General features: G+C 63.1%; 53 protein-coding genes and 1 pseudogene (2 of these 54 only partly in view). 34 read left to right on the top strand and 20 right to left on the bottom strand.

The genetic code is table 11. From position 1 onward, the window contains the following. The 3 genes from mscK to trxC form a co-directional block, all read left to right on the top strand. Window positions 1–2,626 carry the 3' portion of a mechanosensitive channel MscK gene (gene mscK / locus OIU19_RS14940; RefSeq protein ID WP_264235646.1) on the top strand. It extends 692 nt beyond the left edge of the window, so 2,626 of the gene's 3,318 nt are visible here — the last part of the coding sequence; its start codon lies beyond the left edge, outside the window; it ends in the stop codon at window positions 2,624–2,626. 159 nt (window positions 2,627–2,785) lie between these two features. Next, the gene (gene selO, locus OIU19_RS14945) at window positions 2,786–4,246 is read left to right on the top strand and encodes a protein adenylyltransferase SelO (RefSeq protein WP_264235647.1); all 1,461 of its coding nucleotides are present in this window, start codon (window positions 2,786–2,788) and stop codon (window positions 4,244–4,246) included. A 52-nt stretch (window positions 4,247–4,298) separates the two neighbouring features. Then, window positions 4,299–4,733, top strand: coding sequence for a thioredoxin TrxC (gene trxC, locus OIU19_RS14950; protein WP_264235648.1), 435 nt, complete (start codon window positions 4,299–4,301; stop codon window positions 4,731–4,733). Window positions 4,734–4,764: 31 nt separating this feature from the next. On the opposite strand, the gene OIU19_RS14955 is transcribed toward trxC, so the two are convergent. Genes OIU19_RS14955 through OIU19_RS14965 form a run of 3 tightly spaced genes read right to left on the bottom strand, consistent with a single transcriptional unit; the run spans window position 4,765 to window position 6,230 of the window. Continuing rightward, on the bottom strand, window positions 4,765–5,121 hold the full coding sequence (locus OIU19_RS14955) for a type II toxin-antitoxin system HigA family antitoxin (protein ID WP_264235649.1): 357 nt from the start codon (window positions 5,119–5,121) through the stop codon (window positions 4,765–4,767). Then, entirely contained in the window at window positions 5,111–5,419 is a 309-nt protein-coding gene (locus OIU19_RS14960; RefSeq protein ID WP_264235650.1) for a type II toxin-antitoxin system HigB family toxin, read from the bottom strand. The genes OIU19_RS14955 and OIU19_RS14960 overlap by 11 nt, the downstream gene beginning before the upstream one ends. Window positions 5,420–5,456: 37 nt before the next feature. Beyond that, a complete protein-coding gene (locus OIU19_RS14965) occupies window positions 5,457–6,230 on the bottom strand; it encodes a ParA family protein (RefSeq protein ID WP_264235651.1) in 774 nt (257 codons plus the stop codon). A 314-nt stretch (window positions 6,231–6,544) separates the two neighbouring features. Between OIU19_RS14965 and OIU19_RS14970 the strand changes: the two genes are divergently transcribed. From OIU19_RS14970 to OIU19_RS15050, 17 genes and pseudogenes are all read left to right on the top strand, one after another. Next, window positions 6,545–7,273, top strand: coding sequence for a beta-ketoacyl synthase chain length factor (locus OIU19_RS14970; RefSeq protein ID WP_264235652.1), 729 nt, complete (start codon window positions 6,545–6,547; stop codon window positions 7,271–7,273). Then, a complete protein-coding gene (locus OIU19_RS14975; RefSeq protein WP_264235653.1) occupies window positions 7,249–8,067 on the top strand; it encodes a 1-acyl-sn-glycerol-3-phosphate acyltransferase in 819 nt (272 codons plus the stop codon). Before OIU19_RS14970 ends, OIU19_RS14975 begins: the two co-directional genes overlap by 25 nt. After that, window positions 8,036–8,308 (top strand): phosphopantetheine-binding protein, encoded by a 273-nt coding sequence (locus OIU19_RS14980; protein ID WP_186556593.1) that lies wholly within the window; start codon window positions 8,036–8,038, stop codon window positions 8,306–8,308. Before OIU19_RS14975 ends, OIU19_RS14980 begins: the two co-directional genes overlap by 32 nt. A 9-nt stretch (window positions 8,309–8,317) precedes the next feature. Continuing rightward, complete coding sequence (locus tag OIU19_RS14985; RefSeq protein WP_186556592.1) at window positions 8,318–8,572, top strand: acyl carrier protein; 255 nt, start codon at window positions 8,318–8,320, stop codon at window positions 8,570–8,572. After that, window positions 8,569–9,114, top strand: a complete 546-nt coding sequence (locus tag OIU19_RS14990; RefSeq protein ID WP_264235654.1) for a hypothetical protein — start codon at window positions 8,569–8,571, stop codon at window positions 9,112–9,114. The genes OIU19_RS14985 and OIU19_RS14990 overlap by 4 nt, the downstream gene beginning before the upstream one ends. Next, the gene (locus OIU19_RS14995; protein ID WP_264235655.1) at window positions 9,111–10,784 is read left to right on the top strand and encodes an AMP-binding protein; all 1,674 of its coding nucleotides are present in this window, start codon (window positions 9,111–9,113) and stop codon (window positions 10,782–10,784) included. Before OIU19_RS14990 ends, OIU19_RS14995 begins: the two co-directional genes overlap by 4 nt. Further along, a complete protein-coding gene (locus tag OIU19_RS15000) occupies window positions 10,777–11,511 on the top strand; it encodes a glycosyltransferase family 2 protein (RefSeq protein ID WP_264235656.1) in 735 nt (244 codons plus the stop codon). Before OIU19_RS14995 ends, OIU19_RS15000 begins: the two co-directional genes overlap by 8 nt. Continuing rightward, window positions 11,508–12,441 (top strand): annotated as a pseudogene (locus tag OIU19_RS15005) (glycosyl transferase). The gene OIU19_RS15000 and the pseudogene OIU19_RS15005 overlap by 4 nt, the downstream one beginning before the upstream one ends. After that, the gene (gene hutH, locus OIU19_RS15010) at window positions 12,428–13,966 is read left to right on the top strand and encodes a histidine ammonia-lyase (protein WP_264235658.1); all 1,539 of its coding nucleotides are present in this window, start codon (window positions 12,428–12,430) and stop codon (window positions 13,964–13,966) included. Before OIU19_RS15005 ends, hutH begins: the two are co-directional and overlap by 14 nt. Then, entirely contained in the window at window positions 13,959–14,384 is a 426-nt protein-coding gene (locus OIU19_RS15015; protein WP_264235659.1) for a thioesterase family protein, read from the top strand. The genes hutH and OIU19_RS15015 overlap by 8 nt, the downstream gene beginning before the upstream one ends. A gap of 110 nt (window positions 14,385–14,494) precedes the next feature. After that, window positions 14,495–15,097 carry an outer membrane lipoprotein carrier protein LolA gene (locus OIU19_RS15020; protein ID WP_264235824.1) on the top strand — a complete coding sequence of 201 codons (603 nt, stop codon included), beginning with the start codon at window positions 14,495–14,497 and terminating at the stop codon, window positions 15,095–15,097. Then, window positions 15,087–17,408, top strand: coding sequence for an MMPL family transporter (locus OIU19_RS15025; protein ID WP_264235660.1), 2,322 nt, complete (start codon window positions 15,087–15,089; stop codon window positions 17,406–17,408). Before OIU19_RS15020 ends, OIU19_RS15025 begins: the two co-directional genes overlap by 11 nt. After that, window positions 17,405–17,887: a hypothetical protein gene (locus tag OIU19_RS15030; protein WP_372353320.1), complete on the top strand. Its 483-nt coding sequence runs from the start codon at window positions 17,405–17,407 to the stop codon at window positions 17,885–17,887. The genes OIU19_RS15025 and OIU19_RS15030 overlap by 4 nt, the downstream gene beginning before the upstream one ends. After that, on the top strand, window positions 17,884–19,065 hold the full coding sequence (locus OIU19_RS15035) for a beta-ketoacyl-[acyl-carrier-protein] synthase family protein (RefSeq protein WP_264235661.1): 1,182 nt from the start codon (window positions 17,884–17,886) through the stop codon (window positions 19,063–19,065). Before OIU19_RS15030 ends, OIU19_RS15035 begins: the two co-directional genes overlap by 4 nt. After that, window positions 19,062–19,532 (top strand): hotdog family protein, encoded by a 471-nt coding sequence (locus OIU19_RS15040; RefSeq protein ID WP_264235662.1) that lies wholly within the window; start codon window positions 19,062–19,064, stop codon window positions 19,530–19,532. Before OIU19_RS15035 ends, OIU19_RS15040 begins: the two co-directional genes overlap by 4 nt. Continuing rightward, window positions 19,525–20,253, top strand: a complete 729-nt coding sequence (gene fabG / locus OIU19_RS15045; protein ID WP_264235663.1) for a 3-oxoacyl-ACP reductase FabG — start codon at window positions 19,525–19,527, stop codon at window positions 20,251–20,253. Before OIU19_RS15040 ends, fabG begins: the two co-directional genes overlap by 8 nt. Further along, a complete protein-coding gene (locus OIU19_RS15050; RefSeq protein WP_264235664.1) occupies window positions 20,253–21,485 on the top strand; it encodes a beta-ketoacyl-ACP synthase in 1,233 nt (410 codons plus the stop codon). The genes fabG and OIU19_RS15050 overlap by 1 nt, the downstream gene beginning before the upstream one ends. 105 nt (window positions 21,486–21,590) lie before the next feature. Here the strand turns inward: OIU19_RS15050 and OIU19_RS15055 are convergent, their stop codons facing one another. Then, window positions 21,591–22,484, bottom strand: coding sequence for a LysR family transcriptional regulator (locus OIU19_RS15055; protein WP_264235665.1), 894 nt, complete (start codon window positions 22,482–22,484; stop codon window positions 21,591–21,593). A 125-nt stretch (window positions 22,485–22,609) separates the two neighbouring features. Between OIU19_RS15055 and OIU19_RS15060 the strand changes: the two genes are divergently transcribed. Then, window positions 22,610–23,854, top strand: coding sequence for an MFS transporter (locus OIU19_RS15060; RefSeq protein WP_264235666.1), 1,245 nt, complete (start codon window positions 22,610–22,612; stop codon window positions 23,852–23,854). 138 nt (window positions 23,855–23,992) lie between these two features. Here OIU19_RS15060 and OIU19_RS15065 read toward each other — a convergent pair whose 3' ends face one another. From OIU19_RS15065 to pilM, 11 genes are all read right to left on the bottom strand, one after another. Further along, complete coding sequence (locus OIU19_RS15065) at window positions 23,993–24,340, bottom strand: NirD/YgiW/YdeI family stress tolerance protein (protein WP_264235667.1); 348 nt, start codon at window positions 24,338–24,340, stop codon at window positions 23,993–23,995. 156 nt (window positions 24,341–24,496) lie between these two features. Further along, window positions 24,497–25,561, bottom strand: coding sequence for a uroporphyrinogen decarboxylase (hemE, locus tag OIU19_RS15070; RefSeq protein WP_264235668.1), 1,065 nt, complete (start codon window positions 25,559–25,561; stop codon window positions 24,497–24,499). Window positions 25,562–25,744: 183 nt separating this feature from the next. After that, window positions 25,745–27,163 (bottom strand): FAD-dependent oxidoreductase, encoded by a 1,419-nt coding sequence (locus tag OIU19_RS15075; protein ID WP_264235669.1) that lies wholly within the window; start codon window positions 27,161–27,163, stop codon window positions 25,745–25,747. A 123-nt stretch (window positions 27,164–27,286) separates the two neighbouring features. Next, window positions 27,287–31,732, bottom strand: a complete 4,446-nt coding sequence (gltB, locus tag OIU19_RS15080) for a glutamate synthase large subunit (protein ID WP_264235670.1) — start codon at window positions 31,730–31,732, stop codon at window positions 27,287–27,289. A gap of 374 nt (window positions 31,733–32,106) precedes the next feature. Then, a complete protein-coding gene (locus tag OIU19_RS15085; protein WP_264235671.1) occupies window positions 32,107–33,723 on the bottom strand; it encodes an SPOR domain-containing protein in 1,617 nt (538 codons plus the stop codon). A 15-nt stretch (window positions 33,724–33,738) separates the two neighbouring features. Next, on the bottom strand, window positions 33,739–34,836 hold the full coding sequence (gene aroB / locus OIU19_RS15090; protein WP_264235672.1) for a 3-dehydroquinate synthase: 1,098 nt from the start codon (window positions 34,834–34,836) through the stop codon (window positions 33,739–33,741). Window positions 34,837–34,934: 98 nt separating this feature from the next. Beyond that, complete coding sequence (aroK, locus tag OIU19_RS15095) at window positions 34,935–35,453, bottom strand: shikimate kinase AroK (RefSeq protein ID WP_186556571.1); 519 nt, start codon at window positions 35,451–35,453, stop codon at window positions 34,935–34,937. Window positions 35,454–35,457: 4 nt separating this feature from the next. After that, window positions 35,458–36,693: a type IV pilus secretin PilQ gene (locus OIU19_RS15100; RefSeq protein ID WP_372353323.1), complete on the bottom strand. Its 1,236-nt coding sequence runs from the start codon at window positions 36,691–36,693 to the stop codon at window positions 35,458–35,460. Continuing rightward, window positions 36,647–37,663 (bottom strand): pilus assembly protein PilP, encoded by a 1,017-nt coding sequence (locus tag OIU19_RS15105; RefSeq protein WP_264235675.1) that lies wholly within the window; start codon window positions 37,661–37,663, stop codon window positions 36,647–36,649. Before OIU19_RS15105 ends, OIU19_RS15100 begins: the two co-directional genes overlap by 47 nt. Continuing rightward, a complete protein-coding gene (locus tag OIU19_RS15110) occupies window positions 37,660–38,196 on the bottom strand; it encodes a PilN domain-containing protein (protein WP_264235676.1) in 537 nt (178 codons plus the stop codon). The genes OIU19_RS15105 and OIU19_RS15110 overlap by 4 nt, the downstream gene beginning before the upstream one ends. After that, a complete protein-coding gene (pilM, locus tag OIU19_RS15115) occupies window positions 38,196–39,080 on the bottom strand; it encodes a type IV pilus biogenesis protein PilM (RefSeq protein ID WP_372353324.1) in 885 nt (294 codons plus the stop codon). Before pilM ends, OIU19_RS15110 begins: the two co-directional genes overlap by 1 nt. A gap of 162 nt (window positions 39,081–39,242) precedes the next feature. Between pilM and OIU19_RS15120 the strand changes: the two genes are divergently transcribed. Beyond that, window positions 39,243–41,699 carry a penicillin-binding protein 1A gene (locus OIU19_RS15120; RefSeq protein WP_264235678.1) on the top strand — a complete coding sequence of 819 codons (2,457 nt, stop codon included), beginning with the start codon at window positions 39,243–39,245 and terminating at the stop codon, window positions 41,697–41,699. A gap of 122 nt (window positions 41,700–41,821) precedes the next feature. On the opposite strand, the gene OIU19_RS15125 is transcribed toward OIU19_RS15120, so the two are convergent. The 3 genes from OIU19_RS15125 to rpmE form a co-directional block, all read right to left on the bottom strand. Further along, window positions 41,822–43,090 (bottom strand): malic enzyme-like NAD(P)-binding protein, encoded by a 1,269-nt coding sequence (locus OIU19_RS15125; protein WP_186556568.1) that lies wholly within the window; start codon window positions 43,088–43,090, stop codon window positions 41,822–41,824. Between the two features lie 179 nt (window positions 43,091–43,269). Next, on the bottom strand, window positions 43,270–44,091 hold the full coding sequence (locus tag OIU19_RS15130) for a thermonuclease family protein (RefSeq protein ID WP_264235679.1): 822 nt from the start codon (window positions 44,089–44,091) through the stop codon (window positions 43,270–43,272). A gap of 2 nt (window positions 44,092–44,093) precedes the next feature. After that, window positions 44,094–44,309, bottom strand: a complete 216-nt coding sequence (gene rpmE / locus OIU19_RS15135) for a 50S ribosomal protein L31 (RefSeq protein WP_029614303.1) — start codon at window positions 44,307–44,309, stop codon at window positions 44,094–44,096. A gap of 179 nt (window positions 44,310–44,488) precedes the next feature. On the opposite strand from rpmE, the gene OIU19_RS15140 reads away from it, so the two are divergent. From OIU19_RS15140 to OIU19_RS15150, 3 genes are all read left to right on the top strand, one after another. Further along, window positions 44,489–46,708 (top strand): primosomal protein N', encoded by a 2,220-nt coding sequence (locus tag OIU19_RS15140; protein ID WP_186556566.1) that lies wholly within the window; start codon window positions 44,489–44,491, stop codon window positions 46,706–46,708. A gap of 202 nt (window positions 46,709–46,910) precedes the next feature. After that, window positions 46,911–48,647: an arginine--tRNA ligase gene (gene argS, locus OIU19_RS15145; RefSeq protein ID WP_264235681.1), complete on the top strand. Its 1,737-nt coding sequence runs from the start codon at window positions 46,911–46,913 to the stop codon at window positions 48,645–48,647. 1 nt (window position 48,648) lies between these two features. Continuing rightward, window positions 48,649–49,347: an SPOR domain-containing protein gene (locus tag OIU19_RS15150; protein ID WP_186556564.1), complete on the top strand. Its 699-nt coding sequence runs from the start codon at window positions 48,649–48,651 to the stop codon at window positions 49,345–49,347. 42 nt (window positions 49,348–49,389) lie between these two features. Here OIU19_RS15150 and OIU19_RS15155 read toward each other — a convergent pair whose 3' ends face one another. After that, entirely contained in the window at window positions 49,390–49,809 is a 420-nt protein-coding gene (locus OIU19_RS15155) for a TM2 domain-containing protein (RefSeq protein ID WP_264235682.1), read from the bottom strand. A gap of 169 nt (window positions 49,810–49,978) precedes the next feature. On the opposite strand from OIU19_RS15155, the gene OIU19_RS15160 reads away from it, so the two are divergent. Continuing rightward, complete coding sequence (locus OIU19_RS15160; RefSeq protein WP_264235684.1) at window positions 49,979–50,608, top strand: C40 family peptidase; 630 nt, start codon at window positions 49,979–49,981, stop codon at window positions 50,606–50,608. A 101-nt stretch (window positions 50,609–50,709) separates the two neighbouring features. On the opposite strand, the gene OIU19_RS15165 is transcribed toward OIU19_RS15160, so the two are convergent. Continuing rightward, window positions 50,710–51,708 (bottom strand): type IV pilus twitching motility protein PilT, encoded by a 999-nt coding sequence (locus OIU19_RS15165; RefSeq protein WP_264235685.1) that lies wholly within the window; start codon window positions 51,706–51,708, stop codon window positions 50,710–50,712. Window positions 51,709–51,773: 65 nt separating this feature from the next. On the opposite strand from OIU19_RS15165, the gene OIU19_RS15170 reads away from it, so the two are divergent. From OIU19_RS15170 to hemW, 8 genes are all read left to right on the top strand, one after another. Beyond that, complete coding sequence (locus OIU19_RS15170; protein ID WP_264235686.1) at window positions 51,774–52,460, top strand: YggS family pyridoxal phosphate-dependent enzyme; 687 nt, start codon at window positions 51,774–51,776, stop codon at window positions 52,458–52,460. A 38-nt stretch (window positions 52,461–52,498) separates the two neighbouring features. Next, complete coding sequence (gene proC, locus OIU19_RS15175; RefSeq protein ID WP_264235687.1) at window positions 52,499–53,317, top strand: pyrroline-5-carboxylate reductase; 819 nt, start codon at window positions 52,499–52,501, stop codon at window positions 53,315–53,317. A 10-nt stretch (window positions 53,318–53,327) separates the two neighbouring features. Further along, the gene (locus OIU19_RS15180) at window positions 53,328–53,918 is read left to right on the top strand and encodes a YggT family protein (RefSeq protein ID WP_264235689.1); all 591 of its coding nucleotides are present in this window, start codon (window positions 53,328–53,330) and stop codon (window positions 53,916–53,918) included. 87 nt (window positions 53,919–54,005) lie between these two features. Continuing rightward, complete coding sequence (locus tag OIU19_RS15185; protein ID WP_186556557.1) at window positions 54,006–55,145, top strand: homoserine O-acetyltransferase; 1,140 nt, start codon at window positions 54,006–54,008, stop codon at window positions 55,143–55,145. Window positions 55,146–55,152: 7 nt separating this feature from the next. After that, window positions 55,153–55,773, top strand: coding sequence for a methionine biosynthesis protein MetW (metW, locus tag OIU19_RS15190; protein ID WP_186556556.1), 621 nt, complete (start codon window positions 55,153–55,155; stop codon window positions 55,771–55,773). A gap of 26 nt (window positions 55,774–55,799) precedes the next feature. Next, window positions 55,800–56,234 carry a DUF4426 domain-containing protein gene (locus OIU19_RS15195; protein ID WP_264235690.1) on the top strand — a complete coding sequence of 145 codons (435 nt, stop codon included), beginning with the start codon at window positions 55,800–55,802 and terminating at the stop codon, window positions 56,232–56,234. Further along, complete coding sequence (gene rdgB, locus OIU19_RS15200; protein WP_264235691.1) at window positions 56,231–56,827, top strand: RdgB/HAM1 family non-canonical purine NTP pyrophosphatase; 597 nt, start codon at window positions 56,231–56,233, stop codon at window positions 56,825–56,827. The genes OIU19_RS15195 and rdgB overlap by 4 nt, the downstream gene beginning before the upstream one ends. Beyond that, window positions 56,824–56,983, top strand: the 5' portion of a protein-coding gene (gene hemW, locus OIU19_RS15205) for a radical SAM family heme chaperone HemW (RefSeq protein ID WP_264235692.1). Its footprint extends 1,055 nt past the window's final position; the window shows 160 of its 1,215 coding nt (coding positions 1–160); the start codon lies at window positions 56,824–56,826; the stop codon falls past the right edge of the window. Before rdgB ends, hemW begins: the two co-directional genes overlap by 4 nt.

Here is a 56,983-nt window from a genome sequence, read left to right on the forward strand (position 1 = left end):
GGAGCAAGAAATCCAGGACCTGCAGACGCTGATCAACGACAAGCGCCTGGCCCAGTCACAGCAAACCGTCACCCAGCAGTCGATCGAAGCGCAAAAAGCCGGTGGCAGCAGCCTGTTGGCCACCGAGAGCGCTGCCAACCTCAAGCTTTCCGACTACCTGCTCAAAAGCACCGACCGCCTCAACGAGCTGACCCAGCAGAACCTCAAGACCAAGCAGCAGCTCGATAGCCTGACCCAGGCCGACCAGGCCCTGGACGAGCAAATCAACGTGCTCAAGGGCAGCCTGCTGCTGTCCAAGATCCTCTACAAGCAGAAGCAGACCCTGCCGCACCTTAAGCTCGACCGCGACCTGGCCGACCAGATCGCCGACATCCGCCTGTACCAGTTCGAGATCAACCAGCAGCGCGAGCAGATGAGCAACCCAGTGGGCTACGTCGATCGCCTGCTGGCCACGCAGCCCGAGCAGGATGTCACCCCACAACTGCGCAAAGCCCTGCTAGAAGTGGCGATTACCCGCAGCGACCTGCTTGAACGGCTGAACCGCGAACTGTCCGCCCTGCTTAACGAGTCGATCACCCTGCAGCTCAACCAGAAGCAGCTGCTGAGCACTGCCCAGGGCCTGCGTACCACCCTGGAAGAGCAGATGTTCTGGATCCCCAGCAACAAGCCGCTGGATTGGGAATGGCTGCGCAGCGTGCCGCAACGCTTCGTCGACCAGGTCGCCAACCTGCCCTGGGGTTCGGGGATCAAGGAGCTGACTGACGGCCTGATCCAGCGGCCGCTGCTGTTCCTGCCGCTGTTCCTGGTCATCGGCGGGCTGTTGTGGCGCCGCAAATACCTGTACCAGCGGCTGGGCAAGGTTCACCAGGACATCGGCCACTTCAAGCGCGATAGCCAGTGGCATACGCCCCAAGCCATCCTGATCAACATTCTCCTGGCCTTGCCGGTCAGCATTGCCCTGGCCCTGGGCAGCTACGCACTACAGATCGACGCGCGTGGGCAGAACGCCAACCTCGGCGCGGCACTTTGGCAACTGGCCCAGGCCTGGTTGGTGTTCTACACCGCCTACCGCATCCTTGCCCCGGGCGGAGTAGCAGAAATCCACTTCCGCTGGCACAAGCCGCAAGTCGAGTTCCTGCGCGGCTGGGTGCGCCGCCTGGGTACCGTGGTACTGGCATTGGTCGGCGTGGTGGCGGTGGCTGAGCACCAGCCCTCGGCGTTGGCCGACGACGTCCTGGGGATCGGCGTGGTGCTGACCTGCTACGCGCTGATGGCCTGGCTGCTCAGCCGACTGCTGCTCAGCAGCCCGGCGCACCGCGATACCTCGCTGTTCCGCAAAGCAGTCGGGGTGGCCTTCACGGCCCTGCCGATCGCGCTGTTCGTGGCGGTATGCTTTGGCTACTACTACACCGCGCTGAAGCTCACCGACCGGCTGATCTACACCCTCTACCTGCTGCTGTTCTGGCTGGTGATCGAGGCCGCCTTCGTCCGGGGCCTGTCGGTGGCCGCTCGGCGCCTGGCCTACCAACGTGCGCTGAGCAAGCGCCAGGCGACCAAGGAAGGGCTCGATGGCGAGGTCATCGCCGAGGAGCCGACGCTGGACATCGAGCAGGTCAACCAGCAGTCGCTGCGCCTGATTCGCCTGGCCCTGCTTGGGGGGTTCATTGGCGGCCTGTACTGGGTCTGGTCGGACCTGATCACGGTGTTCGCCTACCTCAACAACTTCACCCTCTACGAGTACACCAGCGGCACCGGTGCCGCCGCCAGCATGGTGCCGATCAGCCTCGGCGATCTGCTTGGCGCGCTGGTGATCGTCGGCATCACCTTCGCCCTGGCGGGCAACTTGCCTGGCCTGCTGGAAGTGCTGGTGCTGTCGCGCTTGAACCTGGCTCAGGGCAGCGCCTACGCCACCACCACGTTGCTGTCGTATGTGATTGCCGGGGTGGGCTTCGTCAGTACCCTGTCGACCCTCGGGGTCAGCTGGGACAAGTTGCAATGGCTGGTCGCCGCGCTATCGGTGGGCCTGGGCTTTGGCATGCAGGAGATCTTCGCCAACTTCATCTCCGGCATCATGATCCTGTTCGAACGCCCGGTGCGCATCGGCGACACCATCACCATCGGCAACCTGTCCGGCACGGTGAGCAAGATCCGCATCCGTGCCACCACCATCACCGACTTCGACCGCAAGGACATCATCGTCCCCAACAAGACCTTCATCACCGGCCAGCTGATCAACTGGTCGCTGACCGACACGGTTACCCGGGTGACCTTGAAGCTGGGCATCGACTACGGTTCGGACCTGGACCTGGTGCGCGACCTGCTGCTCAAGGGCGCCCATGAGAACCCGCGGGTACTCAAGGATCCGGAGCCGCTGGTGTACTTCCTCAACTTCGGCGAAAGCTCGCTCGATCACGAGCTGCGCATGCACGTGCGCGATCTAGGCGACCGCAACCCGACCCTGGATGAGATCAACCGCTACATCAACCGCGAGTTCAAGGCGCACAACATCAAGATTTCGGTGCGCCAGGTCGAGGTGTTCCTGATGGATACCCAGGGGCAGAAGCAGAAGTTGATTGCTGTCGAGGGGGGTGATGGCACTGCACCGCAGGGCACTCGGCCGGTGTAACTGGACTCCAAAGGGCGTGAACCGCAGAATTGCGTCGAGGGCTACGCCCTCGTTCGCAGGCAAGCCCACGCCCACAGGAGCCGCATAATACCTGTAGGCGCTGGCTTGCCTGCGAAGGGCCGCACAGCGGCCGCCAATTCTCCAACCAGGAGCCGGCCCTTGAAAGCCCTCGACCAACTGACCTTCGACAACCGCTTCGCTCGCCTGGGCGATGCGTTCTCCACCCAGGTCTTGCCCGACCCGATCGCCGACCCACGGCTGGTCGTCGCCAGCCACTCGGCCATGGCCCTGCTCGACCTCGACCCCGCGCAAGCCGAGCTGGCGCTGTTCGCCGAGCTGTTCAGCGGGCACAAGTCCTGGCAAGACGCCGACCCACGGGCGATGGTCTATTCGGGCCACCAGTTCGGCTCCTACAACCCGCGCCTGGGCGACGGTCGCGGCCTGCTGCTCGGCGAAGTGGTCAACGATGCTGGCCAGCACTGGGACCTGCACCTCAAGGGCGCCGGCCAGACCCCTTACTCGCGCATGGGCGATGGCCGCGCAGTACTACGCTCGTCGATCCGCGAGTTCCTCGGCTCCGAAGCCCTGCACGCCCTGGGCATCCCCAGCAGCCGCGCCCTGTGCGTAATCGGCTCCAGCACCCCGGTCTGGCGCGAAACTCGCGAAAGCGCGGCGATGCTCCTGCGGGTTGCCCAAAGCCATATCCGTTTCGGCCACTTCGAATATTTCTACTACACCCGCCAGCCGGAGCAACAACAGCTGCTGATCGATCATGTGCTGGATCAGCATTACCACGAATGCCGCGAGGCCGAGCAGCCGTACCTGGCCATGTTCCGCAGCATCGTCGAGCGCAATGCCGAGCTGATTGCCCGCTGGCAAGCCTATGGCTTCTGCCACGGGGTGATGAACACCGACAACATGTCGATCCTGGGTATCACCTTCGACTTCGGCCCGTTCGCCTTCCTCGACGACTTCGACGCCAATTTCATCTGCAACCACTCCGATGACCGAGGCCGCTACAGCTACTCCAACCAGGTGCCAATCGCCCACTGGAACCTCAGCGCCCTGGCCCAGGCCCTGACACCCTACATCGAGGTCGAGGCGCTCAAACAAGCGCTTGGGCTGTTCCTGCCGCTGTACCAGGCGCATTACCTGGACCTGATGCGCCGCCGCCTGGGTTTGACCAGCGCCGAGGACGATGACCTGGCGCTGGTCGAGCGCTTGCTGCAACGCATGCAAAGCGGCGGCGTCGACTACACGCTGTTCTTCCGCCGGCTTGGCGAGCAGCCGGTGGCCGAGGCCCTGAAGGTGGTGCGTGATGATTTCATCGACCTCGCCGGCTTCGATGCCTGGGGCGCAGATTATCTGGCCCGCTGCGAGCGGGAGCCTGGCAATGCCGAAGGGCGGCGTGAGCGGATGCATGCGGTGAATCCGCTGTATGTGCTGCGCAACTACCTGGCGCAGAAAGCCATCGAAGCGGCTGAGGGCGGCGATTACAGTGAAGTGCGGCGGTTGCATCAGGTGCTGAGCAACCCCTTCGAACAACAACCCGGGATGCAGGCCTATGCTGAACGGCCGCCAGAGTGGGGTAAGCATCTGGAGATCAGTTGCTCATCCTAGTACTAGTCTTTCCGGGGGGCGCAAAGCGGCCCCAAAACACCCAGGAGCTTCTATGTCAGAACCATTACTGATCCCCTGCCCGCATTGCAACGGCCTCAACCGCCTGCCCGCCGCACGCCTGAACGACGCCCCCAAATGCGGCCGCTGCAAACAGGACGTACTCCTGAGCAAACCCTTCGACCTCAGCGAAAGCAGCTACGCCAGCCAGATCAAAGGCGACCTGCCGCTCCTGCTGGACGTCTGGGCCGACTGGTGCGGCCCATGCAAATCCTTCGCACCGATCTTTGAACAGGCTGCCAGCCAACTCAGCGGCCGCGGCCGCCTGGCCAAGCTCGACAGCGAGGCCAATCGCAACCTGGCCGGGCAACTGGGCATCCGCTCGATTCCCAGCCTGATCCTGTTCAAGAATGGCCGCGAAATCAGCCGCCAAGCGGGCGCCTTGCCACTCCAGTCATTGCTGGAGTGGTTGCGTAGCCAAGGGGTCTAGAGGGAAAACCTGGAGATGCTGGCGCTATTGATCAGGCGCCAGCCAAGAGAGACTCATACGGAATGCGCAGCCCATCATGAAGACGTTTGATCATGGACAGGCTCAGCCCGCGCTTGCCATTCAACACTTCAGAAACCCGTCCGCTTGGCCCGATGAATCGCTCCAGATCTCGCGGAGTCAGGCCCTGTTGATCCATGCAGAACTTAATGGCCTCAACAGGATTTGCGGGATGGATTGGATAGTGCTTGTTCTCATAGACCTCGATCAGGGTCACCAGCACCTCCATTTCGTCAGCTTCCGGCGTTCCGGCATCTGCCTGGAAGATTGCCTCCAGCCGCTGAAAAGCAGCTCGCAGGTCCTCATCATTACGGATCGGTTTAATATTCATTGATCGTCTCCACGTCTATTTCGTCATAGCGCTTGTGCGTACCGATGAATTTCACCCAAGCGATACCGGCTCGATACTGCATCTCAACCACCAGCCGGTACTTGTTACCCCCAATGTTGAAGACCACACGATTGTTGCCACAGATACTGGCATTACCGATATGTGCCTTGACGTCCTGTGGCGTCCGCCAATCAGCTTTCAGGGTTAAATCGTGCCAGCTTTCCAACGGTGCCTTGGAATCCTCGAACCCGGGTATTTCCCAAAACTTCACCAGGGTACTTTTGGCAATCACACGCATCCAAGCTTATCTCCCGTTTTGGGAGATAATAGTACCTTCACTCACTGCGCTCAAGCAGATCATGCAACTCGACAAACTGCTGAGTCAGCTTGTGCCGGGGCTCCAGATGGATCAGCGGCAAGCTGGCGTGGTGCGATTCGCGCATCTTCACCGAGCTGCTCAAGTACACCGGCAACACCGGCAAACCCTCTTCCAGCAGCTCGTCGAGCATCTGTTGCGGCAAGCTGGCGCGTGACTGGAACTGGTTGACGACAATGCCTTCAACCACCAGATCTTCGTTGTGGTCATCCTTGAGTTCTTCAATCTCAGCCAGCAGGCCATACAGCGCCTGGCGCGAGAAGCTGTCGCAATCGAACGGAATCAGCACTCGATCGGCGGCGATCAACGCGGAAACCGCATAGAAATTCAGCGCAGGCGGGGTATCGATGTAGATGCGTTCGTAATCCTCATCCAGATCATCGAGCAGTTTGCGCAGCTTGTTGATCTTGTGCTTGGCCTCAAGCTTGGGCTGCAGGTCGGCCAGCTCCGGGGTCGCGGTGACCACGTGCAGGTTGTCGAACGGTGTTTCGTAGATATCGACCTTGTTCTTCTTGGCAAACGGCCCGCTGGACAGGCTCTGCTTGAAGAAGTCGGCGATACCCATGGGGATGTCATCACCGGTCAGCCCGGTCAGGTATTGGGTCGAGTTGGCCTGGGCATCCAGGTCGATCAGCAGGGTCCGATAGCCCTCATTGGCGCTCACCGCCGCCAGGTTGCAGGCGATGCTCGACTTGCCCACACCACCTTTCTGATTGAATACCACGCGCCGCATGAGAGACCTCCGTGTATCAACGAATGCCCGAGTATGTGGGCAGTGGCCGGGCTTGACCAGTACCGTTGCTCAACCTTCTCCTACAACAACCGATACCTTGTCCAGGCACTGTTATCAGACGTATCTGGCTCGCCAGCGAAGCCATGTATCGCTAACCTCGTGATTTTTCCGCTGGCCACGGTCTAAGCATTTGCTACAGCTCGGCAGCACCGGGATAATGCGCGCCAGTCGGCGAATGCCAATCCCCTGTCAGGCCGTTGTGGCGCTCATTTCAATGCAGAACGCGTCTCCACAGGGCGGGAAACAGACACATCGTGATCACCTTCGACATCAGCCAATGGCGCGCTTGGGCTCCAGGCCTGCAGACGCCTGCCGATTGGCAGGCCTGGGCCGATGGCGCCGATCTGCCTGCAGATGACGGCCAAGCGCCAGACGTAGGGTTCTTGCCGGCCATGCAACGGCGGCGGCTGAGCTATCTGGCGCGCATGGCGTTTGCGGTCGGCTGGCCGCTGGCCGAAGGTATCGAGGCCTTGCCACTGGTGTATGTCTCGCGCCACGGCGAAACCCCGCGCACCTTCGCCCTGCTCAGCGAGCTGGCCGAGCGCCAGCCGTTGTCACCCACCCAGTTCAGTTTGTCGGTGCACAATGCGGTGATCGGCTTGTGGTCGATCCTGCGCGGCGAAACCAGCGAAATGACCGCCCTGGCGGCGGCCGGCGACGGTTTCGAGCAAGGCGTGATCGAGGCCGCGGGCCTGCTCCATGAGGGGGCGCCGGCGGTCCTGCTGATCGTCGCCGAAGAGCAGCCGCCAGTCGCCTACCGGCCGTGGATCGATGATGTGCCCTGCTCCTACGCCTTGGCCCTGCTACTGACCCCCGGCACGCAGTGGCAACTGACCCTCGGCCAAGCGTTGTCAGGGCAAGCAGCAACGGGCCCTGCGCCGCTGCCGCATGCACTGAGCTGGCTACGCGCCCTGCTCAGCAAGCAAACCCGCCTCACTCACCCAGGAAAGCAACGCTCATGGACCTGGCAACGACAGCCATGAACACGCCTCGCGACGCCTACTATTGGCGCCTGCTGGCGACCGCCCTGAGCTTCTTGCTGTTCGGCGTCGGTGGCCTGTGCCTGCGGCTGCTGGTGTTTCCTTTGCTCGCCTGCCTGCCAGGTGATGCCGAGCGCCATCAACAACGCGCCAGGCGCACCATCGGCTGGCTGTTCTGGCACTTCATCCGCTTCATGCGTGCCAGCGGCGTGCTGACTTATGAGATCATTGGCGCCGAGCGCCTGGGGCGCCCTGGGCAGATGATCATTGCCAACCATCCGTCGCTGATCGATGTGGTGTTTCTTATCGGCCTGGTGCGCAACGCCAACTGCGTAGTCAAGCAAAGCCTGTTCGCCAACCCGTTCACCCGTGGCCCGGTCCGCGAGGCGCAGTACCTGGGTAACGATGGCAGCATGCAGATGTTCGATGCGGCAGTCGATGCACTGCACCAGGGCCAGCCACTGATCATCTTCCCGGAAGGCACCCGCACCGAACCCGGCAAACCACCGGCCTTTCATCGTGGCGCCGCCGCAATCGCCCTGCGCGGTGCGAAGATCATCACGCCTGTGACCATCAGCGTCAGCCCCACCACGCTGACCAAGAACGAGCCGTGGTACCGCATCGCCCGGCGCCGCGTGCACGTGCGCCTGAAGGTCGGCGACGACATCGACCCGGCGGCTTTCGCAGCCCAGGGCCCGGCGCCCATGGCCTCGCGCCGGCTCAACGACTATCTGCATCACTATTTCATCAAGGAGCTCGCCGAAGATGAGCGATCCACAGCAACACCTGAACCGTGATATCAAGCAGTTGATCATCGATGCCCTGGGCCTTGAAGACATCACCGTGCAGGACATCGACGACCAACAGCCCCTGTTCGGCGAAGGCCTGGGCCTGGATTCGGTGGACGCGCTCGAACTCGGCCTGGCCCTGCAGAAGCACTTCGGCATCAAGATCGACGCCGATGCCAAGGACACCCGTAGCCATTTCAGCAACGTCGCCAGCCTGGCGGCGTTCGTCACTGCCCGTCAGGCCGCCTGAGACCGCCCCATGCAAAACCGTGAAGACATCTTCAATATTCTGCGCGACGCCTTGGTCGAGCTGTTTGAAACCAACCCTGCCAGCATCACCCTGGACTCCAACCTGTACCAGGACCTGGAGATCGACAGCATCGATGCCATCGACCTGATCGACCATATCAAGCGCCAGACCGGCAAGAAGATCAGCGCCGAAGACTTCAAGAGCGTGCGCACCGTGGGCGATGTGGTCGAAGCCGTATTCCGCCTGGTCAACACTGCGGCATGAAACGCCTGGTCGGCCTTGGCCTGGTGCTGGCCGGCGTGCTGTATCCGTTTGCCGTGCATTTCGGTCTCGGCCACTTCGCGCCCTGGCAGTTCGCCGTGTTGCTCGGTGGCCTGTGGCTGGCCCGCAGCGTCAGCGCGCCGCGCCGCCCCGGCAACCTGTGGATGGCGGCAGTAGCGCTGACGTTCTGCGCCGTGCTGGCATTTTCCGACAGCAGCCAACTGCTGCGTTGGTATCCGGTGCTGGTCAACGCCTTCATGCTGGTGTTGTTCGGTTCGAGCCTGAAATACGGCCCGCCGCTGGTTGAGCGCTTGGCCCGCTTGCGCGAACCGCAACTGCCTGAAGCGGCGCTCAGCTACACCCGCCGAGTGACCCAAGTGTGGTGCGGCTTCTTTGTGCTCAACGGCGGGATCGCTGCGGCTCTCACCCTCTGGGCGCCGCTGAGCTGGTGGACGCTGTACAACGGCCTGATTGCCTATATCGCCATGGGCCTGCTGTTTGCCGGTGAATGGCTGACACGACAACAGGTGCGAGGACGCGCATGAACTGGATCAACCCCGAGCAGCTGTTGCGCCCCGTGGACGGGCCGCGCTTGGTCACGATGGTGCCCGCCCTGACGCATGCCGAGCTGTGTGAACAGGCCTTGCGCCTGGCCGGTGGCCTACAAGCGAAAGGTATCCAGCGCCTGGCGGTGCACCTGCAGGACGCTGCCGCGCTGGCCATCGCATTGCTCGGTGCCTGGCGCGCCGGCGTGCAGGTCTTGCTACCGGCCGACCTGCAAGCTCAGACCCGCGTACGCTGGAACGATCAGGTCGACCTGTGGATAAGTGACCAAGCCGATGACTTCAGCATCGCCGACTTATACGGCGAACCGCTGCCACCCGCCGAGCTGGATCTCGATAAGTGCCGGATTGGCCTGTGCACCTCAGGTTCCAGCGGCCAAGCCAAGCTGATCGACAAGCGCCTGCGCCAGCTGGCCAATGAAGTCACCGCCCTGGAGCAGCTGTGGGGCGCGGCGCTTGGCGATGCCTGGATCATCGGCAGCGTGGCCACCCAGCACATCTACGGCCTTCTGTTCCGCGTGCTTTGGCCTCTCTGTGCCGGCCGGGGTTTCCTGCGCCAGCCAATGCCCTTCCCCGAAGATCTGCAACGGGCCAGCCGCGAACTGCCAAGCTTTGCCTGGGTGGCCAGCCCGGCACTGCTCAAGCGCATGGGCGATAACCTTGATTGGCCAGCGTTGAGCCAGGTGCGCAAGGTGTTCTCATCAGGGGGTGAGCTGCCGGCCGCGGCAAGTGCACGTCTGCAGCAGCGGCTTGGCCAATGGCCCGTGGAGATCCTCGGCAGCTCGGAAACCGGCGGCATCGCCTGGCGAGAGGGCGGCGACCTGTGGCAACCCTTCGCAGGCGTGCAACTTGCTGTGGATGAACAGGGCGCCCTGCGCATCGCCTCGCCCTACTTGCCGCCTGGCCATATCGAACAAAGTGCCGACGCTGCCGAACTGTTCAGTGATGGCCGCTTGCGCCTGCTCGGCCGCCTCGACCGCATCGTCAAGCTGGAAGAAAAACGTATCGCCCTGCCCATGCTCGAACAGGCGCTGTGCCGCCACGCCTGGGTCAGCGAAGCGCGCCTGGGCGTGATCGAGGAAGGCCGTGCCTCGCTGGGCGCCTTGTTGGTACTTAGCCCAGCCGGCGTGCACGCCTTGCGCAACCAGGGCCGGCGGACCTTGCTCGACAGCCTGCGCCAGCACCTGGCCCAGTATTGCGAGGCGCTGGCCCTGCCGCGGCGCTGGCGACTGTTGCGGCAATTGCCGATGAACGCCCAAGGCAAGCTGGCCGAGGCGCAGGTCCAGGCCCTGCTCAAAGCACCACGGGCGAATGATCCACAGGTGCTTGAGCGGCTGGAAGAGGGCGCTCTGCTGCGCCTGTGGGTACCTGCGGACCTGCCCTGCTTCACCGGCCACTTCCCGACCACGCCGGTCCTGCCGGGCGTGGTGCAGATCGACTGGGCGATTACCCTCGGCGCAGCACTGGTGCCGCCAGGGCTGCGTTTCGCCGGCGTGGAAGTGCTCAAGTTCCAGCAACTGGTGCGCCCCGCAGACGAGCTCGAACTGAGCCTGCGCTTCGACCCGCAACGCAGCAAGCTGTACTTTGCCTTCAGCCGCGCAGGGCAACCCTGCTCCAGCGGTCGCATTGTGTTGGAGGCCGCCTGTGCATAAGCCTTGCGCGGTGATCCCGGTGTACAACCACGAACGGGCGGTGCCTGCCGTGGTCGCTGAATTGCGCCGGGCGGGCTTACCCTGCGTGCTGGTGGACGACGCCAGCCATCCGCCCTGCGCCGGGGTGCTACGCCAGCTGGCTGGCCAGCCGCAGGTGTTCCTGGTCACCCTGAGCAGCAACCAGGGCAAGGGCGGCGCGGTGATGGCCGGCTTGCGCGAGGCGGCGCGGCTGGGGTTTAGCCACGCCCTGCAAGTGGACGCCGATGGCCAGCATGACCTGGCGGATATCGCCACCTTCCTGGCCCAGTCGCAGGCCCATCCGCAGGCGCTGATCTGCGGTTATCCACAGTACGACGCCAGCGTGCCCAAGGGCCGCCTGTATGCCCGCTACCTAACTCACGTATGGGTGTGGATCAACAGCCTGTCGCTGGCGATCCCTGATTCGATGTGCGGTTTTCGGGTCTACCCGCTGTCAGCGACCCTGGCCTTGATCGACTCGGTGCAACTGGGCCTGCGCATGGATTTCGACACGGAAATTCTCGTGCGCCTGGCCTGGCGCGAGCAACCGATGCGCTGGCTGCCAACCCGTGTGCATTACCCGCAGGACGGCGTCTCGCACTTTCGCCTGGTGCACGACAACGCGCTGATTTCGCGCATGCACGCGCGCTTGTTCTTCGGCATGCTGCTGCGCGCGCCACTGATCCTCTGGCGCCGGTGGCGACGATGAACAGCCCATCACGGCACTGGGCCGAGCAACGCGAACGCGGCAGTTTCTGGTTGATGAAGCTCACCGCCGGGCTGGTGCGCCTGCTTGGCCGGCGCCTGCTCAGCCCCCTGATCCACGCCATCGTGCTGTACTTTTTCCTGTTCGGCCGCCGTGCCCGGCGCAGTGCCTGGCAGTATCAACAACGGCTGGCTGCGCACAGCCGCGCAGCCACGCCAGCGCCCAGCCACTGGCAGGTGTTTCGCCAGTTCATGGCGTTCGCCGACTCCCTGCTGGACAAGCTCGACGCCTGGAACGGCAAGCTGCGCCTGCAAGATATCGAAATCGACGACCCTGCCGGCCTGCGCCAGCAACTGCGCGGCAGCCGCGGGCAAATGCTGGTCGGTGCGCACCTGGGCAACCTTGAGGTGTGCCGGGCCTTGGCCGAGTTGGGCGAGCAGGTAACCATGAATGTGCTGGTGCACACCCGCCATGCCGAACGCTTCAATCGCTTGCTGGGCGAAGCCGGTGCCAGCCACCTGCGGCTGATCCAGGTCAGCGAGCTGGACCCGGCGATCATGCTGCAGCTGTCCGAACGCCTGGAACGCGGCGAATGGCTGGCGATTGCTGGCGACCGCGTACCGCTGCATGGCGCGCGTACGGTCGAGGTGGATTTCCTCGGCCATCCGGCCGCATTTCCCCAAGGCCCCTGGCTGCTGGCGGGGTTGTTGGGTTGCCCGGTCAACCTGCTGTTCTGCCTCAAGCGCGAAGGCCGCTATCGGATCACACTGGAGCCGTTCGCCGAGCGCCTGCACTGGCGGCGCGACCACCGCGAACAGGTGATCGGCGAATGGGCCGCGCGCTACGCTGCGCGGCTGGGCCATTATTGCCAGCAGGCGCCCACCCAGTGGTTCAACTTCTACCCCTTCTGGAAAGACCGATGACGACGCATGAGTCTGTAACTTTCGGCGAGGCGCCGCTCGCCATCGAGGATGTCCTGGCCCTGAGCCAGCGCCAAGCAGCCGCACGCCTGGAGGAGGCCCCCGCCTATCGTGAGCGGATCGCTCGCGGCGCGCGTTTTCTCGACACCCTGCTGGACAAGGAAGGGGTGATCTACGGCGTCACCACCGGCTATGGCGACTCGTGCGTGGTGGCAGTACCGCCGGAGCACGTCGAAGCCCTGCCGATCCACCTGTACACCTTCCACGGCTGCGGCCTGGGCAAGCTGCTCGAGCCTGCGGCCACCCGCGCGGTACTGGCAGCGCGGCTGCGCTCGCTGAGCCATGGGATGTCGGGGGTGCGCCTGGAGTTGCTGGAGCGGCTGCGGGCGTTCCTCGAACACGACATCCTGCCGCTGATCCCCGAAGAGGGCTCGGTGGGCGCCAGCGGCGACCTGACCCCGCTGTCATACGTAGCGGCGACCCTGTCTGGCGAACGCGAGGTGCTGTACCGCGGTGAAAAGCGCAGCAGCGCCGACGTCCATCGCGAGCTCGGCTGGCAACCGCTGGTGCTGCGCCCCAAGGAAGCCCTGGCATTGATGAACGGCACCGCCGTGATGACCGGCCTGGCCTGCCTGGCCTTTGGCCGCGCCGACTACCTGCTCAAGCTGGCCACGCGGATTACCGCACTCAACGTGATCGCGTTGCAAGGCAACCCTGAGCATTTCGACGAGCGCCTGTTCGCCGCCAAACCGCACCCCGGCCAGACCCAGGTCGCCGCCTGGCTGCGCCAGGATCTGGCCATCGACGCCCCGGCTGCCCCGCTGCACCGCCTGCAAGACCGCTACTCGCTGCGCTGCGCACCCCATGTACTGGGGGTGCTGGCCGACAGCCTGGGCTGGTTGCGCAGTTTTATCGAAACCGAGCTCAATAGCGCCAACGATAACCCGATCATCGATGGCGACGCCGAGCGAGTCCTGCATGGTGGCCATTTCTATGGCGGCCATATCGCATTCGCCATGGACAGCCTGAAGACCCTGGTGGCCAACGTCGCCGACCTGCTCGACCGCCAGCTCGCGCTGCTGGTCGACGAACGCTACAACCATGGCCTGCCGAGCAATCTGTCCGGCGCCGAAGCCGACCGTGCGATGCTCAACCATGGCTTCAAGGCAGTGCAGATCGGCGCCAGCGCCTGGACCGCCGAGGCGCTCAAGCAGACCATGCCTGCCAGCGTGTTCTCCCGCTCCACCGAATGCCACAACCAGGACAAGGTAAGCATGGGCACCATCGCCGCACGCGATGCCTTGCGCGTTCTTGAGCTGACCGAGCAGGTCGCTGCGGCAACCCTGCTGGCGGCCAATCAGGGCGTCTGGTTGCGTGGCCGCCAGGCAGGTGAGCGACCACTGCCGCCAGCGCTGGCCGAGATGCATGGCGCATTGCTGGAAGACTTCGCCCCCGTCATCGAAGACCGCGCATTGGAGCGAGAACTGCGCCTGTGCCTGAGCCGTATCGCCGAACGACACTGGAGGCTGCATGCGTAGCCCCGGCGTGTTCCACGTCGATACTGAGATCGTCGTGCCGTTCTTCGATGTCGACAGCATGCACATCGTCTGGCACGGGCACTACGTCAAGTACCTGGAAGTCGCCCGCTGTGTCTTGCTCGACAAGCTCGAGCACGACTATCGGCAGATGCATGCCAGCGGCTACATGTGGCCGGTGATCGACTTGCAGCTGCGCTACATCCGTGGCGCCACTTTCGGCCAGCGCCTGAACGTGCGCGCCAGCCTGGTGGAGTGGGAAAGCCGGCTGAAGATCAATTACCTGATCAGCGATGCCGCAAGCGGCGAGCGCATGACCCGCGCCAGCACGGTGCAGGTTGCAGTGCACATCGACAGCGGCGAAATGCAACTGGCCTCACCGCAGGTGATGCTCGACGCGGTGCAGAAGGTGCTGTCATGAAACTTGCCACTGGGCCCGCTTTGCTGGCCATCGCAACGCTGCAAAACCCTGTGGGAGCGGGCTTGCCCGCGAAGGGTCGCAGCGCGACCCCAAACCCTCCAAACCACTCCATGGCGCTGGCGTTACGCGCCCTCACCACGTTAGCCCTGCTGCTAACCAGCCCACTAACCTTAGCCTTCACCCTCGAAGACCTGCAAAAGCAGCTAAGCGAACCCACTGTAGTCAAAGGCCCCTTCATCCAGGAAAAACACCTGCGCGCCCTTCCCCAGCCCTTGGTCAGCCGCGGCCAATTCGTCCTGGCCCGCGACCACGGCCTGCTCTGGCTGCTGCAAACACCGCTGCGCCAGGACTACCGCATCACCGCCAGCGGCATTGCCCGGCGTGATCCATCCGGCTGGCAAAGCCTGCCCAGCCGTAGCGCCGGCGCCGAGCAGAACCGTCTGTTTTTCGCTGTCCTGCAAGGCGACAGCAGCGGCCTGCAACGCGACTTCGAGCTGAACTTGCAAGGCACCGCCGAGCACTGGCAACTGCAGCTGAACCCTCGCTCGCTGTTGCTCAAGCAGATCTTCCGCCGTATCGACATCGCCGGCGGCCAGTACGTCGAGCGCATCGAGCTTGAGGAAAGCCAAGGCGACAGCACCGTGCTGCGCATGCCAGCCAGCAGCGGCGCCACTGCCCTGAGCGATACGGAGCGCAGCGATTTTGCCGATTGAACGCCTGTTGCCACGGCTGTTCCTGGCCTTGCTGATTGCCGTGCTGGCTGTCGCCGGCTGGCAGTGGCAGCGTGGCGCGCCGCTGTCGGGCGACTTGATGGCGCTGGTGCCCGGCGACACCCAAGATCCGTTGGTACAGCGCGCCGAGCAACGCATGCAGGCACCGCTGAACCGCGAGATGCTGGTGTTGGTCGGCGACCAGGACCGCCAGCGCGCCGTAGCCCTCGCCGAACGCCTGGCCGGACAGTGGCAAGCCAGCGGCCTGTTCGAAAAGGTCCAGTGGAGCCTGCAGACCGACCTGCAAGCAGTGCGCGAGCAACTGCTGCAAGGCCGCCTGGCGATGCTCTCGGCCGCTGATCGCAGACAGCTGGTCGAACAACCCGAGGCCTTTATCGAACAACGCGTGCAAAGCCTGTTCGACCCCTTCACCGGCTTTAGCCTGGTCCCCAGCCAGGACGATTGGCTAGGCCTGACTGGACGCATCCAGGCCAGTCAGCCGAAGCCGGCCAATGTCCAGCTCGACACCGCCAGCGGTGCGCTGATCGCCGAGGCTGACGGCAAGCACTGGGTATTGCTGCGCGCGCGTAGCCTGGGCGACGCCTTCGACCTGAAGTTGCCGTTACAGGTCGCCGACCTGCTGGCCGCCAGCCGGCTCCACGCCGAGCAGAGCGGGGCCCAACTGTTGGCGGTCAGCGGCCTGTTGCACGCCGCCAATGGCCAGCGCCAGGCCAGCCGAGAGATCACTTGGGTCGGCGGTGGCGCTACCCTGGGCATTCTTCTGCTGTTGCTGCTGGCGTTTCGCCGCTGGCGGGTGTTGCTGGCATTCGTGCCGGTGCTGGTTGGCATGCTGTTCGGCGCGGTGGCCTGCGTGGCGTTGTTCGGCAAGATGCATGTAATGACCTTGGTCCTGGGTTCCAGCCTGATCGGGGTGGCGGTGGACTATCCACTTCACTACCTGTCCAAGAGCTGGAGCCTGCGCCCTTGGCGCAGCTGGGCGGCCCTGCGGCTGACCTTGCCGGGACTGAGCCTGAGCCTGGTCACCAGCTGCATCGGTTACCTGGCCTTGGCATTCACCCCGTTTCCGGCACTGACCCAGATCGCTGCATTCTCGGCGGCGGGCCTGGTCGGCGCCTACCTCAGCGCAGTGTGCCTGCTACCGGCACTGCTGCAGTCTGTCGAGCTGCGCCCGGCAGACTGGCCGCTGCGCATTGCCCAGGCCCTCACCGACCTACGTGAACGCCTGCTGAGCAAAGTCCCCAGTGCCGTGTTGCTGGGCCTTTTGATGCTGTTCTGCGCCGCAGGCCTGTGGCAACTGGACAGCCGTAACGATATCCGCCAGTGGGTCGGTAGCTCACCGCAGTTGCTGCAAGAGGCTCAGACCGTCGCACGCATCACCGGTTACCAGCCGACCAGCCAGTTCTACCTGGTCCGCGCCGCCGACCAAGGCCAACTGCTCGAACGCTTGCAGGCGTTGAGTACAAAGCTCGACGAGCTGGCTGACCTGGACAAGCTCAAGGGCTACATGAGCCTCAGCCAACTGGTCGCCAGCGCTGGTGCTCAGCGACAGCTACGCCAGGCGCTGGCGCAATTGCCTGCCCATTGGCAACCGTTGCTGGCGCTGGGCGTGCCGCAAGATGCATTGGCCGCAGAGCTTGAACAACTGCGCAGCCTGCCGGATCGCTCGATCGAGCACGTCCTGGCTGGCCCGCTCGGCGAGGCTTGGCGACCGTTGTGGCTGGGCGAGGATGGCCATGGCGTGGCGGCGATCGTCAGCCTGCAAGGGCTCAACGATCCGGCGCTGCTGCGCTTGCAGACCGATGAACTGCCAGGGGTGCAACTGGTGGATCGGCTCGGTCAGCTGAACCAGTTGTTCGCCGCTACCCAAGTCAGCGCCGCTGAGTTGAAACTGCTGTCGTGCGCGCTGATCCTGTTGCTGTTGGTCGTGCCCTTCGGTTTGGCTGGCGCTCTACGGCTGGTCGCCCTGCCGCTGCTGGCCGCGCTGTGCAGCCTGGCCAGCCTTGGCTGGCTGGGACAACCGCTGACCCTGTTCAGCCTGTTCGGCCTGTTGCTGGTAACAGCGATCAGTGTCGACTACGCGATCCTTATGCACGAACGGATCGGCGGCGCTGCGGTCAGTCTGCTCGGCACCCTGTTGGCGGCGCTCACCACCTGGCTGTCGTTTGGCCTGCTGGCACTATCCAGCACGCCGGCGGTGAGCAACTTTGGCCTGGCAGTGAGCCTGGGCCTGGCCTTCAGTTTCGTCCTGGCGCCTTGGGCCGCCGCCCGTGATAGAGAACCTGCGCAATCATGAAACCCCTGCTGCTGTTGCTGACCCTGCTGCTGAGCGCCTGCGCTGCGCGGCCACCGCTACCAGAGCGTCTACCCCAGCTGACATTGCCGCAGCAACTGCACGTGCAACGCGAACAAGCCGGGCAACGCCAGGACTGGTTGTTGGTGGTGCAGCGTGAAAATGGCCGCCTGCGCTGGTCGCTGCTCGACCTGATGGGCATCCCCCAGGCGCGGCAGTTGCTCGATGGCCAGGACTGGCAAGCCGATGGCCTGCTGCCGCCCAACCCTGCTGCGCGTGAGTTGTTCGCCGCCGTGCTGTTCGCGCTAACCCCCGAGCAGCAACTGCTGCAGCTTTATCCACAGGCCCGGCAGCAGGAGCAGCGGCGCTGGCTGGATACACGCTGGCAGGTCGACTATCGCCGCGCCGACCACTTCACCTTGAACCTCGGCCAGGGCCTGCGTTACCTCGTCAGCCCTCTGCCCAATGAGACTGCGCCATGACCGCCTACCTCAATGCCTTGGGCCTGGTCTGCGCCCTTGGCCAGGGCCAGGCCGAAGTCGCCCGCAAGCTGTTCGCCGGTGACTGCTCAGGCATGCAAGCGCAGGGCTGCTGGGTGCCGGAGCGCAGCCTGCCGGTCGGCGCCGTGGCCGGCCCGTTGCCGCAGCTACCCCTAGCAGGCCAGCAAAGCCGCAACAATCAGCTGCTGTATGCCGCTGCCCTGCAGATCGAGCCGGTCATCCGCCAGGCCATCGAGCGCCACGGCGTCCAGCGGGTCGGTGTGGTGCTAGGCACCAGCACCTCGGGAATCGACGAAGCCAGCGCCGGCATCGCCCATTACCTGGACGCTGGGCACTTCCCTGCGGACTATCGCTATGACCAGCAGGAACTGAGCGCCCCGGCCAACTTCCTGGCCGCTTGGCTGCAACTCGAAGGCCCGGCTTATGTCATCTCGACCGCCTGCACCTCCAGTGGCCGCGCCCTGTTGAGCGCACGTCGATTGCTCGACCTGGGCCTGTGCGATGCGGTGCTGTGCGGCGGCGTCGACAGCCTGTGTGGCCTGACCGTCAATGGCTTCAACGCCCTTGAGGCCGTCAGCTCACAGCGCTGCAACCCGTTGTCGGTCAACCGCGACGGGATCAATATCGGCGAAGGCGCAGCGCTGTTCCTGATGACCCGCGAAGGTTCAGGCATTGCCCTGCTCGGCGCGGGCGCCAGCTCAGACGCGCACCACATTTCCGCTCCCGAACCGAGCGGCAGGGGCGCCTTGCAGGCCATGGGCAAAGCGCTGGACAATGCCCGTCTCGAGCCCGCGCAGATCGATTACCTGAACCTGCACGGCACCGCCACCGAACACAACGACGCCATGGAATGCCGGGCCGTGCACAACCTGTTCGGCGCCCAGCTGCCTTGTTCATCGAGCAAGCCGATGACCGGTCATACCCTCGGCGCCGCCGGCGCCCTGGAAGCAGCCTTCTGCTGGCTGAGCCTGAGCGAGCACAACCCACTTGGCCTGTTGCCGCCGCACCTCTGGGATGGTCAGGCCGACCCACAACTGCCCGCGCTCAATCTGGTCGATGGCAGCCAACGCTTGGCGCTGCACGGACCGCGCCGGTTGATGAGCAATTCGTTCGCCTTCGGCGGCAACAATGTCAGCCTGATTCTCGGAGATGCACCATGACCACCTGGCCCCTGGCCGACCTGCTGCCGCACGCCGGTGACATGATCCTCATCGATGGCATCGACAGTTGTGACGAGGAGCAGATCCACACCCACGCAACGGTCCGTGCTGGCGGCCAATTCAACCGTGCCGACGGCAGCCTGCCCGCCTGGCTGGCGCTGGAGCTGATGGCGCAGAGCGTGGCGGCCTATGCCGGCTGTCGCGCACGGCGGCTGGGCCGGCCAGTGGAAATGGGCTTTCTGCTCGGCACACGCAAGTTCGAGTGCACTGTCGAACACTTTCCCGTCGGCGCCCAGCTGCGTATCCACGCCCTGCGCTCGCTGGAAGACGACAACGGCATGGGTGTGTTCGAATGCCACTTGCGCGGCGACGGCATCCAAGCCAGCGCCCGCCTGAATGTCTATCGCCCGCCCCAGGCAAGCCAGTACCTGGCCGAGCCGGCACCCGAGGAACACCCGCATGACTGACACCATCTTGGTCACCGGCTCCAGCCGCGGCATTGGTCGCGCTATCGCCCTGCGTCTGGCCCGCGCCGGCTACGATCTGGTCCTGCATTGTCGCAGTGGCCGCAGCGAGGCCGAGGCGGTTGCCGAACAGGTCCGCGCGCTGGGGCGCCAGGCGCGCATCCTACAATTTGATATCGCCGATCGGGCGGCCTGCGCTGCCATCCTCAATGAGGATGTCCAAGCGCATGGCGCTTACTACGGCGTGGTGTGCAACGCCGGGCTGACTCGCGATGGCGCCTTCCCAGCCCTGAGCGAGGACGATTGGGATCAGGTCATGCGGACCAATCTGGATGGTTTCTACAACGTCCTGCACCCCTTGATGATGCCGATGATCCGCCGCCGTGCGCCAGGGCGGATCGTCTGCATCACCTCGGTTTCCGGGCTGATCGGCAATCGCGGCCAGGTCAACTACAGCGCCTCCAAGGCCGGCCTGATCGGTGCGGCCAAGGCCCTGGCGATCGAACTGGGCAAGCGCCGGATCACGGTCAACTGCGTCGCCCCAGGGCTGATCGACACGGCCATGCTCGACGAGCACGTGCCGGTCGAGGAGTTGCTCAAGATGATTCCGGCCCAGCGCATGGGCACCCCGGAAGAGGTCGCCGGCACGGTCAACTTCCTGATGTCCAGTGAAGCGGCCTACATCACCCGCCAGGTCATCGCGGTCAACGGAGGGTTGTGCTGATGCGCCGTGTCGTGGTCACCGGCATGGCCGGCATCACTGCCCTGGGCAATGACTGGGAAACCCTTTCCAGGGCTTTTTCCAGCAACCGCAGTGGCATTCGCCGCATGCACGAATGGGACGTTTTTGAAGACCTCAATACTCGCCTGGGCGGCCCTATCGACGACTTCGCAGTGCCCGCGCACTGGACCCGCAAGCAACTGCGCAGCATGGGCCGGGTCGCCCGCCTGGCGGTAGCGGCCGCAGAACGAGCGCTGGCCGATGCCGGTCTGCTCAACGATCCGAGCATCCGCGATGGCCGCATGGGCGTGGCGTGCGGCTCCTCCGCGGGCAGCACCGACGAGATCAAGGCGTTTGGCAACATGCTGCTCAACGCCAGGGCCGATGGCCTCAATGCCAACTCCTACGTGCGCATGATGCCGCACACCACTGCGGCCAACATCAGCATCTTCTTTGGCCTCACCGGCCGGCTGATCCCCACCTCCAGCGCCTGCACCAGTGGCAGTCAGGGGGTCGGCTATGCCTACGAGGCGATCAAGTTCGGCCGCCTGCCGATGATGCTCGCCGGTGGCGCCGAAGAGCTGTGCCCGACCGAGGCCATGGTGTTCGATGCGCTGTATGCGACCAGCCTGATGAACGACACCCCTGAACTGAGCCCGCGCCCTTACGACAGCGCCCGCGACGGGCTGGTAGTGGGTGAGGGTGGCGGCATGCTGGTGCTCGAGGAGCTGGAGCATGCACTGGCCCGTGGCGCGCGCATTCATGCCGAGATCGTTGGTTTTGGCAGCAATGCCGATGGCCAGCACATCACGCGTCCTGAACAAGCCACCATGCGCCGCGCCATGGAGCTGGCGCTGGAGGATGCCGGGTTGGCGCCAGAGGCGATTGGCTACGTAAACGGCCATGGCACGGCCACTGAACAGGGCGATATCGCCGAGACCCTGGCGACCAGCGAACTGTTTGGGCCGCGGATGCCGATCAGTTCGCAGAAGAGCTTCCTTGGCCATACGCTTGGCGCCTGTGGTGCGTTGGAATCGTGGTTCAGCATCGAGATGATGAATCGCGACACGTACGTGCACACCCTCAACCTGGACAACATCGACCCGCGCTGTGGCGAGCTCGACTACTTGCGTGGCGGCATGCGGGTGATGAGCAATGAGTACGTGATGAACAACAATTTTGCCTTTGGTGGGGTGAATACCTCGTTGATCTTCCGGCGCTGGCCAAGGGCTTAACGGCGCCTGCATCGGCCTCTTCGCGGGCAGGCCCGCTCCCACAGCGTTCGGTGGTGCTGCATATCCTTGTGGAGGCGGGCTTGCCCGCGAAGAGGCCAGTACGGGCTACAGGGTACTTTCGCGGGTCAGCAGCTCGGCAAATGCCTTGGCCATCGCCGAGCCACCCGCCTGACGCTGGACCAGCCACACCGCCGTCCCCGCGCCCTCATCGAGCAGGGTGCGATACACCACGCCATCAATACGCATGCGCTGGAACGACGCCGGCAGTACCGACACCCCCAACCCCGCCGACACCAGGCCAATGATGGTCATCGCCTCCCCCGCCTCCTGGGCAAAATGCGGGCTGAACCCCGCTTGCCGAGCCAGACTCAACAACTGCGCATGCAAGCCGCTGCCATAGCTGCGCGGAAAGAACACGAACGGCTCATGGGCCAGCGCCGCCATGTACACGCCCTGCTCGCTCCCCTGCGCCAGCGGGTGCGAGGCGTTGATCACTGCCACCAGCGGCTCTCGGAACAACTCGGTGACGACCAACCCCTCAGGCAACGGCATTGGCCGCATCAGGCCGACTTCGATCGACTCGTCGAAGACCGCCTCGGCGACATCGCGACTGCTCATCTCCTTGAGGTTCAGGTGCACGGCGGGAAAGCGTTGGCGAAATGCATGAATCGCCTTGGGAATCTTCGAGGTAAATGGCGCCGAAGAGGTGAAGCCGATCTTCATTTCACCCAACTCGCCCAGTTGCGCTCGACGGGCGACATCCGCGGCTTTTTCCACTTGGGCGAGTACCTGGCGCGCCTCCTCTAGAAACAACCGGCCAGCTTCGCTCAGCTCTACCCGACGATTGGTGCGTTCGAACAATCGCGCGCCCAGCTCCTGCTCCAGCGCCTGGATCTGCTGGCTCAGGGGGGGCTGGGAAATCCCCAGCTGCTGCGCGGCACGGCCAAAGTGCAGCTCCTCGGCAACGGCGATGAAGTAGCGCAGGTGACGCAATTCCATGAGCAGCTCCAAACAAGTCGTAAAACATCTTAAATAGGTCGAACAATATATTGGATCTAATCATTAGCCAGCTATATGCTTTTTACAATTCGCAACACCGGCCCGCGTGCCCGAGGGACCCATTCGTGAAAACTGCTGTAGCGCCCCTGCCTGTCGACCCTGAGCCTGCCCCGCTGAACGAGATCTGGATCGAGAAAGGTACTCCCGCCTTCCTCAAGACCGTGCTGGCATTGTTCAGCGGCGGCTTTGCCACCTTTGCCCTGCTCTACTGCGTGCAACCGATGATGCCGTTGCTGTCGCAGGAGTTCTCCATCAACGCCGCGCAGAGCAGCCTGGTGCTGTCGGTGTCGACGGCGATGCTCGCCTTTGGCCTGCTGGTCACCGGGCCGATCTCGGACCGGATCGGCCGTAAGCCGGTAATGGTATTCGCCCTGGTCTGCGCTGCGCTGTCGACCCTGGCCAGCGCGGTAATGCCAAGCTGGGAGCTGGTGCTGGCGACCCGGGCCTTGGTGGGCTTGTCGCTCAGCGGCCTGGCAGCGGTGGCAATGACTTACCTGAGTGAGGAAATTCATCCGCAGCACATCGGCCTGGCCATGGGCCTGTACATCGGCGGCAATGCCATCGGCGGCATGAGCGGGCGGCTGATCACTGGCGTGCTGATCGACTTCGTCAGCTGGCACACGGCGATGCTGACCATTGGCGGGCTAGCCCTGGCAGCGGCGCTGGTGTTCTGGAAAGTGCTGCCCGAGTCGCGCAACTTCCGCCCGCAAGCGATGAACCCGCGCAGCCTGCTCGATGGCTTTGTCATGCACTTTCGCGACGCCGGTTTGCCGTGGTTGTTCCTTGAAGCGTTCCTGCTGATGGGCGCCTTCGTCACCCTGTTCAACTACATCGGCTACCGCTTGCTGGCCGAGCCCTATCACATGAACCAAGCGCTGGTGGGCTTGCTCTCGGTGGTTTACCTGTCGGGTATCTACAGTTCGGCGCAGGTCGGCGCCCTTGCCGATAAGCTGGGGCGGCGCAAAGTGTTCTGGGCGAGCATCCTGGTGATGGCAGGCGGGCTGTTGCTGACCCTGGCCAGCCCGCTGGCGATGGTGATCCTGGGCATGCTGGTGTTCACCTTTGGCTTCTTTGGCGCGCACTCGGTGGCCAGCAGCTGGATTGGCCGACGCGCATTGAAGGCCAAGGGCCAGGCGTCTTCGCTGTATCTGTTCTGCTATTACGCCGGATCGAGTGTGGCCGGGACGGCCGGTGGGGTGTTCTGGCACATGGCCGGATGGAACGGGATTGGCCTGTTCATTGGCAGCCTGTTGGCGGTGGCGTTGTTGGTGGCGTTGCACCTAAGCCGATTGGCGCCCAAGACCACGTGAAGCCGGGGCCGCTTTGCGGCCCTTCGCGGCGGTTCGGCGCCCCGACAAGCCCGCTCCCACAGAGTCTTGCAGCGCTGTCGAACCCTGTGGGAGCGGGCTTGCCCGCGAAGGGTCGCAAAGCGACCCCAGTCCTCTGGATCAGTTAATGATCTCGACGATATCCACATCCACTTCGCGGCTCATCAGGTTCTTCTCGACTTCACCGGTCAGCTTGACCTTGGTCTTGTCATTGAAGCCTGCCGCTGGCATGTCCTCATCGTCGATCTCGACTGTGATGGTGCCGGTGTTGTCCTTGAATTCGTACTTGTCGTCGTTATCCAGCTTCTTGGTCACGAAGCCTTGCAGAACAACACGGGTGTCGTCAGCGGCGTCGTTGGCAGCGGCTACGGTGGTGACCGGTTGAGCACCTGGACCGGTGTAGGTATTGGCCAGGGCAGCGGTGCTGAACAGCGGCGCGAGAATCAGGGCGAAGTAGCGAGCTTTCATGAGGTCAGGTCCTGTATCGGTTGAGATGGGACCAGATTAACGACGATCGCTGAATTAAACCTTAATCCAAACGTATCGCGGGGCAAGCCCACTCCCACGCCTCGTCCCTGAGGACTTTTGCGTGGGAGCGGGCTGGCCCCGCGATTGATTCAACGCTTACTGGTGATACTGCGCGGACAGCTCGTGCACCGCGTTGATGAACGCGCCTGCATGCTCTGGATCGACCTCTGGGGTAATGCCATGCCCCAGGTTGAATACATGCCCGGTGCCCTTGCCGTAGCTGGCCAGAATCCGCGCAACTTCCTGGCGAATCGCGGCAGGCTTGGCGTACAGCACGGTTGGGTCCATGTTGCCCTGCAGGGCCACCTTGTCGCCGACCCGGCGGCGGGCATCGCCAATCTCGCAGGTCCAGTCCAGGCCCAACGCGTCAGCGCCAGCCTCGGCGATGCTTTCCAGCCACATGCCGCCGTTCTTGGTGAACAGGATCACCGGCACCTTGCGCCCGTCGTGCTCGCGGATCAGGCCGCTGACGATCTTGCGCATGTAGGCCAGGGAGAACTCCTGGTAGGCCGCCGCCGACAGGTTGCCACCCCAGGTGTCGAAGATCTGCACTGCCTGGGCACCGGCCTGGATCTGGCCGTTGAGGTAGCTGGTGACCGACTGGGCCAGCTTGTCCAGCAGCAGGTGCAGGGCCTGCGGGTTGTCGTAGAGCATGGCCTTGATCTTGCGGAAGTCCTTGGAGGAGCCGCCTTCGACCATGTAGGTGGCCAGGGTCCAGGGGCTGCCGGAGAAGCCGATCAGCGGTACGCGGCCATTGAGCTCACGGCGGATGGTGCTGACCGCGTCCATCACGTAGCCCAGGTCCTTGTGCGGATCAGGGATTGGCAGCGCTTCGATGTCCGCCAGGGTGCTGATGACCTTCTTGAAACGCGGGCCTTCGCCGGTTTCGAAGTACAGGCCCTGGCCCATGGCATCGGGGATGGTGAGGATGTCCGAGAAGAGGATCGCTGCGTCCAGCGGGTAACGGTCCAGCGGCTGCAGGGTGACCTCGCAGGCGAACTGCGGGTTCATGCACAGGCTCATGAAGTCACCCGCCTTGGCTCGGCTGGCGCGGTACTCCGGCAGGTAGCGGCCGGCCTGGCGCATCATCCAGACTGGAGTGACGTCTACGGGTTGCTTGAGCAGTGCACGCAGGAAACGATCGTTCTTCAGGGCAGTCATGTCGGCATCCGGAAAAAAAGTGCGGGCATTTTCTCAGACGTACAGAGAAAAGGCACGGTTGTTTGTCTATCCGTCTGCCTTGGATCAATTATTTTTGTATACAAACAACATCGCGGGGCAAGCCCGCTCCCACGCAGCACACACTTCTGCATGGCAGCGGGCTTACCCCGCGATAGCCATCGATCAGACTTCGAGGTAGTCCAGGATCCCTTCGGCAGCGGTGCGCCCTTCGAAGATCGCCGTCACCACCAGGTCAGAACCGCGCACCATGTCGCCACCGGCAAACACTTTAGGGTTGCTGGTCTGGTGCTTGAACTTGGCCTTCTCAGGTGCAACCACCCGCCCTTGGCTGTCGGTTTGAATGCCGTACTGCTCGAACCACGGCGCTGGGCTCGGACGGAAACCGAAGGCGATCACCACGGCATCGGCCGGCAGGATCTCCTCGGAGCCCGGAATCGGCTCAGGGCTACGACGGCCACGGGCATCCGGCTCGCCGAGACGGGTCTCGACCACCTTCACCCCTTCAACCTTGTCCTCGCCAACGATGGCGATCGGCTGGCGGTTGTAGAGGAATTTCACCCCCTCTTCCTTGGCGTTCTTCACCTCTTTGCGCGAACCGGGCATGTTCGCTTCGTCACGACGGTAGGCACAGGTCACCGACTTGGCGCCCTGGCGGATCGAGGTGCGGTTGCAGTCCATCGCGGTATCGCCACCGCCGAGCACCACCACCTTCTTGCCCTGCATGTCGACGAAGTCTTCCGGCGACTTTTCAAAGCCCAGGTTGCGGTTGACGTTGGCGATCAGGAAGTCCAGTGCATCGTGCACGCCCGGCAGGTCTTCACCCGGGAAGCCGCCCTTCATGTAGGTGTAGGTGCCCATGCCCATGAACACTGCGTCGTACTCGGCGAGCAGTTGTTCCAGGGTGATGTCCTTGCCCACTTCGGTGTTCAGGCGGAACTCGATGCCCATGCCGGTGAAGACTTCGCGGCGATTGCTCAGCACGGTCTTTTCCAGCTTGAACTCGGGGATGCCGAAAGTAAGCAGGCCACCGATTTCAGGGTTGCGGTCGAACACCACCGGAGTCACCCCGGCACGCACCAGCACGTCAGCACAGCCCAGGCCCGCAGGGCCGGCACCGATGATCGCGACGCGCTTGCCGGTCGGCTTGACCTTGGACATGTCCGGACGCCAGCCCATGGCGAAGGCGGTGTCGGTGATGTACTTCTCCACCGAGCCGATGGTCACGGCACCAAAGCCGTCGTTGAGGGTGCAGGCACCTTCGCACAGGCGATCCTGCGGGCACACGCGGCCGCAGACTTCCGGCAAGGTGTTGGTCTGGTGCGACAGTTCCGCCGCCGCCAGAATGTTGCCCTCGGAGACCAGCTTCAACCAGTTGGGGATGAAATTGTGCACCGGGCACTTCCATTCGCAGTACGGGTTGCCGCAACCCAGGCAACGGTGCGCCTGCTCGACGGACTGCTGGGGCTTGAAGGGTTCGTAGATCTCGACGAACTCCTTCTTGCGCTGACGCAGCAGCTTTTTCTTCGGGTCTTTGCGCCCGACTTCGATGAACTGGAAGTCGTTATTCAGACGTTCAGCCATTTTTCAAAACCTCTCAACAGCAGCTGCAAGCGATAAGCTGCAAGCCGCAAGACGATCACGTAAGCCCGGCAAACCTCGCACTGCGTTCACTTGCAGCTTGAGGCTTGCCACTTGCAGCTGCTTTTACTGCGGGTTGGCACGGGTACTGGACAGCAACTGCTTGAGATTGGCCGCCTTCGGCTTGACCAGCCAGAAGCGCCGCACGTAGTCGTCCAGGTTCTCCGAGAGCTCACGCCCCCACTCGCTGCCGGTCTCTTCAACGTATTCGGCAAGGACCCGCGCCAGGTGGCTACGGTAAGCCTCCATCGCTTCACCACTGATACGCTGGATTTCCACCAGCTCGTGGTTGAGCTTGTCGACGAAGCTGTTGTCCATGTCGAGCACGTAGGCGAAGCCGCCAGTCATGCCAGAACCGAAGTTGTAACCGGTCTTGCCCAAGACGCAGACAAAGCCGCCGGTCATGTATTCACAGCAGTGATCGCCGGTGCCCTCGACCACAGCGTGGGCGCCGGAGTTACGTACAGCGAAGCGCTCACCTGCGGTACCGGCGGCGAACAGCTTGCCGCCAGTGGCACCGTATAGGCAGGTATTGCCGACGATGGCGCTGTCCTGGGTTTTGAACGGGCTGCCAGCAGGCGGCACGATGGTCACCTTGCCACCGGTCATGCCCTTGCCGACGTAGTCGTTGGCATCACCTTCGAGCAGCAGGTTCAGGCCGCCGGCGTTCCACACACCGAAGCTCTGCCCCGCAGTCCCCTTGAAGCGGAAGGTGATTGGCTTGGCGGACATGCCCTGGTTGCCGTACAGCTTGGCGATTTCGCCAGAGATGCGCGCACCAATCGAACGGTCACAGTTGCAGATGTCCAGGCTGAACTCACCACCGACCTGGTCGCGGATCGCCGGCAAGGCCATCTCGACCATCTTCTCGGCCAGCTCGCCTTGATCGAACGGCGGGTTCTTGTCGACTTCGCAGAACTGCGGCTTGTCGGCCGGGATGTGCGAGCTGCCCAACAGCGGGCTGAGGTCGAGGTACTGCTGGCGCTCGGTGTCGCCTGGCAGTACTTCGAGCAGGTCGGTGCGACCGATCAGCTCGCCGAGGCTGCTGACGCCCAGCTTGGCCAGCCACTCACGGGTTTCTTCGGCGACGAAGGTGAAGAAGTTGATCACCATGTCGACCGTGCCGATGTAGTGATCCTTGCGCAGCTTGTCGTTCTGGGTCGCGACGCCGGTGGCGCAGTTGTTCAGGTGGCAGATACGCAGGTATTTGCAGCCCAGGGCGATCATCGGCGCGGTGCCGAAACCGAAGCTTTCGGCGCCGAGAATGGCGGCCTTGATCACGTCCAGGCCAGTTTTCAGGCCACCGTCGGTCTGCACCCGCACCTTGCCGCGCAGGTCGTTGCCGCGCAGGGTCTGGTGGGTCTCGGCCAGGCCCAGCTCCCACGGTGCACCGGCGTACTTGATCGAAGTCAGCGGCGAAGCGCCGGTGCCGCCGTCGTAGCCGGAGATGGTGATCAGGTCGGCATAGGCCTTGGCCACGCCGGCGGCGATGGTGCCCACGCCAGCTTCAGCGACCAGTTTGACCGAGACCAGCGCCTGCGGGTTGACCTGCTTGAGGTCGTAGATCAGCTGGGCCAAGTCCTCGATCGAGTAGATGTCATGGTGCGGCGGCGGCGAGATCAGGGTCACGCCCGGAACCGCATAACGCAGTTTGGCGATCAGGCCGTTGACCTTGCCGCCTGGCAGCTGGCCACCTTCGCCCGGCTTGGCGCCCTGGGCCACCTTGATCTGCAGCACTTCGGCGTTGACCAGGTATTCGGGGGTGACACCAAAGCGGCCCGTGGCGACCTGCTTGATCTTGGAGCTACGCACGGTGCCGTAACGCGACGGGTCTTCACCGCCCTCACCGGAGTTGGAGCGCGCGCCCAGGCGGTTCATCGCCTCGGCCAGGGCCTCGTGGGCTTCTGGAGACAGCGCCCCCAGCGAGATACCGGCAGAGTCGAAGCGCTTGAGGATCGCCTCCAGCGGCTCGACCTGATCCAGCGCCAGCGGCTGCTCGGCCATCTTGACCTTGAGCAGGTCGCGGATCATCGACACCGGCCGGGTGTCGACCAGCGTGGTGTATTCCTTGAACTTGGCGTAGTCGCCCTGCTGCACGGCGGCCTGCAAGGTGTTGACCACATCCGGGTTGTAGGCATGGTATTCGCCACCATGGACGAACTTGAGCAGCCCGCCTTGCTGGATCGGCTTGCGCGCGCTCCAGGCTTCGGCGGCGAGCAGCTTCTGGTCGCCTTCCAGGTCGACGAAACGCGCGCCCTTGATGCGGCTCGGTACGCCCTTGAAGCTCAGGCCGACCACTTCGTCGGACAGGCCGATGGCTTCGAACAGCTGCGCGCCACGGTACGAGGCGATGGTCGAGATACCCATCTTCGACAGGATCTTCAGCAGCCCCTTGGAGATGCCCTTGCGGTAGTACTTGAACACTTCGTCCAGATCGCCCAGCACTTCGCCGGTACGGATCAGGTCGGCCAGCACTTCGTAGGCCAGGTAGGGGTACACCGCCGAGGCACCGAAGCCCAGCAGCACGGCGAAGTGATGCGGGTCGCGGGCGGTAGCGGTCTCTACCAGGATGTTGCTGTCGCAGCGCAGGCCCTGTTCGGTCAGGCGGTGATGCACCGCGCCCACGGCCAGCGAAGCGTGCACCGGCAGTTTGCCAGGGGCGATGTAACGGTCGCTCAGCACCAGCTGGGTCTTGCCAGCCCGCACCGCTTCTTCAGCCTGATCGGCGATGTTGCGGATGGCAGCTTCCAGGCCAATGCTTTGTTCGTAGTTGAGGTCGATCAGCTGACGCTCGAAGCCTTCGCGCTCCAGGTTCATCAGCGAGCGCCACTTGGCTGGCGAGATCACTGGCGAGCTGAGGATCACCCGCGAAGCATGCTCTGGGGACTCCTGGAAGATGTTGCGCTCGGCACCCAGGCAGATCTCCAGCGACATCACGATCGCTTCGCGCAGCGGGTCGATCGGGGGGTTGGTCACCTGGGCGAACTGCTGGCGGAAGAAGTCGTACGGCGAACGCACGCGCTGCGACAGCACTGCCATCGGCGTGTCGTCACCCATCGAGCCGACCGCTTCCTGGCCCTGCTCACCGAGCGGACGCAGGACCTGGTCACGCTCTTCGAAGGTGACCTGGAACATCTTCATGAATTGCTTGAGCTGGTCAGCATCGTAGCTGGCCGCGCCCTGGTCATCGCTCAGGGTCGCCTGGATGCGCGTGGCGTGCTGGCGCAACCAGCGCTTGTACGGATGGCGCGACTTGAGGCGGTTGTCGATGGCGTCGGTGTCGAGGATCTGCCCGGTCTCGGTGTCCACGGCAAAGATCTGCCCCGGACCAACCCGACCCTTGGCGACCACGTCCTCTGGCTTGTAGTCCCACACGCCGATTTCCGAGGCGAGGGTGATGTAGCCGTTGCGCGTGGTGACCCAGCGCGCCGGGCGCAGGCCGTTGCGGTCGAGCAGGCAGACGGCATGGCGACCTTCGGTCATGACGATACCGGCCGGGCCGTCCCACGGCTCCATGTGCATGGAGTTGTATTCGTAGAAGGCACGCAGGTCGGCGTCCATGGTCTCGACGTTCTGCCACGCTGGCGGCACCAGCATGCGCACGCCGCGGAACAGGTCGATGCCGCCGGTGACCATCAGTTCGAGCATGTTGTCCATGCTCGAGGAGTCCGAACCTACGCGGTTGACCAGCGGGCCAAGCTCTTCGAGATCGGGAATCAGGTCGTTGGCGAATTTGGTGCGACGGGCCATGGCCCAGTTGCGGTTGCCGGTGATGGTGTTGATCTCGCCGTTATGGGCGAGGAAGCGGAACGGCTGGGCCAACGGCCACTTCGGCAGGGTGTTGGTCGAGAAACGCTGGTGGAAAACGCAGATCGCGGTTTGCAGGCGTGGGTCATCGAGGTCTGGATAGAACGCCGCGAGATCGCGCGGCATCATCAGGCCTTTGTAGATGATGGTCTTGTGCGAGAAGCTGCAGATGTAGTGGTCGCTGTCGTGGGCGTTGGCCACAGACGAGCGACGACGGGCACTGAACAGCTTGATGGCGAACTCTTGGTCGCTCAGGCCTTCACCGCCGATGAATACCTGCTCGATCTGCGGCAGGCGCTCCAGGGCCAGGCGGCCGAGCACGCTGGTGTCGATCGGCACTTTGCGCCAGCCGACCAGCTTCAGGCCAGCGGCGAGGATCTCGCGGTCCATGTTGGCGCGCGCGGCTTGCGCTTTAACCGGGTCCTGGTTGAAGAACACCATGCCTACCGCGTACTGCTTGGGCAGCTCGACGGCGAAATGCTCTTGGGCCACGGCGCGCAAAAACTGATCGGGCTTCTGCATGAGCAAGCCGCAACCGTCGCCGGTCTTGCCGTCGGCGTTGATCCCACCGCGGTGGGTCATGCAGGTCAACGCCTGCATGGCAGTTTGCAGAAGGTGGTGACTTGGCTCGCCCGTCATATGGGCGATCAGGCCGAAACCACAGTTGTCCTTGAATTCTTCCGGATGGTACAGACCTGTTTTCATAGACACATTCTCACCAGGTTCACCTCTCGACGGAGGCAAATCTCTTTTTAGTACAACCACTTACCATCCACACCGGTCGAATGCCAGCTTTTTTGCGGGGGGCAACGTGAAACCATTGTTGCACAGCGACAGTGAAGCTCACAAATTCTAACGACGAATCGTTGTAAATTTATGTCGCAATTTTGAATGTTTTTGACCTTTCGCCGTGGTACGGCATTGGTCGGAGTCTGAAGCGTTTCAGCCTGGACTGCAAGAGAGGGCTTGTGGCCGGCAGTCTGGGACAGAAAAGCCTGCCGCGTTTGAACGCAGCAGGCTAGACGAAAGTCAGGAGTCGCTCAGCATCTGGGCAGCGGGGTGGTGCCGCCCGGAAGGTATCAGCGAGCCGTAGCCAGCTCTTGTTGGACGCTGGCAACGGTACGTGGCCAAGGTTTACCAGCCTGGACCTTCGCTGGCAAGTTCTTGATTGCCGCAACCGCTGCATCACGGTTGGCGAAGTTGCCGTAAGTGACGACGTACAGTGGCTTGCCCTGCAGGGTTTTCTTGAAGTAGCGATAGTCGCCACCCTGCGCTTTGACGAACGATTGGGCCGATGCCTCGGAGCTGGTGCCGAGGATCTGCACCACGTAATTGCCTGGTTTTTGGCCCGAGTACCAGCTGCTGTTGCCACTGCCACCAGCAGCAGGTTTAGCCGCTGGCTTGGCGGTTGCGACCTGAGTCGGAGCCGGCGCTGGCTTGGCAGGCGCTACCGGTTTGGCCGGCTGGGTTGCAACAGGCTTCGGTGCAGGCGCAACCGGCTGGCTTGGCGCGCTGGCGATTGGCTGCGCAGGTGCCGTAGCTGGCCCCGCAGGAACACCTTCAGGCGGCGCAATGGTGGTAACGGTCGGCGGGTTGGCGGGCTGTAGCGCAGTGTTGCCGGCTGGACCGCCCTCTTCGCCATCGCCCATGCCTGCGGCCTGGGCTAGCGGCTCGCGCATGACCGGTTGCGACTGACCTACCAGCGGCAGTGGCATTGGCTGGGAGGAGCCGGAGAACTCGATGGCAGGGTTGCCATTGTTGGCCTGGGCGTTGCCCGGCTGGCCTTCACCCAACGGCAGCTGGGCTTGGGCCGCAGGTGCGTCGGTAGGGGCTTTATCGGCGCCCTTCTTGGGCATCAGGACCGCCGCAGCAACGGCGACCACTACGACAGCAGACAGCGCGAGCACGTGTTTTTTAGGCATTTTGAACCCCATGGATGGTCGCTTCGCCGTACTGCGGGTGGCGATCATGGCTTCGATCAAGGTATCGCGGGCGACCTGGTTGATAGTGCCAGGCCAGCCGTCCGAATGTTCATGGATATCGACGATCTGTTCAGCGCTGAACACCTCGATGCCCCGGCCAGCGCCCTCCAGGCGTTGCTCCAGGTACTCGCGGGTTTCTTCCTCGCTGTAGGGGGCAAGCTCAATGACGTGGAAACGATCACCATCGGCATTGAGCTCATCCAACCCTGCGATCAGCGAGGGCTCACCGAACAGGAACACGTGCGGACGCCCTTCCGGAACCCCCGCCGCCAACTCCAGCAACGCTTGGAGTGCCGACTCGCCGAGTTGTTCCGCATCGTCCACCAACAGATAGACTTCCTGACCGGTCAGCGCCAGTTGTACCACCTGGGACAGAATGGCTTGCACCTCGGCCTGGGCTACCCCAAGCGCCTGGGCCACCTGGCCCAGCACGCTGGCAGCATCGCTGGCGCCACGGGCGGAAACCACCACGCTCTGTACCGACTGTTTGTTGGTGCTTGCCACCAGCGCCTGGCGCAGCAGGGTCTTGCCGCTGCCCACCGGCCCTGTGACCACCAGCATCAGCTGGCTGTAGCGGGCCAGGTGATGCAACTGCCCCAACACTGGCTTGCGCTGGGCGGGGAAGAACTTGAAGCCGGGCACACGCGGCGCGAACGGATCGTGGCTCAGTTGGTAATGGTCGAGAAACGCCTCATCGGCATGCAAACTGGTCATTGCGCTGTCACAACCTCAAAGCTGGGCCACGATCGCGCGGTAATCCGCTGCCAGCGTGGCCTGAAGGATCTCTTTCGGATAGTCGTCGGTAATCACGGCTTCGCCCAGCTGGCGCAACAGCACCAGGCGCAAGCGACCGTCGAGAACCTTTTTGTCGACCGCCATATGCTCCATGAAATGCGCCGGGGTCATTTCCTGTGGGGGCACCACCGGCAATCCTGCGTCCTGCAGCAGGCGAATAGCGCGATCACGCGCCGGCTGGTCGATCCAGCCCAGGCGCATGGACATTTCCAGGGCCATTACCGTGCCGGCTGCCACGGCTTCGCCGTGCAGCCAGACGCCGTAGCCCATGTGGGTCTCTATGGCATGGCCAAAGGTATGACCCAGGTTGAGGGTCGCACGCACGCCAGACTCACGCTCGTCAGCTCCGACCACCGCAGCCTTGGCCGCGCAGGAGCGGCGAATGGCCTCGGTCAGGGCAGCGTTATCCAGGCCACGCAGGGCCGTCATATTGTCTTCGAGCCAGTCAAGGAACGGCCTGTCGCAGATCAGGCCGTACTTGATGACTTCGGCAAGCCCTGCCGACAGCTCGCGCTCTGGCAGAGTCTTGAGGGTGGTGGTGTCGATCAGCACCGCATTGGGCTGATAGAAGGCACCGACCATGTTCTTGCCCAGCGGGTGGTTGATGCCGGTCTTGCCGCCAACCGAGGAATCGACCTGGGACAACAGCGTGGTCGGCACTTGGATGAAATCGACACCGCGCTGATAGCACGCGGCAGCGAAACCCGCCATATCGCCGATCACGCCTCCGCCCAGTGCGACCACGGTGGTACGCCGATCATGGCGTGCGCTGAGCAGGCCATCGAAGATCAACTGCAGGGTTTCCCAGTTCTTGTAGGCTTCGCCGTCGGGCAGCACCACATGCACCACCGAGTAGGCGCCCAGGGTGCGACTCAAGCGTTCGAGATACAGGGGCGCGACGGTCTCGTTGGAAACGATGGCGACTTGCCGGCCGGCAATGTGCGGTGCCAGCAACTCAGGCTGGTCCAACAGGCCTTCGCCAATGTAGATCGGGTAGCTGCGTTCGCCCAGATCGACCTTTAGTGTCTGCATGTATCCCCACAATGTGCTTGGGCGCGGCATCGCCAGTGCAATCCGCGCGGTAACGTTGAACCCTGCCTCGGCATTGGCTGCCGAGGATAGTCCCCGGCTTAGCGGGGCGGCAACTTCTCCAGGCGCTCGAGGATATCGAGCACTACCATGCGCGGTGGCCGTTCGTCGGTTTCCACCACCAGATCAGCGATCTCGCGGTAAAGCGGATCGCGCGATTCCAGCAGCGCACGCAAGGTCGCCTCGGGATTGGCTGTGCGCAACAGCGGGCGATTGCGATCACGTGCGGTGCGGCCGACCTGCTGCTCTACCGAGGCGTGCAGGTAGATCACTCGTCCGCCGGCGTGCAGCGCCTGGCGATTGGCCTCACGCATCACCGCCCCGCCACCCGTGGCCACGACCACGCCGTCCAGCTCGCAGAGCTCGGCGATCATCGCCTCTTCACGATCCCGGAAACCCGGCTCGCCTTCCTTGTCGAAGATCCACGGGATATTGGCGCCGGTTCGCAGCTCGATTTCCTTGTCGGAATCCTTGAACAGCAAACGCAGCTCTTTGGCCAAAAGGCGACCGATGGTGCTTTTGCCAGCACCCATGGGGCCTACAAGTATCAAATTTCGCACAGAATCAACGACTCACAGCAATCGCCTGGTCACTCATGATACGCGGAGTCAGGAAGACCAGCAGCTCGGATTTTTTCTCTTGTAATGCATCGCGTCGAAACAGCCGCCCAACATACGGCAGATCGCCGAAAAATGGCACCTTGTCGACCACATTGTTTTGCGAAGTCGAGTAGACGCCACCGATAACGATGGTTTGGCCATCAGCCACCCGGACCTTGGCATTGACCTCGTTCTTGCGAATCGGCGGTACGTTGTTCAAGGCATTGACGAAGTCTGGCTCGTCCTTGGTCACCTTGACCGTCATGATAACGCTACCGTCTGGCGTAATTTGTGGTGTGACCTCCAGTGACAACGATGCCTCGCGAAAAGAGATAGAGGTCGCGCCATTTCTGCTGGTCTCCTGATAGGGCACCTCGGTGCCCTTGAGGATGCGGGCAGTCTCCTTGTCTGCCGTAACCACTTTAGGCTGGGAGATGATCTCGCCATTGCCGCTTTTTTCCATGGCACTGAGCTCCAGATCGAGCAACGTATCGCCACGCAGCAACCCCAAACCCACCCCGGATGTGGCGCGGTCGACGCCAAGGTCGACAAACAGGCCGTTAGTCAGCTGCGCATCGCCCGCCGAGAATGACGCGCCCCAACGCACACCCAGGCTTTTCTCGTAATCGACATTGGCCTCGACGATGCGCGCCTCGATCATGACCTGACGCACAGGCACATCCAGTTGCGCGACCAAGCGCCGCAACTCTTCGAGGCGCGCTGCCGGCTGGTGGGCAACCAAGGTGTTGGTACGCACATCCACGCTCAGGCTGCCACGCCCAGCTTCTCCCGCTTCGGCGAGCGTGGCCCGCAACAGCTCGGCAAGTTCGCTCGCCTTGGCGTGATGAATGGGCAGCAGCTCGCGAACCAGCGGCTGCAACTGTGCATCGAGCTCCAGCCCCAACTGCGCCTCGCGTGACTGCCCCGCCAACTCGGCCACTGGTGCTACCAGCAGGACACTCCCCTCTTGGCGCCGGGCCAGCCCCTTGCTGCGCAGTACCAGGTCCAAGGCCTGATCCCAGGGCACCTGCTCCAGCCGCAAGGTGATGTTGCCAGTGACTGAGTCGCTGACCACCAGATTGATCCCGGCGTAGTCAGCCAGTACCTGTAGGATCGAGCGCACTTCTACGTCCTGGAAGTTCAACGACAACGGTTCATCCTCGTATGTCGTCGCTGACGCCCCCTGAATCCATAGGATCATTGCCACTAACCACACCGACAGCTGCTTCACGCTCATCCTTGACCCCTTTGCCCGCGCGCTTCCGGAGCGCGAGATACGTCGACCGGTGCTGCCAGGCACCACCGAGGAACACTCGTTCAAGCACTTCTAGCTGGCGCTCATCGATGCGCGTGACGACGCCCTCATCCCTGCCCAGGGGATCGCCCACCTTGACTCGATAGATTCGGCCCGCTGACCACACCAGTGCCTGCGACTGGCCGGCACGCGAAAGGCTGCCGACCATCTCCAGTTGTGCCAGCGGCACCCTGGCCAAGCCTTCCACTGCGAGCCTCGATGACCAGGCTTGAAACGGATCGGAGCGAGGCGGCTCGATGGCTTCCCGGGCCGGCTCATCCGCCAGCGACAATGGCAGCGGCAGCGTCTGCCCGGCGTGATAGGCCTGTACCTGCAGGCGCATCCGCAACACGCCTGTGCGGCCCTGCGCTGCTTCCAGGCGCAGCCCCGAGGGGCGCAACAGGCGCATTTGCCCCAACCACTCGTCGAGCCACGTGCGCAACGCCGGATAGCTACCTACGACTTCAATCTGCAAAGGCGCAACCCAATAATCGCTGGCCTGGACCTCCTCCAGCACATCGAGCCGTTCGAACGACAGCCCAAGGGCGTGTCCGGAACTGGCCAACTGGTCGAGCAGGTCACTCATGCCCTCTCCCGCCGCGAGGCGCCAACGGGCGTCTTGTAGCTGGGCTTGGCTATCAGCCAGCGCCGCCTTGATAGTCGGCAGATCCTGCATCTGTTGCGACTTTTGCGCATGTGCCCGCGCCAACTCGACGAGCGCCTCAGCACCTTGTCGATACGACTGCTGGGGCTCTTGCAGTCGCAACAGCCAGCCCAGGCCCAACACCAGCAAGGCGGGAGCAGCCAGGGCCGCAATCTTCAACGGCCTGGAACTGACAGCGAATTCCTGCCATTCGGCGAACCACGCGCCAGTCACGTGGAAAGCGCCGACAAACGGGCCATCAGCAAGAACTGATCGCCTTGGGAATGCGCCTTGATTTGCTTGAGTTCCAACCCTTCAAGTAGCCGTGACTGTTGCAGTTCGCGCATAAACTGAGCGACTACAGCCGAAGACGCCGCCAGCCCGGTCAATTCAAGCTGCCCGTCTTGCAAGGACAGGTTGGTGAGTTGCAGCCCGGCCGACAACGCCCTTTCCAACTCGGCGAATAATCTTGGCAGTACGCCCTGGCCCACTCTCAAGGCCGCCAGGGCAGCTGATTGTGCCAGCGTGCGCTCACGCGCCTGGCGCAACTGGGCAAGACTCTCCAGTTGTACATCCAACTGCGCGAGGCCAGCTTGGCGCTCGGCAATCCTCGAGGCTTGCTGGAGCCCACGCTGACGCGCCATATGATCCATTACCATGACCGCGCAAAGCGCGAACAGCAGGCTAACCACTAGACCACGCTGAAACCGTCGCACTGCCGCCAGTCGCTGTCGCTCACGCCAGGGCAATAGATTGAGGCGAACCATTATTGCCCCCCTCCCAACGCCAAGCCGCAGGCCAGTGCCATGGACGGCGCGAGCAAAGAGAGTTCTTTTACATCGGCCCGCACCCCATGTAGAGCGCGGAACTGATCGCAAGGTATCCCCAAGCGCTGCTGTAAGCCGTCGATCCAGCCAGATTCTGTAGGTTGCGTTGCAACCATCAGCCCTTGCGGGGTGACACCACGGAAAAGCTGGACAGCCCGCTCCAGCCGCGTTTCGCAAGGCTCAGATGGAGCAAAGCGCACCTCCTGACGTTGCGGCAACCCAGTGTCAGACCAGGTATGCAGAGCTGCACTAGCCGATTCAATCCGCAGCAAAGCGTGCTTGCCAGCCGGCAGAACCCGTCGCAGGGCAATGCTGTCGACCTCCACCGCTACGGCCTGCAAACCTGCCTCTTCAAACACCTGCTCCAGAAGCTCGAGTGAGCGCTGACGACAGGCCGCCACCAGGACATCCACATGCCCCTCAGCCTGCGGCGAAGCGCCCATGACCTGAAAATCCATGGCCAGGTCTTCGAGTGGAAAAGGAAACAGCCGTTCTGCGTCTGCGAGCAGCCGCTCCTCCAGCTGCGCGGCGGTCAGCCCTGCCGGTAGAGAGCAAACCTTGCAGATGACCTCAGCACCCGGCAGCGCTACGGCGACTTGCTGGCGCTTGCAGCCACTGCGCAGATAGGCGCTGCGCAGCGCTTTGATCAGTGGCTGATAGTCTTTTGACCAATCTGCGTGCAATGGCACGTCCAGCGCCTCTTGCGCCCAGGCGAGTGCCTGGTAGCGCCCTTGTCGGCGCTGCACTTGCAGCATGCGTATCGAGTCATGGGCTATTTCCACCCCCAACAGTGAACCGGCATCCTTGCCAAAGCGTCCAAGCATCGCTGCCTCCCTGCTCCATCGTCGCCAAACCGCGCCCACCGATCCGGCAGCCAGGGCCGGCCGGTCGCCCGGAAAGGCGAAAAATGCTTATAATGCCCAGCGTTTTTTTCTGTCCGCCGGACCCGCGTGCAATCCACTTCTCAATCTGGACACCCCAAAGCCTTGATACGCCTGCTGAAGTTTTTCTGGTGGTCTTTCGTCGCAGTCATCTGTGCGCTCGTACTCGGTCTGAGCGGTGCGTTTCTGTATCTTAGCCCCAGCCTGCCTTCGGTCGAGTCGCTACGAAGCATCCAGTTGCAGATCCCCCTGAGGGTGTACAGCAGCGATGGCAAGCTGATTGCCGAGTTCGGCGAAATGCGGCGGTCTCCAATCCGTTTTGCGGAAATTCCCCCACAGTTCATTCAGGCGCTTCTGTCAGCCGAGGACGACAATTTCCTCAATCACTATGGTGTCGATCCAAGCAGTTTGATGCGCGCCGCGACCCAGTTGGTGAAGTCTGGTCATATCCAGACTGGCGGCAGCACCATTACCATGCAGGTGGCGAAGAACTTCTTCCTCACCAGCGAGCGCAGCTTCTCGCGCAAGACCAACGAAATTCTCCTGGCCCTGCAGATCGAACGTGAGCTGACCAAGGACGAGATCCTTGAGCTGTACGTCAACAAGATCTACCTGGGCAACCGCGCCTACGGCATCGACGCCGCCGCACAGGTCTACTACGGCAAATCGATCCGCGATGTCAGCCTGGCGCAGATGGCCATGATCGCCGGCTTGCCCAAGGCGCCGTCACGTTTCAACCCGCTGGCCAATCCGGTGCGCGCCAAGGAGCGCCGCGACTGGATCCTCGGCCGCATGTACAAGCTGGGCAAAATCGACGAAGCCAGCTATCAGGCCGCCTTGGCCGAGCCGCTCAACGCCAGCTATCACGTGCCGACCCCGGAAGTGAACGCGCCCTACATCGCCGAAATGGCCCGCGCCGAAATGGTTGGCCGCTATGGCAGCGATGCCTACACCGAAGGTTTCCGCGTCACCACCACGGTGCCGAGCGACATGCAGAACATGGCCAACAATGCCGTGCTCAATGGCTTGTCCGACTATGACGAGCGCCATGGCTACCGCGGGCCGGAATCGCGCTTCCCCGGCAAGACCCATGCAGCCTGGCTGCAAGAGCTGAGCAAGCAGCGTGCCCTCGGCGGCCTGGAGCCGGCCATCGTCACCCAGGTCGACAAGGCTGGGCTGAAGGTACTGACCCGCAACGGCGAAGAGCAGGATGTCGCCTGGGAGACCATGAAATGGGCCCGGCCGTATCTGAACAACAACGCCCAGGGCCGTGCACCGCAGTCGCCGGCAGACGTGGCCCAGATCGGTGACCTGATCCGCGTCCAGCGCCTGGAAGAAGGCAAGCTCAAGTTCAGCCAGGTGCCTGCCGCGCAGAGTGCCCTGGTCACCCTCGACCCTTATAACGGTGCTATCCGCGCCCTGGTCGGCGGCTTCTCGTTCGAGCAAAGCAACTACAACCGCGCCATGCAGGCCAAGCGCCAACCGGGATCGAGCTTCAAGCCGTTCGTTTATAGCGCGGCCCTGGACAACGGCTACACCGCCGCCAGCCTGGTCAACGACGCACCGATCGTGTTCGTCGACGAGTACCTGGACAAAGTCTGGCGACCGAAGAACGACACCAACACCTTCCTCGGCCCGATCCGCATGCGTGAGGCGCTGTACAAGTCGCGCAACCTGGTGTCGATCCGCCTGCTGCAAGCGATGGGCGTAGACCGCACTATCGATTACATCGCCAAGTTCGGTTTCAACAAGCAGGACCTGCCGCGCAACCTCTCGCTGGCGCTGGGCACCGCGACCCTGACACCCATGGAGATCGCTACCGGTTGGAGCACCTTTGCCAACGGCGGCTACAAGATCAACCCGTATCTGATCGAGCGTATCGAGAGCCGCAGCGGTGAAACCCTGTTCACCGCCAACCCGGCTCACGTGCCGCAAGGTGGTGGCGAAGACCAGGCCGGCATTGCCGCGCCAGAGCAGCCGATCAGCACCGTTGCCATGCCAGGTGAGGCACCGTCGGCCCTTGGCCAGGTCGCACCTGCCCCGCAGACACCGGTGATTGCCGAGCAGATCATCGATGGGCGCACCAGCTACATTCTCACCAGCATGCTTCAAGACGTGATCAAGCGCGGTACCGGGCGCCGCGCCTTGGCGCTGGGCCGTACTGACCTGGCAGGCAAGACCGGTACCACCAACGAGTCCAAGGACGCCTGGTTCTCTGGCTATAACGCTGATTACGTGACCACTGTGTGGGTCGGTTTCGACCAGCCGGAAACCCTGGGCCGGCGTGAGTACGGTGGTACGGCAGCGCTGCCGATCTGGATGAGCTTCATGGGCGCCGCCCTGAAGGACAAACCGAACCATCCACCTGCCGAACCTGAGGGTATTCTCAGTCTGCGGGTCGACCCGGTCAGCGGTCGTGCGGCTACGCCGAATACGCCCAATGCCTACTTCGAGCTATTCAAGGCTGAAGACTCGCCGCCGTCGGTGGATGAGCTGGGCAATGGTGCAGCGCCGGGCAGCCCGCTGCCAGCGGATGAAGCGGCGCCGATGGATTTGTTCTGATACCGGCCCAGTCTCTTCTTATCAAACGACGCGAGTATTTGGGGCTGCTTTGCAGCCCCAAAATCCCCACAAAAAAGCCCCGGCTCTCGCGAGCCGGGGCTTTTTCATGACGCTACGGACAATCAGCCGTTGAACACGTCATCCACGCTTTTCAGCGGGTAGTGCTGCGGGTACGGCAGGGTCGCCACGCCGCTTTCGATCGCGGCCTTGGCCACGGCATCGGATACCAGAGTGATCAGGCGTGGGTCCATTGGCTTCGGAATGATGTACTCACGACCGAATTCCAGGGCCTGAACGCCGTAGGCCTCGCACACTTCCTTCGGCACTGGCTGCTTGGCCAGGTCTTTGAGGGCGATTGCAGCGGCGATCTTCATCTCTTCGTTGATGCGCTTGGCGCGAACGTCCAGGGCACCACGGAAGATGAACGGGAAGCCCAGTACGTTGTTGACCTGGTTCGGGTAGTCGGAACGACCGGTAGCCATGATCACGTCATTACGCGTGGCGTGGGCCAGCTCAGGCTTGATCTCTGGATCCGGGTTCGAGCAAGCGAACACGATCGGGTTGGCAGCCATCGACTTCAGGCCTTCAGGGCTCAGCAGGTTCGGGCCGGACAGGCCAACGAACACGTCTGCGCCTTGCAGGGCGTCGGCCAGGGTGCGCTTGTCGGTAGCGTGGGCGAACTGGGCCTTGTACTGGTTCAGGTCGTCGCGGCCAGCATGAATCACGCCGGTACGGTCGATCATGAAGATGTTCTCGACCTTGGCACCCATGCTGACCAGCAGCTTCATGCAGGAGATAGCGGCAGCACCGGCGCCGAGGCAGACGATCTTCGCCTCTTCGAGGGTTTTACCAGCGATTTCCAGGGCGTTGATCATGCCGGCCGCGGTGACGATGGCGGTGCCATGCTGGTCATCGTGGAAGACCGGGATGTCGCACTGCTCGATCAGGGTACGTTCGATTTCAAAGCACTCAGGCGCCTTGATGTCTTCGAGGTTGATGCCGCCGAAGGTGATCGAGATGCGGCGTACGGTGTCGATGAACGCTTGCGGGCTTTCCGACTCGACTTCGATGTCGAATACATCGATACCTGCGAAACGCTTGAACAGCACGCCCTTGCCTTCCATGACCGGTTTGGAGGCCAGTGGGCCGAGGTCACCCAGGCCAAGAATGGCGGTACCGTCGGAAATCACTGCGACCAGGTTGCCCTTGCCGGTGTACTTGTAGGCCAGCTCTGGATCACGACCGATCTCGCGCACAGGTTCGGCGACGCCCGGGCTGTAGGCCAGGGACAGGTCACGCGCGGTGGCGGTCGGTTTGGTGAGCTCGACGCTCAGTTTCCCCGGACGAGGCTGAGCATGGTATTCGAGAGCGGCGGTTTTCAGGTCTGACATGGTGGGCAATTCCGCTATTTACTGTTCTGACGGACCGCCGAGGATACGCAAAGAGCCGGGGGGCGACAAGACTGCCCGGTCACTTGTGTCAAGGCCCTTGGCCTACGACTTTACGCTATAACCCACGGGGCATGCGGGCTTCAGTGTGTACAATCCAATATCGAAATGTCTACAATTTTTTAGTCAGGAGCGCGCTCCAGCATGCTCGGGTCGGTCAGCGGCAAAACCCAGCGCCGCTGCCCAGGCTGCAATCCACCCTTGCGGGAACGATCCAGCACCCAGCCGCGGGCTTCGACCTGGTGCCCTTTGAGGTTATCGAAGAAGCTAGAGGGGAAGTTGCGTAGCAGACGAGCGGGTACTTGCAGCACCAGAGCATCGTCGAGTTCCAACCAGACTCCACCACGATTGCGCTGGATACCTTGAATTTTGCCGCCGATAACCGCAAAGCCCGATTGCTGGATATCGCGGTCGCGCTGCACCGGTGATTGCCGCCAAAGTCCTGCACGGACGGCTCGGGCAGCCTGTTCGGCATCCTGCTGGCAGCCGGCAAGGCTGACATTAGGCGCCACTGCAACGCGGTAGCCGAGCCCCTCACTGAGCAGCGCAGCCTCGAAATTGTCACCACGCTTGCCGTAGATGTGGGCCAGGGTCCGCCCATATTTGTCTTTGGCTTCCACCCCGGGGACCAAGCCCACCTGGCCATCGCTGGCTTTCACCAAGGCCTGGAGACGCCGCTTGGCCGCCTCGGCATAGGGCTCGCTGGTGCGCCCCTTGCGGCCGATCTCGGGGGCGTTGATGCCAATCAGGCGCACGCTGCGCCCATCGTTCAGGCGCAACGTATCGCCATCCACCACCTGGCGAACGATCACCTGCTGGGGCTGCTCAGGCAGCGGACAAAAGGCCAGAGCCGGCAGTTGCCAGATCGCGCCCACAAAAAAAGCGCCCACAAGGGGCGCCTTTTTTTGCAGCAGCGCGAAACCCGAAGGATTCGCCATGCGCATAATTACTTCTTGGTACCGAACATACCGAAGCGATCGGCGAACTTCTGTACGCGACCACCGGTGTCCAGGACTTTCTGCTTACCAGTGTAGAACGGGTGGCACTGGGAGCACACGTCGATCGCCAGCGGCTTGGCCAGGGTCGAACGGGTTTCGAATTTGCTGCCGCAGCTGCAGGTGACTGCAACTACTTCGTAGTTCGGATGAATATCTGCTTTCATGGTCACTTCCTCGAGCTGCGTGCCGCCACCCAACACCTATTGTTGAATACCGCACGTAATTAGGCGGCGAATAATACCAGAGCTCAGCCTCAGCGCAAGTTGTCGCTTGCACCGACTGTCGTCTGCTAGGCTCGGCGCATTCCGTACCCGTCCCCAAATGCCCTTCAGAGACCTTCTGCGTGTCCGACGTCATCCTGCGCCTCGCCCTGCCCTCGCCCCTGCGTCGCCTGTTCGACTACCGGGCCACGGCCGCGATGGCGCGTCTGCCACTGACGCCGGGGATGCGCTTTCGGGTGCCATTTGGCCGGCGCGAGATGATCGGCGTGCTGGTGGAGGTGTGCGACAAGAGCGAAGTGCCCGCCGACAAACTCAAGCCCGCCAGCGCCCTGCTCGACCCAGTCTCACCGCTGCCGCCAGCGCTGTTCAAGCTGTGCCTGTGGACTGCCCAGTACTATCAGCACAGCCTGGGCGACACCTTGAGCTGGGCCTTGCCGGTGCTGCTGCGCCAGGGCGAGCCGGCCGAGATACGCCAGGAGCGCTTCTGGCAGGTGACCCCGGGTGCCCGCCTGGAAGATCCGCGCATCGCCCGCGCACCGCGCCAGCGTGATGCCCTCAAGACCTTGTCGCAGCACCCGCACGGCGTGGCTCATAGCCTGTTGAGCAAGCTGGGGCTGAACAAAGACAGCCTCGACCTGCTCCTGGCCAAGGAGCTGGTCCAGCTCGAAGTACGCCGACACCTGCCGGCCGCGCGCCATGAACACTGGCTGGCCCAGCCTGAACTGCCGCTCAACGAAGAGCAGCTGGCCGCATTCGAAGCCGTGCGTTCCGGCTTCGGCAGTTTCCACGCATTCCTCCTCGCTGGAGTTACCGGCAGCGGCAAGACCGAGGTCTACCTGCAACTGATCCGCGAAACCCTGGAGGCCGGCAAGCAGGCGCTGATCCTGATCCCGGAGATCAACCTCGGCCCGCAAACCCTGGCGCGCTTCGAGCAGCGCTTCAACGCGCGCATCGCGCTGCTGCACTCGGCGGTCAACGACCGCGAGCGCCTGGATGCCTGGCTGGCGGCCCGCGACGGCGAGGCCGATATCATCATCGGCACCCGCTCGGCGTTGTTCACGCCGATGAAAAACCCTGGCCTGATCATCATCGACGAAGAGCATGACGGCTCGTATAAACAGCAAGAAGGCCTGCGCTATCACGCCCGCGACCTGGCGCTGGTACGCGCACACCAGGAAAACATCCCGATCTTGCTCGGCTCCGCCACGCCGTCGCTGGAAAGCCTGCACAACGCCCATACCGGGCGCTATGGCCTGCTGCGCATGAATCAACGCGCCGGCGGCGCCCGGCAGCCACGCTTCATGCGCCTGGACGTGCGCAGCCGGCCGCTGGACAGCGGCATCAGCGGCCCCTTGCAGCAGGCCATCGGCCAGACCCTGCAAGCCGGGCAGCAGGTGCTGGTATTTCTCAACCGCCGTGGCTTCGCCCCGACCCTGTTGTGCCACGACTGCGGCTGGCTGTCCGAATGCCCGCGCTGCGATGCGCGAATGACCGTGCACCAGCGCTCAAACGTGCTGCGCTGCCACCACTGCGGTTACGACGAACGGCTGCCGCTGCAGTGCCCCAAGTGCGCGCATGTCGACCTGCGGCCGGTAGGCGCTGGCACCGAGCGCGCAGAAGAGCGGTTGAAAATTCTGTTCCCGGACTACCCGGTGCTGCGCGTCGACCGCGACAGCACCTCGCGCAAGGACGCCATGCACAACCTGTTCACCACCATTCAACGTGGCCAGCCGAGCATCCTGGTCGGCACCCAGATGCTGGCCAAGGGACACCACTTCCCTCGGGTGACCCTGGTGGCCATTCTCGATGCTGACGGCGGGCTGTTCTCGGGTGATTTTCGCGCCAGCGAACGCATGGCTCAGCTGATCGTCCAAGTCGCGGGCCGCGCCGGTCGCGCCGAAGAGCCCGGCAAGGTGATCATCCAGACCCACCTGGCCGAGCATCCCTTGCTGGTGCAACTGACCGAGCAAGGCTACTTCGCCTTCGCCGAGCAAGCGCTGAGCGAGCGCCGCGCTGCCGGCCTGCCGCCGTTTGCCCACCTCGCCTTGCTGCGCGCCGAAGCGCACAAGCCAGGCCAGGCCGAAGGCTTCCTTGATGAGGCGTGCAGTGCTGCCGAGCGCATCGTGGCCGAACAAGGCCTGCAAGGCATCGAACTGCTCGGCCCGGTGCCAGCCCCGATGGAGCGACGAGCGGGGCGTTTTCGCGCGCAACTATTGCTCCAGGCCAATGCCCGGGCGCCCTTGCATCGACTGATCAGTGCCTGGTTGCTAGTGTTGGAGCAGATGCCAGCAGGGCGCCAGGTACGCTGGTCGCTAGACGTGGATCCAGTCGATCTCTATTGACGCCGTGGGAGCGGGCTTGCCCCGCGATTACCAAGCATCGTTCACCACCGCCATCGCGGGTCAAGCCCGCTCCCGCACGGCACCCGCTCAGCCGGACATGCCCTGAAAGGTTGGCAACCGCGGCCCAGCCACGGATAATGCTCAGTTTTTCCACCTGCGCATCGAAGCGCCCCGCCGCGCTTGCGGTCGAAAAGAGAATCTCATGAAAGACACCATTCGCCAGCTGATCCAGCAAGCCCTCACCCAACTCGTCACCGACGGTGTGCTGCCTGAAGGGCTGACGCCGGCGATCCAGGTGGAAAACGCCCGTGACAAGACCCACGGCGACTTCGCCAGCAACATCGCCATGATGCTGGCCAAGCCAGCCGGCATGAAGCCGCGCGACCTGGCCGAAAAACTGATCGCCGCGCTGCCTGCCAGCGCCGACATCAGCAAGGTCGAGATCGCCGGCCCCGGCTTCCTCAACTTCTTCCAGAACACCGACGCCCTGGCCAATCGCCTCGACGCCGCCCTGGCCGACGCTCATCTGGGCGTGCGCAAGGCCGGTCCGGCCGAGAAAGTCGTCATCGACCTGTCGGCGCCAAACCTTGCCAAAGAGATGCACGTTGGCCACCTGCGCTCGACCATCATTGGCGACAGCGTTGCCCGCGTGCTGGAGTTCCTCGGTGACAAAGTCATCCGCCAGAACCATGTTGGCGACTGGGGCACTCAGTTCGGCATGCTAATGGCCTACCTGCAAGAAAATCCGATCACCAGCGACGAGCTGTCGGACCTGGAGAATTTCTACCGCGCGGCGAAAAAGCGCTTCGACGAGTCTGAAGAGTTCGCCACCCGCGCCCGTGGCCTGGTGGTCAAGTTGCAGGCTGGCGACGCGGAATGCCTGGCCTTGTGGACGCGCTTCAAAGACATCTCGCTGTCGCACTGCCAGAAGACCTACGAGCTGCTCAACGTCAAACTGACCATGGCCGACGTGATGGGCGAGAGTGCCTATAACGACGACCTGGCCAACGTCGTCGCCGACCTCAAGGCCAAGGGCCTGCTGGTCGAGAGCCAAGGCGCCCAGTGCGTATTCCTCGACGAATTCAAGAACGCCGAAGGCGAACCGCTGCCAGTGATCGTGCAAAAGGCCGACGGCGGCTACCTGTACGCCACCACCGACCTGGCGGCTGTGCGCTATCGCAGCAATACCCTGAAAGCCGATCGCGCCCTGTACTTCGTCGACCAGCGCCAGGCCCTGCACTTCAACCAAGTGTTCGAAGTGGCCCGTCGTGCCGGCTTCGTCGGCCACCCGATGCAAATGGAACACATGGGCTTCGGCACCATGAACGGCGCCGATGGCCGTCCGTTCAAGACCCGTGATGGCGGCACCGTCAAGCTGATCGACCTGCTCACCGAAGCCAAGGAGCGTGCCTACGCCCTGGTCAAGGACAAGAACCCGAGCCTGGCCGAAGACGAGCTGCGCCATATCGCTGAAGTGGTTGGCATCGGTGCAGTCAAGTACGCCGACCTGTCCAAGCACCGCACCAGCGACTACAGCTTCAACTTCGAACTGATGCTCAACTTCGAAGGCAATACCGCGCCTTACCTGCTGTACGCCTACACCCGTGTGGCGGGCGTGTTCCGCAAACTGGGCAAGGGCTACGACGAAGTCGACGGCCACATCGTATTGCAGGCCGCTCATGAGCAGGACCTCGCGGCGCGCCTGGCGCAGTTCGGCGAAGTGCTCAACAACGTGGCTGAAAAAGGCACTCCACACGTGCTGTGCAGCTATCTGTACGACATCGCCGGGTTGTTCTCCAGCTTCTACGAGAACTGCCCAATCCTCTCCGCCGAAACTGCCGAACAGCAGCAAAGCCGCCTGCGCCTGGCTGCGCTGACCGGTCGTACGCTCAAGCAAGGCCTGGAGCTGCTCGGCCTGGAAACCCTGGAGCGTATGTAAGTTGGCTGCCAAGAAAAAACCCGCACCCAAGCGCGGCGCCAGCCGCCAACAGGCGCCGGCCAAACAGCCGATCCCAGGCTGGGTTTGGTTGGCGGTCGGCCTTACCGTGGGCGCGTTCATCGTCTTCCTGATGAAGCTCGAGCCCGGCGGCGATGACATCAAGCGCGCCAAGCCTGAACAGCAGAAACCGGCCAAAGTCGCCGAAACGGCGAAAAACACCGCCCCGACGCCACAGCAGCCGGTCAAGCCGAAGTACGACTTCTATACCCTGCTGCCAGAGTCGGAAGTGATCGTGCCGCCTGAAGCGGTGCCGGAGAAAACGCCCCCCGTGCCTGCCCAACCGGTCACCCCCGTGACGCCGGCGGAAGCGGCCAAGATCGATACCGCTCGCGCCCAGGCGGCGCTGCTGGGGCAAACTCCACCACCGCCACCACCGGTGATCAAGCCGGCAGCGACCACCCTGTTCTTCCTCCAGGCCGGCTCGTTCCGCAAGCAGGCCGATGCCGACAAGGTCCGCGCACAGATCATCCTGCTCGGCCAGGCGGTGAAGGTGGAGTCGGGGACGGTCAAGGAAGAGACCTGGTACCGGGTCCTGGTCGGCCCGTTCAGCAACCGCGAACAGCTGACCGTGGCGCAGAAGCAGTTGGCCGGCGCAGGCTTCAGCAACCTGCTCTTGCAACAGCGACAGACCCGCCAGTAATGAAAAAGGCCTTGCCGCTCCCGTGCGACAAGGCCTTTTTTCTTAAGCTCTACCAGCGTTGACTTCGGAAACCTGCCGGTTCAGCGTCCAGAAGTCGTAGAGCACACCCAGCAGGAACAACCCGCCGGTGAAGAAGTAAATGATCGCGCTGATCCACTTGCCCTGGTACAGCCGGTGCGCGCCGAAGATGCCGAGGAAGGTCAACAGGATCCAGGCCAGGTTGTAGTCCACCCGCCCGGCCTGAAAGCGCATATCGGCCTCACGATCCATCGACGGGATCAGGAACAGATCAATCAGCCAGCCAATCCCCAGCAGCCCCAAGGTGAAGAACCAGATGGTCCCGGTAATCGGCTTGCCGTAATAGAACCGGTGCGAACCGGTGAAGCCGAAAATCCACAGCAAATAGCCAAGGACCTTGCTGTGGGTGTCGTGAAACGGCACCCCTTGTTGATAGCTGTTCATTCTTAGCCCTCGTGGCTTAGCCAAAAATTTTCCAAGAAAAAATGTGACTTTTTCGTGTGAAGTCGACGTGTGGCAGCCTGCCAGTCGACCAACGGATCATTTTTTGAGCAAAAAGCTGTTATAAAGTTGCGCGCCAATACCTAATTCAAACATATCAAGAGCTTCAACTATGCCGCCTTTGTTCAAGACATGGCTGACCCTCTGCCTATTATTGCCGCTGGCCGCCCACGCCACCAACCGTGAGCAACGTCTTCCCAACGGCTTCACTGGCTATACCACCAACGCCACCGTGAAGCGCGCCCCGGTCAAGCATGCCAACACCCTGCATGCTCGCCCAAGCAATGCCGCCAAGGCTCGTGACGGCTTGCCTGCCGTCGCCATGTCGGCCAAGCAAAGCAGCGATGTACTCAGCCGCGCCGTCAATGTCCTCGGTACCCCGTATCGTTGGGGCGGCAGCAGCCCAAGTAAAGGCTTCGACTGCAGCGGGCTGGTCAAATATGCCTTCAACGACGTGGCTGACGTCGACCTGCCGCGCACCTCCAATGCCATGGCCAAAGGCCACGGGGTCAAGGTGGCACGCAGCGATCTCAAGCCTGGCGACCTGATCTTCTTCAACATCAAGAGCCGCCGGGTCAATCACGTTGCCATCTACCTGGGCAACGACCGCTTCATTCATGCACCGCGCCGTGGCAAGCGAGTGAGCATCGATCAACTGAGCAAGCCGTATTGGCAGAAGCACTATGTAGTGGCCAAACGAGTGCTGCCTAAAGACCAGCAGCTGAGCCTGGCCAAACGCTGATCATTTTCACCTTATCGCGGGGCAAGCCCGTTCCCACAGAGCCTGAGGGCGCCTCATATCCTGTGGGAGCGGGCTTGCCCGCGAAGAGGCCAGTGATGCCCCTACTCAAGCTCAATCACTCCCTGAGCACGCAAACACTGCAAGGCCGCTTCCATCGTCTGCATCCCCGCCGCCCCACCCGCCTGCATCACTGAATACAGCTGCGCCATGCGCCCCTCGCGAATCAGGTTACGCACCGCAGCAGTGGCCACTAGCACTTCCCTGGCCGCCACCCGCCCGCCACCAACGCGCTTGACCAGCACCTGCGCCACCACCATACGCAGCGACTCGGCGAGCATGGCCCGTACCAGCGGCTTTTCCTCGGCAGCGAACACCTCTACCAACCGGTCGATGCTATTGACCGCGGAACGCGTATGCACGGTTGCCAGCACTAAATGCCCCGTCTGCGCAGCCCGCAACGCCAGGCGGATGGACTCAAGATCACGCAGCTCGCCGATCATGATTACATCAGGGTCCTGGCGCAGGGCACTGCGCAGCGCCTGGGCAAAGTCGCGGCTATCGCGGCCAATCTCACGCTGGGTAAGCAGGCTGCGCTGGCCGCTGTGGATAACTTCGACGGGATCTTCAAGGGTGATGATGTGCAACGAGCGCTCGCGATTGAGCCAATCGACCAGCGCGGCGAGGGTGCTCGACTTGCCACTGCCAGTCGGCCCAGCCACCAGCACCAGTCCGTCGGTGCAATGCGCAATAGGTTGAAACACATCAGCCAAACCCAGTTCATCCAGCGTCGGCACGCCACTGGGTATCAGCCGGAAACTGGCTGCCAAGCCATTGCGCTGGCGAAACAGATGCACGCGCAGGCGACCCAGCTGGGGCAGGCTCAACGCCAGGTCGAGTTCATCGCCCGCCAGCCATTGGCGCCGCTGCTCCTGCTCCAGCCAAGGGGCCAGGCCCTCCTCCAACTGGCCGGCCTGCAACGGCGGTAGCTGCATGCGCTGCAATTGCCCATCCAGGCGCAGCATCGGTATCTCGCCCACGGCCAGGTGCAAGTCGGATGCCCTTGCAGCTGCGGCGTGGGCCAACAGGTCAGTCACGTCCATGAGACTCCCCAAAGGCCTTCAAGCAGGTAGAATGCCGCAGACCCCTGAGCCGTCGGCATTGATCCATGTCCACCATAGCAGACAACCTTTGCGCGCTCGCCGCACGCATCAGCCAGGCAGCGCAAGCCTGCGGGCGCGATCCAGCCAGCATCCAGTTGCTGGCCGTGAGCAAGACCAAGCCCGCCGCCGCCGTACGCGAGGCCTACGCTGCCGGCGTGCGCGACGTCGGTGAAAACTACCTGCAAGAAGCCCTGGCCAAGCAGCAAGAATTAACCGACCTGCCCTTGACCTGGCACTTCATCGGCCCCATCCAGTCGAACAAGACTCGTGCAATTGCCGAACATTTCGACTGGGTACATTCCGTGGATCGCCTGAAGATTGCCCAACGCCTGTCAGAGCAACGCCCTGCCGAGCTGCCAGCGCTGAACATCTGCCTGCAAGTCAACGTCAGCGGCGAGGACAGCAAGTCTGGCTGCGCAGCGGCCGACCTGCCGGCGCTGGCCGCTGCCGTTGCGGCCTTGCCCGGCCTGCGTCTGCGCGGACTGATGGCGATCCCCGAACCGACTGATGACCGCGCCGCCCAAGAAGCTGCCTTCGCTCGCCTGCGTGAGCTGCAAGAGCAACTCAAGCTCGGCCTGGACACCCTTTCTATGGGCATGAGCCACGACCTGGAAGCGGCGATCGCCCAGGGTGCGACCTGGGTACGCATCGGCACCGCCCTGTTTGGCGCGCGTGATTACGGGCGCGCCTGAAACCATGCTTTACTCACTCTTTCCCTCAAGGACCTGACATGAGCAACACACGTATTGCCTTTATCGGCGCCGGCAACATGGCCGCCAGCCTGATCGGTGGCCTGCGTGCGCAGGGCCTGGATGCCACGCAGATCCGCGCCAGCGACCCGGGCGCCGAGACCCGCAGTCGCGTCCACGCCGAGCACGGCATCGAGGTATTCGAAGACAACGCCCAGGCTGTCGCTGACGCTGAGGTGATCGTCCTGGCGGTCAAGCCACAGGTCATGAAAAGCGTCTGCCAGGCCCTGCAGCCGAGCCTGCACGAAGGCCAGCTGATCGTTTCCATTGCCGCCGGCATTACCTGCGCCAGCCTGCAAGATTGGCTGGGCGCGCGCCCGGTGGTGCGCTGCATGCCCAATACGCCGGCGCTGCTGCGCCAGGGCGTCAGCGGCCTGTACGCCACCGCCCAGGTATCGCCTACGCAACGCCAGCAGGCCCAGGAGCTACTCTCGGCCGTGGGCACTGCCTTGTGGCTGGACCAGGAGCAGCAACTGGACGCGGTCACCGCTGTGTCGGGCAGTGGCCCGGCGTACTTTTTCCTGCTGATCGAGGCCATGACCGCTGCTGGCGAGAAACTCGGCCTGCCACGCGAGACAGCCTCCCAGCTGACCCTGCAAACCGCTTTGGGCGCCGCACACATGGCCGTGGCCAGTGATGTCGACGCTGCCGAACTGCGCCGCCGGGTGACCTCGCCAGCCGGCACCACCGAGGCGGCAATCAAGTCTTTCCAAGGCAACGCTTTCGAGGCCATCGTGGAACAGGCGCTGCAGGCTGCGGCGACCCGTTCCGCCGAGTTGGCCGAACAATTGGGCAAATAAGGAGCTGTTGATGAATGCACTGTCCGGCGCCGCGATCTTCGTGGTGCAAACCCTGGTCAGCCTGTACCTGGTGATCGTCCTGCTGCGCTTCGTCCTGCAGCTGGTCAAGGCCGACTTCTACAACCCGCTGAGCCAGTTCGCGGTGCGCGCCACCCAGCCGCTGCTCAAGCCGATCCGCCGGATCATCCCTAGCATTGCCGGCCTGGACACCTCGTCGCTGTTGCTGGCGATCCTGATCCAGGCGTTGCTGATGGCCTTCGTGCTGATGGTCAGCTACGGCACTTTCGGCGATGTCCTGCACCTGCTGCTGTGGGCGATCATTGGCATCACCTCGCTATTCCTGAAGATCTTCTGGGTGGCGATGATCGTCATGGTGATCGTTTCCTGGGTCGCGCCTAACAGCCACAACCCCGCTGCCGAGCTTGCCTACCAGATCAGCGAACCGGTGCTGGCGCCGTTCCGCCGCCTGGTGCCGAACCTGGGCGGCATGGACATTTCGCCGATCTTCGCCTTCCTGGCGATCCAGGTGATCCAGTGGTTCGTCATGCCGCCATTGGCTACCTATGCCGGCATGCCGCAAGAGCTGTGGCGGATGATTTGACCCGCATCCCCCCAGCGGCAAGCCTTTGCTTGCCGCTGGGGGGAGTGCTCTTTAGACTTACGCCTCCGTCAAGCGTGAGCAGGGTCGATGTCCACTGTCCTTCCCGAAGATTCCGTCGGTCTGGTAACACCGCAGATCGCCCGGTTCGATGAACCGCTGGCCCTGGCCTGTGGCCGATCGCTGGCCAGCTACGAGCTGGTCTATGAAACCTATGGCACGCTCAACAGCACGGCCAGCAACGCTGTGCTGATCTGCCATGCGCTGTCCGGCCATCACCATGCCGCGGGCTACCATGCCGACACCGACCGCAAGCCCGGCTGGTGGGACAGCTGCATTGGCCCCGGCAAGCCGATCGATACCAATCGCTTCTTCGTGGTCAGCCTGAACAACCTCGGCGGCTGCAATGGCAGCACCGGTCCGAGCAGCGTCAACCCGGCCACCGGCAAGCCCTATGGCGCCGACTTCCCGGTGCTGACCGTGGAAGACTGGGTGCACAGCCAGGTGCGCCTGGCCGACCGCCTGGGCATTGGCCAGTGGGCCGCGGTGGTCGGCGGCAGCCTGGGTGGCATGCAGGCGCTGCAATGGACCATCACCTACCCGGATCGAGTGCGTCACTGCGTCGACATCGCCTCGGCGCCGAAACTGTCGGCACAGAACATCGCCTTCAACGAGGTGGCGCGCCAGGCGATCCTCACCGACCCGGAGTTTCACGGCGGCTCGTTCCAGGACCAGGGCGTGATCCCCAAGCGCGGCCTGATGCTGGCGCGCATGGTTGGCCACATCACCTACCTGTCGGACGACTCGATGGGTGAGAAATTCGGTCGTGAGCTCAAGAGCGACAAACTCAACTACGACTTCCACAGCGTGGAATTCCAGGTCGAGAGCTACCTGCGCTATCAAGGTGAGGAGTTCTCCGGGCGCTTCGACGCCAACACCTACCTGCTGATGACCAAGGCCCTGGACTACTTCGACCCGGCCGCAGCGCACGCTGGCGATCTTGCCGCGACCCTGGCCCACGTTAGCGCCGACTACTGCATCATGTCGTTCACCACCGACTGGCGTTTCTCGCCGGCCCGCTCGCGGGAGATCGTCGATGCCCTGATGGCGGCGCGCAAGAACGTCTGTTACCTGGAGATCGACTCCCCCTACGGGCACGATGCCTTCCTGATCCCCACGCCTCGCTACATGCAGGGATTCTCGAACTACATGAACCGCATCGCCATCTGAGGACAGCATGAGAGCCGACCTGGAAATCATCCACGACTGGATCCCCGCCGGCAGCCGGGTACTTGACCTTGGCTGCGGCAACGGCGAGCTGCTGGCTTCGTTGCGCGACCGTAAAGGCGTTACCGGCTACGGCCTGGAAATCGACGCCGACAACATCGCCGCCTGCGTGGCCAAGGGCGTCAACGTCATCGAGCAGGACCTGGACAAAGGCCTGGGCAACTTCGCCAGCAACAGCTTCGACGTAGTGGTCATGACCCAAGCGCTGCAAGCCGTCGAGTATCCCGACCGGATTCTCTCGGAGATGCTGCGAGTGGGCCGCGAGTGCATCATCACCTTCCCCAACTTCGGCCACTGGCGCTGCCGTTGGTACCTGGCGACCAAAGGCCGCATGCCGGTCTCGGACTTCATGCCGTATACCTGGTACAACACGCCGAACATTCACTTCTGTACCTTCGCCGACTTCGAGAACCTGTGCCACGAGCACCGGGCCAAGGTTCTCGACCGTTTGGCGGTCGACCGTTTGCACCGTAATGGGTTGGGCGGGCGGGTATGGCCTAATCTTCTAGGTGAGATCGGCATCTATCGCCTCAGCAGTCCGGGCCTGACGGAACATCAGGTCGCGGTCTGATCTGCCCACCCCGGAGGAATGGCACCATGCGTCGTCTAGCTCTTTTCCTGATCAGCCTGTGCCTGGCCTTGCCAGTGCTGGCTGCCGATGCTGCCAAGCCTGAGCGCAAGCAGGACTTCGGCGACGTCACGGTGCACTACAGCGCCTTTACCTCGAGCATGCTGCAGCCAGAGATCGCCGACGCCACCGGCCTGATCCGCAGCAAGAATCAGGGCGTACTGAACATTGCCGTGCTCAAGGCCGGCGAGCCGGGCATGGCGGTGGTCAGCGGCACCGTCAAAGACCTGACCGGACGCAGCAGCCCACTGTCGTTCAAGCAGATCGCTGACAAGGGCGCGGTGTACTACATCGCGCAGTTCAAGATCGACCAGGCAGAAACCCTGACCTTCGACTTGAACATCGAGACTGGTGGCGTCAGTCATAAACTCAGCTTCAACCAGGAAGTGTTCCCAGGCGAATGATGAATTTCCAGCAACTCGTATTGGCCAGCCATAACGCTGGCAAGCTCAAGGAACTCCAGGCCATGCTCGGCCCGTCCGTGCAGCTGCGCTCGATCGGTGAATTCAGCCAGGTCGAGCCGGAAGAGACCGGCCTGTCGTTCGTCGAGAACGCCATCCTCAAGGCCCGTAACGCTGCGCGTATTTCCGGCTTGCCGGCGCTGGCAGATGACTCGGGGCTGGCGGTGGACTACCTTGGCGGCGCACCGGGGATCTACTCGGCTCGCTACGCTGACGGCAAGGGCGACGCGGCGAATAACGCCAAGCTGCTCGACGCCCTCAAGGATGTCCCGGACGATCAGCGCGGCGCGCAATTCGTCTGCGTCCTGGCCTTGGTTAGGCATGCCGACGACCCGCTGCCTATCCTCTGCGAAGGCCTGTGGCACGGCAGCATCCTGCATGCCGCCAGCGGCGAACACGGCTTTGGCTATGACCCGCTGTTCTGGGTTCCGGAGCGCGAGTGCTCCAGCGCCGAGTTGAGCCCTGTCGAAAAGAACCAGCTCAGCCATCGTGCCCGCGCCATGGTCCTGCTGCGTCAGCGTTTGGGACTGGCATGACCGAAAAGCCGTCCATCCAGCTGCTCCACCCCGGAGCGGCTGGGGCCAGTCTGCATGTGCCACGCCTGGCGCTGCCGGAACTGCCGCCGCTGTCGCTGTACATCCATATCCCCTGGTGCGTGCGCAAGTGCCCTTACTGCGACTTCAACTCGCACC

This window comes from Pseudomonas sp. BT-42-2, from assembly GCF_025847435.2.
In the GTDB taxonomy this organism is placed as follows: Bacteria; Pseudomonadota; Gammaproteobacteria; order Pseudomonadales; family Pseudomonadaceae; genus Aquipseudomonas; species Aquipseudomonas urmiensis.

Excerpts from the sequence above, each read along its gene's own strand:
- trxC (WP_264235648.1), top strand. The coding sequence starts at position 4,299 with ATGTCAGAACCATTACTGATCCCCTGCCCGCATTGCAACGGCCTCAAC.
- OIU19_RS14955 (WP_264235649.1), bottom strand. The coding sequence starts at position 5,121 with ATGAATATTAAACCGATCCGTAATGATGAGGACCTGCGAGCTGCTTTT.
- OIU19_RS14960 (WP_264235650.1), bottom strand. The coding sequence starts at position 5,419 with ATGCGTGTGATTGCCAAAAGTACCCTGGTGAAGTTTTGGGAAATACCC.
- OIU19_RS14965 (WP_264235651.1), bottom strand. The coding sequence starts at position 6,230 with ATGCGGCGCGTGGTATTCAATCAGAAAGGTGGTGTGGGCAAGTCGAGC.
- OIU19_RS14975 (WP_264235653.1), top strand. The coding sequence starts at position 7,249 with ATGGACCTGGCAACGACAGCCATGAACACGCCTCGCGACGCCTACTAT.
- OIU19_RS14980 (WP_186556593.1), top strand. The coding sequence starts at position 8,036 with ATGAGCGATCCACAGCAACACCTGAACCGTGATATCAAGCAGTTGATC.
- OIU19_RS14985 (WP_186556592.1), top strand. The coding sequence starts at position 8,318 with ATGCAAAACCGTGAAGACATCTTCAATATTCTGCGCGACGCCTTGGTC.
- OIU19_RS14990 (WP_264235654.1), top strand. The coding sequence starts at position 8,569 with ATGAAACGCCTGGTCGGCCTTGGCCTGGTGCTGGCCGGCGTGCTGTAT.
- OIU19_RS14995 (WP_264235655.1), top strand. The coding sequence starts at position 9,111 with ATGAACTGGATCAACCCCGAGCAGCTGTTGCGCCCCGTGGACGGGCCG.
- hutH (WP_264235658.1), top strand. The coding sequence starts at position 12,428 with ATGACGACGCATGAGTCTGTAACTTTCGGCGAGGCGCCGCTCGCCATC.
- OIU19_RS15015 (WP_264235659.1), top strand. The coding sequence starts at position 13,959 with ATGCGTAGCCCCGGCGTGTTCCACGTCGATACTGAGATCGTCGTGCCG.
- OIU19_RS15020 (WP_264235824.1), top strand. The coding sequence starts at position 14,495 with ATGGCGCTGGCGTTACGCGCCCTCACCACGTTAGCCCTGCTGCTAACC.
- OIU19_RS15030 (WP_372353320.1), top strand. The coding sequence starts at position 17,405 with ATGAAACCCCTGCTGCTGTTGCTGACCCTGCTGCTGAGCGCCTGCGCT.
- OIU19_RS15035 (WP_264235661.1), top strand. The coding sequence starts at position 17,884 with ATGACCGCCTACCTCAATGCCTTGGGCCTGGTCTGCGCCCTTGGCCAG.
- OIU19_RS15040 (WP_264235662.1), top strand. The coding sequence starts at position 19,062 with ATGACCACCTGGCCCCTGGCCGACCTGCTGCCGCACGCCGGTGACATG.
- fabG (WP_264235663.1), top strand. The coding sequence starts at position 19,525 with ATGACTGACACCATCTTGGTCACCGGCTCCAGCCGCGGCATTGGTCGC.
- OIU19_RS15050 (WP_264235664.1), top strand. The coding sequence starts at position 20,253 with ATGCGCCGTGTCGTGGTCACCGGCATGGCCGGCATCACTGCCCTGGGC.
- OIU19_RS15055 (WP_264235665.1), bottom strand. The coding sequence starts at position 22,484 with ATGGAATTGCGTCACCTGCGCTACTTCATCGCCGTTGCCGAGGAGCTG.
- OIU19_RS15065 (WP_264235667.1), bottom strand. The coding sequence starts at position 24,340 with ATGAAAGCTCGCTACTTCGCCCTGATTCTCGCGCCGCTGTTCAGCACC.
- hemE (WP_264235668.1), bottom strand. The coding sequence starts at position 25,561 with ATGACTGCCCTGAAGAACGATCGTTTCCTGCGTGCACTGCTCAAGCAA.
- OIU19_RS15075 (WP_264235669.1), bottom strand. The coding sequence starts at position 27,163 with ATGGCTGAACGTCTGAATAACGACTTCCAGTTCATCGAAGTCGGGCGC.
- gltB (WP_264235670.1), bottom strand. The coding sequence starts at position 31,732 with ATGAAAACAGGTCTGTACCATCCGGAAGAATTCAAGGACAACTGTGGT.
- OIU19_RS15085 (WP_264235671.1), bottom strand. The coding sequence starts at position 33,723 with ATGACCAGTTTGCATGCCGATGAGGCGTTTCTCGACCATTACCAACTG.
- aroB (WP_264235672.1), bottom strand. The coding sequence starts at position 34,836 with ATGCAGACACTAAAGGTCGATCTGGGCGAACGCAGCTACCCGATCTAC.
- OIU19_RS15100 (WP_372353323.1), bottom strand. The coding sequence starts at position 36,693 with ATGATCCTATGGATTCAGGGGGCGTCAGCGACGACATACGAGGATGAA.
- OIU19_RS15110 (WP_264235676.1), bottom strand. The coding sequence starts at position 38,196 with ATGGTTCGCCTCAATCTATTGCCCTGGCGTGAGCGACAGCGACTGGCG.
- pilM (WP_372353324.1), bottom strand. The coding sequence starts at position 39,080 with ATGCTTGGACGCTTTGGCAAGGATGCCGGTTCACTGTTGGGGGTGGAA.
- OIU19_RS15125 (WP_186556568.1), bottom strand. The coding sequence starts at position 43,090 with ATGTCAGACCTGAAAACCGCCGCTCTCGAATACCATGCTCAGCCTCGT.
- OIU19_RS15130 (WP_264235679.1), bottom strand. The coding sequence starts at position 44,091 with ATGCGCATGGCGAATCCTTCGGGTTTCGCGCTGCTGCAAAAAAAGGCG.
- rpmE (WP_029614303.1), bottom strand. The coding sequence starts at position 44,309 with ATGAAAGCAGATATTCATCCGAACTACGAAGTAGTTGCAGTCACCTGC.
- argS (WP_264235681.1), top strand. The coding sequence starts at position 46,911 with ATGAAAGACACCATTCGCCAGCTGATCCAGCAAGCCCTCACCCAACTC.
- OIU19_RS15155 (WP_264235682.1), bottom strand. The coding sequence starts at position 49,809 with ATGAACAGCTATCAACAAGGGGTGCCGTTTCACGACACCCACAGCAAG.
- OIU19_RS15160 (WP_264235684.1), top strand. The coding sequence starts at position 49,979 with ATGCCGCCTTTGTTCAAGACATGGCTGACCCTCTGCCTATTATTGCCG.
- OIU19_RS15165 (WP_264235685.1), bottom strand. The coding sequence starts at position 51,708 with ATGGACGTGACTGACCTGTTGGCCCACGCCGCAGCTGCAAGGGCATCC.
- OIU19_RS15170 (WP_264235686.1), top strand. The coding sequence starts at position 51,774 with ATGTCCACCATAGCAGACAACCTTTGCGCGCTCGCCGCACGCATCAGC.
- proC (WP_264235687.1), top strand. The coding sequence starts at position 52,499 with ATGAGCAACACACGTATTGCCTTTATCGGCGCCGGCAACATGGCCGCC.
- OIU19_RS15180 (WP_264235689.1), top strand. The coding sequence starts at position 53,328 with ATGAATGCACTGTCCGGCGCCGCGATCTTCGTGGTGCAAACCCTGGTC.
- OIU19_RS15185 (WP_186556557.1), top strand. The coding sequence starts at position 54,006 with ATGTCCACTGTCCTTCCCGAAGATTCCGTCGGTCTGGTAACACCGCAG.
- metW (WP_186556556.1), top strand. The coding sequence starts at position 55,153 with ATGAGAGCCGACCTGGAAATCATCCACGACTGGATCCCCGCCGGCAGC.
- OIU19_RS15195 (WP_264235690.1), top strand. The coding sequence starts at position 55,800 with ATGCGTCGTCTAGCTCTTTTCCTGATCAGCCTGTGCCTGGCCTTGCCA.
- rdgB (WP_264235691.1), top strand. The coding sequence starts at position 56,231 with ATGATGAATTTCCAGCAACTCGTATTGGCCAGCCATAACGCTGGCAAG.